55 protein-coding genes and 3 tRNA genes (1 of these 58 cut by a window edge) are annotated in these 56845 nt (G+C 58.1%); 18 read left to right on the plus strand and 40 right to left on the minus strand.

Annotated features, from left to right (window positions below):
* Nucleotides 1–120: 120 nt before the first annotated feature.
* The 15 genes from CIK92_RS09995 to CIK92_RS10070 all read right to left on the minus strand — a co-directional run bounded on the left by CIK92_RS09995 (nt 121) and on the right by CIK92_RS10070 (nt 13267).
* A complete protein-coding gene (locus CIK92_RS09995; protein ID WP_254046056.1) occupies nt 121–399 on the minus strand; it encodes a hypothetical protein in 279 nt (92 codons plus the stop codon).
* A gap of 124 nt (nt 400–523) precedes the next feature.
* Nucleotides 524–2071, minus strand: coding sequence for a YifB family Mg chelatase-like AAA ATPase (locus CIK92_RS10000; protein WP_094386816.1), 1548 nt, complete (start codon nt 2069–2071; stop codon nt 524–526).
* Between the two features lie 59 nt (nt 2072–2130).
* Nucleotides 2131–3129: a DUF4369 domain-containing protein gene (locus CIK92_RS10005; RefSeq protein WP_254046057.1), complete on the minus strand. Its 999-nt coding sequence runs from the start codon at nt 3127–3129 to the stop codon at nt 2131–2133.
* Nucleotides 3126–4799, minus strand: a complete 1674-nt coding sequence (locus tag CIK92_RS10010) for a lipopolysaccharide assembly protein LapB (protein WP_094388980.1) — start codon at nt 4797–4799, stop codon at nt 3126–3128. The genes CIK92_RS10005 and CIK92_RS10010 overlap by 4 nt, the downstream gene beginning before the upstream one ends.
* A gap of 29 nt (nt 4800–4828) precedes the next feature.
* A tRNA-Leu gene (locus CIK92_RS10015) sits at nt 4829–4914 on the minus strand.
* Nucleotides 4915–4934: 20 nt separating this feature from the next.
* Nucleotides 4935–5007: transfer RNA gene (locus tag CIK92_RS10020), tRNA-Gly, on the minus strand.
* Nucleotides 5008–5486: 479 nt separating this feature from the next.
* Entirely contained in the window at nt 5487–5777 is a 291-nt protein-coding gene (locus CIK92_RS10025) for a nitrous oxide-stimulated promoter family protein (protein ID WP_094388981.1), read from the minus strand.
* 6 nt (nt 5778–5783) lie between these two features.
* Nucleotides 5784–7292, minus strand: a complete 1509-nt coding sequence (locus tag CIK92_RS10030) for an acetyl-CoA hydrolase/transferase C-terminal domain-containing protein (RefSeq protein ID WP_094389035.1) — start codon at nt 7290–7292, stop codon at nt 5784–5786.
* A gap of 115 nt (nt 7293–7407) precedes the next feature.
* Nucleotides 7408–7983 (minus strand): hypothetical protein, encoded by a 576-nt coding sequence (locus CIK92_RS10035; RefSeq protein ID WP_094388982.1) that lies wholly within the window; start codon nt 7981–7983, stop codon nt 7408–7410.
* Nucleotides 7980–9317 (minus strand): argininosuccinate lyase, encoded by a 1338-nt coding sequence (gene argH, locus CIK92_RS10040; protein ID WP_094388983.1) that lies wholly within the window; start codon nt 9315–9317, stop codon nt 7980–7982. The genes CIK92_RS10035 and argH overlap by 4 nt, the downstream gene beginning before the upstream one ends.
* A 9-nt stretch (nt 9318–9326) precedes the next feature.
* Complete coding sequence (locus tag CIK92_RS10045; protein WP_094386810.1) at nt 9327–9743, minus strand: SRPBCC family protein; 417 nt, start codon at nt 9741–9743, stop codon at nt 9327–9329.
* 24 nt (nt 9744–9767) lie between these two features.
* Complete coding sequence (gene pyrE, locus CIK92_RS10050) at nt 9768–10400, minus strand: orotate phosphoribosyltransferase (RefSeq protein ID WP_022309888.1); 633 nt, start codon at nt 10398–10400, stop codon at nt 9768–9770.
* A gap of 28 nt (nt 10401–10428) precedes the next feature.
* A complete protein-coding gene (locus tag CIK92_RS10055; RefSeq protein ID WP_094388984.1) occupies nt 10429–10896 on the minus strand; it encodes an RNase H family protein in 468 nt (155 codons plus the stop codon).
* A 19-nt stretch (nt 10897–10915) separates the two neighbouring features.
* Complete coding sequence (gene argS / locus CIK92_RS10060; RefSeq protein WP_094388985.1) at nt 10916–12733, minus strand: arginine--tRNA ligase; 1818 nt, start codon at nt 12731–12733, stop codon at nt 10916–10918.
* Between the two features lie 297 nt (nt 12734–13030).
* Nucleotides 13031–13267 (minus strand): hypothetical protein, encoded by a 237-nt coding sequence (locus tag CIK92_RS10070; RefSeq protein WP_094388987.1) that lies wholly within the window; start codon nt 13265–13267, stop codon nt 13031–13033.
* A 49-nt stretch (nt 13268–13316) separates the two neighbouring features.
* Between CIK92_RS10070 and CIK92_RS10075 the strand changes: the two genes are divergently transcribed.
* The 7 genes from CIK92_RS10075 (at nt 13317) to CIK92_RS10105 (ending at nt 19342) form a co-directional block, all read left to right on the plus strand.
* Nucleotides 13317–14012 carry a DNA alkylation repair protein gene (locus CIK92_RS10075; RefSeq protein ID WP_094388988.1) on the plus strand — a complete coding sequence of 232 codons (696 nt, stop codon included), beginning with the start codon at nt 13317–13319 and terminating at the stop codon, nt 14010–14012.
* Nucleotides 13999–14445: a GNAT family N-acetyltransferase gene (locus tag CIK92_RS10080; protein WP_094388989.1), complete on the plus strand. Its 447-nt coding sequence runs from the start codon at nt 13999–14001 to the stop codon at nt 14443–14445. The genes CIK92_RS10075 and CIK92_RS10080 overlap by 14 nt, the downstream gene beginning before the upstream one ends.
* A gap of 138 nt (nt 14446–14583) precedes the next feature.
* On the plus strand, nt 14584–15630 hold the full coding sequence (locus CIK92_RS10085) for a carbohydrate porin (RefSeq protein WP_254046058.1): 1047 nt from the start codon (nt 14584–14586) through the stop codon (nt 15628–15630).
* Nucleotides 15631–15811: 181 nt separating this feature from the next.
* The gene (locus CIK92_RS10090) at nt 15812–17077 is read left to right on the plus strand and encodes a peptidase U32 family protein (protein WP_094386804.1); all 1266 of its coding nucleotides are present in this window, start codon (nt 15812–15814) and stop codon (nt 17075–17077) included.
* Between the two features lie 3 nt (nt 17078–17080).
* Nucleotides 17081–17503 carry a SufE family protein gene (locus tag CIK92_RS10095; RefSeq protein WP_022309881.1) on the plus strand — a complete coding sequence of 141 codons (423 nt, stop codon included), beginning with the start codon at nt 17081–17083 and terminating at the stop codon, nt 17501–17503.
* Complete coding sequence (locus CIK92_RS10100; protein WP_094388990.1) at nt 17500–18792, plus strand: retropepsin-like aspartic protease; 1293 nt, start codon at nt 17500–17502, stop codon at nt 18790–18792. Before CIK92_RS10095 ends, CIK92_RS10100 begins: the two co-directional genes overlap by 4 nt.
* A 10-nt stretch (nt 18793–18802) precedes the next feature.
* Nucleotides 18803–19342, plus strand: a complete 540-nt coding sequence (locus CIK92_RS10105; protein ID WP_094388991.1) for an RNA methyltransferase — start codon at nt 18803–18805, stop codon at nt 19340–19342.
* Between the two features lie 42 nt (nt 19343–19384).
* On the opposite strand, the gene CIK92_RS13795 is transcribed toward CIK92_RS10105, so the two are convergent.
* The 5 genes from CIK92_RS13795 to CIK92_RS10130 all read right to left on the minus strand — a co-directional run bounded on the left by CIK92_RS13795 (nt 19385) and on the right by CIK92_RS10130 (nt 23447).
* Nucleotides 19385–19549, minus strand: a complete 165-nt coding sequence (locus CIK92_RS13795) for a hypothetical protein (RefSeq protein ID WP_158214776.1) — start codon at nt 19547–19549, stop codon at nt 19385–19387.
* Nucleotides 19550–20477: 928 nt separating this feature from the next.
* Entirely contained in the window at nt 20478–21083 is a 606-nt protein-coding gene (locus CIK92_RS10115) for a YiiX/YebB-like N1pC/P60 family cysteine hydrolase (protein ID WP_094388993.1), read from the minus strand.
* 9 nt (nt 21084–21092) lie between these two features.
* Nucleotides 21093–21512, minus strand: coding sequence for a hypothetical protein (locus CIK92_RS10120; protein ID WP_094386800.1), 420 nt, complete (start codon nt 21510–21512; stop codon nt 21093–21095).
* 67 nt (nt 21513–21579) lie between these two features.
* Nucleotides 21580–22218: a hypothetical protein gene (locus CIK92_RS10125; protein ID WP_022310501.1), complete on the minus strand. Its 639-nt coding sequence runs from the start codon at nt 22216–22218 to the stop codon at nt 21580–21582.
* A gap of 191 nt (nt 22219–22409) precedes the next feature.
* Nucleotides 22410–23447 carry an AraC family transcriptional regulator gene (locus tag CIK92_RS10130; protein ID WP_158214777.1) on the minus strand — a complete coding sequence of 346 codons (1038 nt, stop codon included), beginning with the start codon at nt 23445–23447 and terminating at the stop codon, nt 22410–22412.
* Nucleotides 23448–23671: 224 nt separating this feature from the next.
* On the opposite strand from CIK92_RS10130, the gene CIK92_RS10135 reads away from it, so the two are divergent.
* The 7 genes from CIK92_RS10135 (at nt 23672) to CIK92_RS10165 (ending at nt 33531) form a co-directional block, all read left to right on the plus strand.
* A complete protein-coding gene (locus CIK92_RS10135; RefSeq protein WP_094386798.1) occupies nt 23672–25597 on the plus strand; it encodes an AAA domain-containing protein in 1926 nt (641 codons plus the stop codon).
* The gene (locus CIK92_RS10140; RefSeq protein ID WP_094386797.1) at nt 25594–25995 is read left to right on the plus strand and encodes a hypothetical protein; all 402 of its coding nucleotides are present in this window, start codon (nt 25594–25596) and stop codon (nt 25993–25995) included. Before CIK92_RS10135 ends, CIK92_RS10140 begins: the two co-directional genes overlap by 4 nt.
* A 7-nt stretch (nt 25996–26002) precedes the next feature.
* On the plus strand, nt 26003–27361 hold the full coding sequence (locus tag CIK92_RS10145) for an MATE family efflux transporter (RefSeq protein WP_094386796.1): 1359 nt from the start codon (nt 26003–26005) through the stop codon (nt 27359–27361).
* A 145-nt stretch (nt 27362–27506) separates the two neighbouring features.
* On the plus strand, nt 27507–28259 hold the full coding sequence (locus CIK92_RS10150) for a copper homeostasis protein CutC (RefSeq protein ID WP_094386795.1): 753 nt from the start codon (nt 27507–27509) through the stop codon (nt 28257–28259).
* Nucleotides 28260–28269: 10 nt separating this feature from the next.
* The gene (locus CIK92_RS10155) at nt 28270–30837 is read left to right on the plus strand and encodes a transglutaminase family protein (RefSeq protein WP_094386794.1); all 2568 of its coding nucleotides are present in this window, start codon (nt 28270–28272) and stop codon (nt 30835–30837) included.
* 30 nt (nt 30838–30867) lie between these two features.
* Nucleotides 30868–32151 (plus strand): serine dehydratase subunit alpha family protein, encoded by a 1284-nt coding sequence (locus tag CIK92_RS10160; protein ID WP_094386793.1) that lies wholly within the window; start codon nt 30868–30870, stop codon nt 32149–32151.
* A gap of 81 nt (nt 32152–32232) precedes the next feature.
* Nucleotides 32233–33531, plus strand: a complete 1299-nt coding sequence (locus tag CIK92_RS10165) for a sialidase family protein (RefSeq protein ID WP_094386792.1) — start codon at nt 32233–32235, stop codon at nt 33529–33531.
* Nucleotides 33532–33678: 147 nt separating this feature from the next.
* Here the strand turns inward: CIK92_RS10165 and CIK92_RS10170 are convergent, their stop codons facing one another.
* The gene (locus CIK92_RS10170; RefSeq protein WP_022310491.1) at nt 33679–34653 is read right to left on the minus strand and encodes an alpha/beta hydrolase; all 975 of its coding nucleotides are present in this window, start codon (nt 34651–34653) and stop codon (nt 33679–33681) included.
* Nucleotides 34654–35058: 405 nt separating this feature from the next.
* Here CIK92_RS10170 and CIK92_RS10175 point away from each other — a divergent pair, with 405 nt between their 5' ends.
* The 4 genes from CIK92_RS10175 to CIK92_RS10190 are packed head-to-tail and all read left to right on the plus strand — an operon-like array spanning nt 35059 to nt 38230.
* A complete protein-coding gene (locus CIK92_RS10175; protein ID WP_022310490.1) occupies nt 35059–35664 on the plus strand; it encodes an FKBP-type peptidyl-prolyl cis-trans isomerase in 606 nt (201 codons plus the stop codon).
* A 37-nt stretch (nt 35665–35701) separates the two neighbouring features.
* The gene (locus CIK92_RS10180) at nt 35702–36574 is read left to right on the plus strand and encodes an FKBP-type peptidyl-prolyl cis-trans isomerase (RefSeq protein WP_022310489.1); all 873 of its coding nucleotides are present in this window, start codon (nt 35702–35704) and stop codon (nt 36572–36574) included.
* 11 nt (nt 36575–36585) lie between these two features.
* A complete protein-coding gene (locus tag CIK92_RS10185) occupies nt 36586–37503 on the plus strand; it encodes an FKBP-type peptidyl-prolyl cis-trans isomerase (protein WP_094388994.1) in 918 nt (305 codons plus the stop codon).
* 37 nt (nt 37504–37540) lie between these two features.
* Entirely contained in the window at nt 37541–38230 is a 690-nt protein-coding gene (locus tag CIK92_RS10190) for an NAD-dependent deacylase (RefSeq protein ID WP_094386790.1), read from the plus strand.
* 160 nt (nt 38231–38390) lie between these two features.
* Here CIK92_RS10190 and CIK92_RS10195 read toward each other — a convergent pair whose 3' ends face one another.
* The 19 genes from CIK92_RS10195 to purE all read right to left on the minus strand — a co-directional run.
* Nucleotides 38391–39137 (minus strand): RDD family protein, encoded by a 747-nt coding sequence (locus tag CIK92_RS10195; protein WP_022310486.1) that lies wholly within the window; start codon nt 39135–39137, stop codon nt 38391–38393.
* 1 nt (nt 39138) lies between these two features.
* On the minus strand, nt 39139–40446 hold the full coding sequence (locus CIK92_RS10200; RefSeq protein WP_094388996.1) for a DUF58 domain-containing protein: 1308 nt from the start codon (nt 40444–40446) through the stop codon (nt 39139–39141).
* An 11-nt stretch (nt 40447–40457) separates the two neighbouring features.
* Nucleotides 40458–41423 carry a MoxR family ATPase gene (locus tag CIK92_RS10205; RefSeq protein WP_094388997.1) on the minus strand — a complete coding sequence of 322 codons (966 nt, stop codon included), beginning with the start codon at nt 41421–41423 and terminating at the stop codon, nt 40458–40460.
* 13 nt (nt 41424–41436) lie between these two features.
* Nucleotides 41437–42765 carry a DUF4350 domain-containing protein gene (locus CIK92_RS10210; protein ID WP_094388998.1) on the minus strand — a complete coding sequence of 443 codons (1329 nt, stop codon included), beginning with the start codon at nt 42763–42765 and terminating at the stop codon, nt 41437–41439.
* Nucleotides 42762–43394: a DUF4129 domain-containing protein gene (locus tag CIK92_RS10215; RefSeq protein WP_094388999.1), complete on the minus strand. Its 633-nt coding sequence runs from the start codon at nt 43392–43394 to the stop codon at nt 42762–42764. The genes CIK92_RS10210 and CIK92_RS10215 overlap by 4 nt, the downstream gene beginning before the upstream one ends.
* 25 nt (nt 43395–43419) lie before the next feature.
* Entirely contained in the window at nt 43420–44445 is a 1026-nt protein-coding gene (locus CIK92_RS10220) for a hypothetical protein (RefSeq protein WP_094389000.1), read from the minus strand.
* Nucleotides 44442–45410: a stage II sporulation protein M gene (locus CIK92_RS10225; RefSeq protein WP_094389001.1), complete on the minus strand. Its 969-nt coding sequence runs from the start codon at nt 45408–45410 to the stop codon at nt 44442–44444. The genes CIK92_RS10220 and CIK92_RS10225 overlap by 4 nt, the downstream gene beginning before the upstream one ends.
* Nucleotides 45411–45497: 87 nt before the next feature.
* Nucleotides 45498–46829 carry a serine hydrolase gene (locus CIK92_RS10230; protein WP_254046059.1) on the minus strand — a complete coding sequence of 444 codons (1332 nt, stop codon included), beginning with the start codon at nt 46827–46829 and terminating at the stop codon, nt 45498–45500.
* A gap of 61 nt (nt 46830–46890) precedes the next feature.
* Nucleotides 46891–47514: a flavodoxin family protein gene (locus CIK92_RS10235; protein WP_094389002.1), complete on the minus strand. Its 624-nt coding sequence runs from the start codon at nt 47512–47514 to the stop codon at nt 46891–46893.
* Nucleotides 47515–47662: 148 nt separating this feature from the next.
* The gene (locus CIK92_RS10240; protein ID WP_094386782.1) at nt 47663–48064 is read right to left on the minus strand and encodes a helix-turn-helix domain-containing protein; all 402 of its coding nucleotides are present in this window, start codon (nt 48062–48064) and stop codon (nt 47663–47665) included.
* A gap of 4 nt (nt 48065–48068) precedes the next feature.
* The gene (locus CIK92_RS10245; protein WP_022310476.1) at nt 48069–48443 is read right to left on the minus strand and encodes a cupin domain-containing protein; all 375 of its coding nucleotides are present in this window, start codon (nt 48441–48443) and stop codon (nt 48069–48071) included.
* Nucleotides 48444–48637: 194 nt separating this feature from the next.
* Complete coding sequence (locus CIK92_RS10250; protein WP_094389003.1) at nt 48638–49528, minus strand: AraC family transcriptional regulator; 891 nt, start codon at nt 49526–49528, stop codon at nt 48638–48640.
* Nucleotides 49528–51288 carry a 1-deoxy-D-xylulose-5-phosphate synthase gene (locus tag CIK92_RS10255; protein ID WP_094389004.1) on the minus strand — a complete coding sequence of 587 codons (1761 nt, stop codon included), beginning with the start codon at nt 51286–51288 and terminating at the stop codon, nt 49528–49530. The genes CIK92_RS10250 and CIK92_RS10255 overlap by 1 nt, the downstream gene beginning before the upstream one ends.
* A gap of 170 nt (nt 51289–51458) precedes the next feature.
* Nucleotides 51459–51529 (minus strand) — tRNA-Gln (locus CIK92_RS10260).
* Nucleotides 51530–51975: 446 nt separating this feature from the next.
* Nucleotides 51976–52332: a DUF1893 domain-containing protein gene (locus tag CIK92_RS10265; RefSeq protein WP_094386778.1), complete on the minus strand. Its 357-nt coding sequence runs from the start codon at nt 52330–52332 to the stop codon at nt 51976–51978.
* Nucleotides 52333–52594: 262 nt separating this feature from the next.
* Complete coding sequence (locus CIK92_RS10270) at nt 52595–53884, minus strand: phosphatase PAP2 family protein (RefSeq protein WP_254046060.1); 1290 nt, start codon at nt 53882–53884, stop codon at nt 52595–52597.
* A gap of 200 nt (nt 53885–54084) precedes the next feature.
* Nucleotides 54085–54894, minus strand: a complete 810-nt coding sequence (locus tag CIK92_RS10275) for a DUF4886 domain-containing protein (protein WP_094389005.1) — start codon at nt 54892–54894, stop codon at nt 54085–54087.
* Nucleotide 54895: 1 nt separating this feature from the next.
* On the minus strand, nt 54896–56767 hold the full coding sequence (locus tag CIK92_RS10280; protein WP_094389006.1) for a 4-hydroxy-3-methylbut-2-en-1-yl diphosphate synthase: 1872 nt from the start codon (nt 56765–56767) through the stop codon (nt 54896–54898).
* Nucleotides 56748–56845, minus strand: the 3' end of a protein-coding gene (gene purE, locus CIK92_RS10285; RefSeq protein ID WP_094389007.1) for a 5-(carboxyamino)imidazole ribonucleotide mutase. The gene runs 412 nt beyond the window's last position; only the last 98 of its 510 coding nucleotides appear in the window; its start codon lies off the right edge, out of view — the gene reads right to left on this strand; it ends in the stop codon at nt 56748–56750. The genes CIK92_RS10280 and purE overlap by 20 nt, the downstream gene beginning before the upstream one ends.

Consider the following 56845-nt stretch of genomic DNA (forward strand, 5'->3'; position numbering starts at 1 on the left):
GTTTTGCTTGTTTTCTTTTTGCAACACTAAGATAAGTGAAAATTCTGACATGGCAAAATCCTGGGCAACTTTTTGTTGCTCAGGAACTTATAAATAAAGTTAAATTATAGTGTTGCGGAATTAAGGATAATAAGAAGGAGCATAAATTCTCTTCTTTGTTTGAACAATCTGCTCTGCTAATTTATACAAGGTGACCATGTAACAAATCTCAAGGTTTGCTCCACGGTTATCACTATGATGAGCGAATCCATGTTCTCTAACATCACCATGCCGAGCCATTAGCCTTTCATGACAATGAGGACAACTGCAACCACACTGGAGGCCTCTTGGCACCTCGTCAACATGCACAATTTTTCCATCTGCATTTTCTGCCCATGAGAAGATAAGTTTTTTTTCCATCTTATACATTATTAGGTGTTATCAATTTCACGATACAACAATTCTGAAACTGTTGTCATTGAATGGTGATATTTCTCAATTAGTTCTTTTCTTATAGTGGACTCTCAAACTTGTTATTGTCAGTTTACAGTCCTCTCTCAGCCCAATCGCCACGGTCCAGGTTGCGGTATCCGATGGCTTCGCTGATGTGCTGTACCTCTACACGTTCGGAGCCATCGAGGTCGGCGATGGTGCGGGCCACTTTGAGGATGCGGTTGTAGGCGCGGGCGGAGAGGGAGAGACGCTCCATGGCGGTGCGCAGGAGTGCGATGGAGGCCTCGTCGGGCTCGGCAAACTGGTGTATCATGCGCTCGGTCATCTGGGCATTGCAGTGGATGCCCTTGAAGTCCTTGTAGCGGGCGGTCTGGATGTCGCGGGCCTTGATGACGCGTTCGCGGATGACGGCGCTGGGTTCGCCTGGCTCCACCTTGGAGATGTCCTTGAAGGGTACGGGCGTAATCTCGCACTGGATGTCGATGCGGTCGAGCAGCGGACCGCTGATGCGGCCGAGATACTTGGTTATCTGCCCTGGGCTGCAGACACAGTGGTGGGTGGGGTCGCCGTAATATCCGCAGGGACAGGGGTTCATCGAGGCGATAAACTGGAAATTGCAGGGATATTCGATGCTGTATTTGGCACGGCTGATGGTGATGCGGTTGTCCTCGAGCGGCTGGCGCAGCACCTCGAGGGTATGCTTGTTGAACTCGGGCAACTCGTCGGCAAAGAGCACACCATTGTGGGCCAGGCTTATCTCGCCGGGCATGGGGTTGGAGCCGCCGCCCACGAGTGCCACCTCGGAGATGGTGTGGTGCGGACTGCGGAAGGGGCGCTGGGTGATGAGCGACGTGTTGCCGCCCAGCTTGCCGGCGATGGAGTGTATCTGGGTGGTCTCCAGACTCTCTGCCAGCGTGAGTGGCGGCATGATGGTAGGGAAACGCTTGGCCATCATAGACTTGCCCGAGCCGGGAGGCCCGATGAGTATCACGTTGTGAGAGCCTGCCGCTGCCACTTCGAGAGCGCGCTTCACGTTCTCCTGTCCGCGCACATCGGCAAAGTCGATGTCAAACTGGTACTGGCTTTCATAGAATTTCTTGCGTGTGTCGATGACGGTGGGTTCAAAGTCTTTCAGCCCGGTGACGAGCTGGATGACGTCCATGATGGTGTCCATGCCATAGACCTCGAGGTTGTTGACCACGGCGGCCTCCATCACGTTCTGCCGTGGCACGATGAGGCCTTTGAACTTCTCGGCACGGGCGCGGATGGCTATGGGCAGGGCGCCCTTGATGGGTTGCAGATGGCCGTCGAGACTCAGCTCGCCTACCATCATATACTGGTCCAGGCAGTGGCTTTCTATGCCTCCGCTGGCAGCCAGTATGCCGATAGCCAGAGGCAGGTCGAAGCTGCTGCCCTCCTTGCGCAGGTCGGCGGGAGCGAGGTTGATGGTGAGGTCGGCTATCGGAAACTTGTAGCCGTTGTTCTGCAGTGCGGCGGCGATACGGTCTTTGCCCTCCTTCACCGCCGAGTCGCCCAGTCCGGTGAGATGATACATCACACCTCGCGTTACGTTGACTTCTACGGTGATAGTGGTGACTTCCATGCCGTTGACGGCAGCACAATAGGTTTTGACCAGCATAATAGTGTTATTGATTTAAGCGGTAGATGACAGTGTGGATGTTATAAAAAAACGGCGCATCAGAGCATTCGCTCGATGCGCTGTTTGAGTTCGTCGTTGGTCAGTCCCTTTGCTATCACCACGCCATTGTTGACCAGTATGTTGTCGGGGATATCAAAGAGAGAGAGCGAGTGTAGGGTAGGGCTTTCGAGCATCTTGCCGTCGCATATCACGGGCCAGGGTATCGAGTCGCGCTTGGCGATGGCCCTGCATTGGTTGCGGTTGGGGTCGACGCAGAATCCTATAATCTTCAGTCTGCCCTTGCTGCTCTTGGCGAGCGTGCGCATGTCTTGCAGCATGCGTTGGGCATCGTAGCTCCAGGTGGCATAGGCCATAATTACGGCCAGCCCCTTGCCGAGGGTAGCGTTGTCTATCTTCTTGTTGTCGACATCGACTGTAGAGAAGCGTGGCAGGCGTTTGCCCACCGTCACGCGCGACAGCTGCTTGAGCTGCTGCTCATAGTGTGCCAGCAGAGCGTTCTTGGGCTGAGCCTTGCGCATGGTGCGACACAGCTGCAGCGCCTTGGCATAGTCGGGCGTGGCGCCGGAGATGAAGTAGCGGCGCAGCAGATAGTTGCTTACCACCGATTCGGGGTGGTCGCCTATGAACTGCTCAGCGCGTTCCAACACCTGTGGCGGGTTGGCGGTGGCTATCTGCTCTCTGAAGTCGTTCATCAGCTCGTTGGTCTTGGTGCCTTTGACCTTCATCTCCTTCAGATGCGAGGCGTCGCCTTCTATCTTGACGCTCTTGCCGGGCTCGGCAAAGATGGGCTGTTCGGAGAAGTTGGGGAAAACCATTACCAGCGTGGTGGGAGCAGTGCACATCACTTCGTAGCTCATGCGTCCGCCTTGCAGACGGATGGTGTCGATGCCGTTGATGCCGCCCTCGGGGCTATAAACGTAAAACTCACCTTGGTCCATGTTGAGTAGTCGGCCTTCGATTTTGAATCGGTCTCCAGCCGAGCCACACCCTGCAAGGACTAAGGTGAGCAGTATAAAGAGTGTTGTTCTGTTTATCATTTCATATTGGCAAACTCCAGGTCATTCTCGGCATAAGCCTTCAGACTTGGGTCCTTCTGCAGAGCCTCCTTCAGGTAGGAGTTGGCAGCATACTTGTTGCCCTGACGAGCGCTGACGATGGCGTGCAGATAAGAGGTAAGACCGTTGGGGTTCTTGATATTGTTCAGAGTAGCCTTGGCAGCAGCATAGTTCTTGTTGAGCAGCTGAGCCAGAGCGGCGCTGTTGTTGTAAGAGTCCTTGAAGTACTCCTCTGCCTGAGCGTAGTTGCCCTTGGCGATGCTCAGATTGCCCAGAGCCTCGTTGAGCGCGTTGGCATCGGCAGCCTTGGCGATGAGGTTCTCAGCCTCTGCCACGTTGCCGTTCTTGAGGGCAATCAGACCCAGTGTGGCGTTAGCCTCGGCAGCGTTGTTGCTCTTGGTGATAGCCTGTGCCAGCAGTTCCTTGGCCTTGGCCTCGTCGCCTCTGTTGAATGCCATGACAGCCTGGTTGTTCAGCGGACGATAGTCGTTGGTGTAGAGCTGAGCGGTCTTGGCATAGATTTCTTCCTTCTTGGCAGCATCTTCCTCGAGAGTAGCGTAGTAGAGCAGCTCGTCGGCAGACAGCTTGGCAGCGTCCTCGTTGTACTGAGCCTTAATCTGCTCGTCGTTGCGGCCGATGGTCTCGTAGTGGATGATGAGGCGTGAACGACGCAGCTCGGGCAGGATGGCGTCAGCCAGCTCGCGGAAGCCCTCGCTCATGTTGCGAATCTGCTGCTCGCGCTCCTGGGGGTCCTTATACATAGACAGCACGCGCAGGATAACATCCTTGTCCTGGATGTTGCTGGCCTGTACCAGCTGCTGGAAGCCTTCCCAGTCCTGGGCTGTGTAGTGAGCGTCGAGGTTGCCCTCAACACCGGCAGACTTCATCTCCTTGCGTACGTACTTCTCTGACACGTTCTGGCGCTTGTTGGCCAGCTTGTCGTTGAACTTGAAACCACCCTCGGGAGAAGCGTAAGCCTGGATTTCCACGTTCTGAAGGTTCAGGCCTTCACGGTCCTTGTTGATTTCCTTGAGCAGCTTGACAAACTCGCCTACAGAGTTGTTCTTGAGCTCGCTCTTGCGCAGATTGGCCTGGTTGATGAGGAACTTGATGTTGGCTTCCTGCTTCTTGGCCTTAACGCGCTGGAAAGAGTCGAGAGCCAGACAGCCACCGCCATTGGTGAGGGCCTGACGATAGAGCTCTGAAGTGGCGATGATGCCATAGTTGACCTTAACGGCGGGAACATTGTATACCTTCTTGCCACGACGGGCGTCGAATGTCAGATACATATCGCTCTTCTGCATCTCAGGGTTGTATGCAAAAGCAGTCTTCATGGTGTAGTGACCACCCATGCGGTAAGAGATAACCTGGTCGTTGCCCATTACCTTTTCGCCCTGGAATGTGGCGGCTTCGCCCTTGACCACCTTGCCGTCGCCAAAGCGCAGCTCGGGGGTGACTGTTACCACGGCCTTCTTCTTCATATACTTCTCGGGGAATGCGCCGTTGACAGTGGCTGATACCACGCCGGCCTGAGTCTCGAGAGGTTTGGGAGTAACTGTGAAATTGTCTGCAGACAGGGGTCCCATCTTAGAGCAAGATGTCATCATGAGGAATGAGCCTGCGGTTAACGAAAATAAAAGAGTTTTACGCATAATGTTTTAGAAATAAATAATTATAGAGGTGCCGCGAGCGGGACTCGAACCCGCACAGCCATTACTGGCCAAGGGATTTTAAGTCCCTCGTGTCTACCAATTCCACCATTGCGGCTACATGTATATCCGTAAAAGAGCGGCAAACGAGACTCGAACTCGCGACCCCGACCTTGGCAAGGTCGTGCTCTACCAACTGAGCTATTGCCGCATTTAGAAACGGTGCAAAGATAAGCCAAATAATTGATATATGCAAAGGTTTCATCCAAATTTTAGAGTTCTTATGGTATATATTAAGGTTTATTTATAATATATGTGGAACTCCTGTGTGGCGCTGTGGCGGGCGGGGGGGGAAAGCCAGCCGCGCTGAGCATCGAGGCTTGGCAGAAAGGGCGACGCGACGGCAGCGGCAATGGCGGGGGGGGGGGCGCTGGGGGTCGCCGTCGGCTCGTGACGGGAGATACGAGTCCTCGTGCCATACGATACGTGAGCACGTGACATAAGATACGCGGGCTCGTGACTTATGATACGAGCTGGCCAAGGCCGTGGGCAGCGCAGCGACTGTGGTGGCGGCGGGGCGCTATGGGCTTGCCCCAGTAGTGGGGAGAGTGGTGCTGACAGTGGGGAAAGTGGTGCTGACAGCGGGGAGAGTGGTGCTGGCAGCGGGAAGAGTGATGCCCGAGGCGGAGGTCACGACAGCCAGTGGCGCAGCGTGGCCCAGGGGTGGCGCAGCAGCATGCGCGGGCCCGAATAGCGCATCACTTGTCGCATGAGGCTGCGCATATCGGGGCGGTAGCAGTGGATGGGGCAGCGGCGGCACGAGCCTTTGCCATTGCCAGACGGACAATGGTCGAGGCGCTGGTGGGCATAGTCTATCAGCGCACGGCAGCGGGGGCAGAGCTGCTTGTGGCCTTCATAATGCAGACAGTAGAGCCTTACCATGAGCTCTACTGTCTGTTTCTCTTGGGTTATCTTGTCCAATGGAGTCTACTTGAGATATTCGCTGAAGTCGGTAAGTCTCATGTCGCCCTTCTTCCTCAGCGTGTCGTGCATGGCGAAGGCGGCGGTCATCGACTGGGGTTCGTGGCCCTTGTCGGCTATGCGCAGATACTCGCGCAGCAGCGGGCGGTAGTCGGGGTGGGCGCAGTGGTTGATGATTTCCTCGGCGCGGCGGCGGGGTCCCTTGCCGCGCAGGTCGGCCACGCCCTGTTCGGTCACGATGACGTCTACGTCGTGTTCGGTCGAGTCTACGTGGGTGCACATGGGCACGATGGCACTTATCCTGCCTCCCTTGGCTATCGATGGTGTGGTGAATACGCTTATGTATCCGTTGCGCTCGTAGTCGCAGCTTCCGCCTATGCCGTTCATGAGTTTGGAGCCGCAGATGTGGCTGGAATTCTCGTTGCCGTAGAGGTCGCACTCGATGGCGGTGTTGAGGGCTATCACGCCCAGTCGCCTGATGACTTCGGGGCTGTTGGCCACCTCGCTCTGGCGTATGGTGAGGTGCTTGGAGAAGTAGTCCATATTGTTGTAGACCGTGTGCAGACACTCGTTGGTGACGGTCATGGCTGTGGCCGAGGCGTCGATGATTTTGCCTTCGAGCATCCACTTGATGGCGGCGTCCTGTACCACCTCCGAGTAGACATTGAAGCGTGGTATGTGCTCGTTGGCGCCGAGGGCTGCCAGCACGGCGTTGCCGGTGGCTCCCACGCCGCTCTGTATGGGCAGGAACTGTGGCGGTATGCGGCCGTGCTTCATGTCGTCGACCAGAAATTCGGCCACATAGTGACCCATCTTTGAGGTAAACTCGTCGACGTCCTTGAAGGCGCGTGCCTCTTCGGGTATGCAGCTGTCTATGACACCCACTATCTTGTCGATGTCGATGGCCACATAGTCGTGGCCTACGCGGTCGTAGGGTGCGAGCACGGGGATGGGCTTCCGCCCGAATCCGCAGTCGGCTGGCTCGTAGGTGTCGTGGAGGAAACGTGAGTTGGGGTTGTGGAAGGTATTGTGCTCGAGTATCACGCGCTTGGCTAATCTCGCGGCGGTGGTCACGATGCCGCCTGCCGAGGTGAGGTAGGCGCGGCAGGTGTTGCCCACGATTTCATAGTGAGACACTTCGATGACTGCCCAGTCCATCCCGCCGTAGAAGCCGTGGCGCATGCGCTCTGCCATGTGGCCCAGGTGCATGTCTTCGTAGTCAATCTCCTCGAGGTTGACGTGGTTGCGGAAGTCGGCATTGGTAGAGAAGGGTGCCCTGAACTTGATGGCATGGGCGTTGGCCATGTCGCCCTCCACGCTCTGGCACGACGAGGCTCCGGTGAAGATGCCTATGGCAAAGGGGTTGCCGGCCTCGTGCTCACGGATGGCGCGCTGCGACAGTTCGCGGAAGATGGCCTTGGGGTTGCCATTGGGGGTAAATCCGGACAGGGCGAGATTGTCGCCGTCCTTAATCATCGCCGCCGCTTCGGCAGCAGTTATGTGAGAAAGTGTCATCATAATAAGTGCATTAACTCCGCAAAGGTACGCTTTTGTGGGTGGATAATCAAACATTTCTCCCACTTTCTTTGACACTTTGGGCAAAATAGATGGCTTTCGCCCAGAGGTGCCGTCAGTAGACGCGGAGCACGCCGTGGGGCTGGGGAGGGTCGGCGCGGTATTCGGTGAGGTGGTTGCCGGTGTTGTTGGCCACAAAGCCTCCCTGGTTGAGGCGGTACTGGCGGTGGCAGTGGGCGCAGGTGGCTGTGCCCTTGCTGTCTATGCTGAGCGGGTAGGAACGCATGGGCAGCGCGTTGAGGTCAAAGCAGTTGGGACATTCACCGTCGTAGGCGTAGAAGACGGGTGGGTATTCCATATTGCTGTATCCCACGATGAGGCGGCCGTTCATGCCGATGTGCTCCTGCATCTTCATCCTGTCGTCGATGGCGTTGAAGATGCTGGTACTGGTGAGTCCCTGGCTGTTCTTGAACGTGTAGTGCTTGGCGCCGCCCTTGAGGGTGAAGCCGATGATGCAGAACGTGCCGGCGTTGTTGGCGTCCATCGCCGAGGCGAGCACGGCGTTGAGGTGCTTGCTGTTGTCGATGGTCAGATTGCAGTGGTAGCTGCTAAAACGGTTGCCCTCGTCGCCACAGGCCACAAGGGCAACCGTCATCACGATTGCTATTATATAATAATGTATATGCTTCATTCTTCCAAGAGTAATCGTTCGGCTTCGGCGATACGCTCGAAGTGGAAGCCGCTGAGCGTATCTTCCATGAGTTGGGTTATCCGGTCATTGCAGAGATTGCCCATCGAGCCCTCGTGAGTGTGGTGTATGTTGCGGTCGGCGCTGAAAGTGCCCGCCTCGATCTCCAGTCCTACCTTCTTGTAGGCGTCGCGGAAGGGCATGCCTTGGGCTGCCAGCCGGTTGACCTCCTCGACCGAGAACATGGGGTCGTAGATGGCGTTGTCGAGTATATGCTCGTTGACCTCCATGCGGTTGATGATATAGGCGGCCATCTGCAGACAGTCTTTGAGTTCGTCGAATGCGGGGATAAACACCTCCTTGATAATCTGCAGATCGCGGAAGTAGCCCACAGGCAGATTGTTCATAATCATCATTATCTGCTGTGGCAGGCTCTGCAGCTTGTTGCACTTGGCACGGATTAGCTCAAACACATCCGGATTCTTCTTGTGCGGCATGATGCTCGAGCCTGTGGTACACTCCTTGGGGAGTTTCACGAAGTTGAAGTTCTGGCAGTTGAACATACATGCGTCGAACGCCATCTTGGCCACCGTACCCGCCACTGTGGCGAGGGCGAAGGCCACGTTGCGCTCCATCTTGCCTCGGCCCATCTGGGCATAGACCACGTTGTAGTCCATCGAGTCAAAACCCAGCAGCCGCGTGGTCATCGAGCGGTCCAGGGGGAATGAAGAGCCATAGCCCGCTGCCGAACCCAATGGGTTGCGGTTGGTCATGCGATAGGCGGCTTGCAGATACAGCATGTCGTCGGCCAGCGACTCGGCGTAGGCTCCAAACCACAGACCGAAGCTCGACGGCATGGCTATCTGCAGATGGGTATAGCCCGGCATCAGCACGTGGCGATACTGGTTGCTCTTCTGTATCAGCTCGTCGAAGAGGCTGTGGGTAAGCTCCACCACGTCCATCAGCTGCTGGCGGGTGAAGAGCTTGAGGTCTACCAGCACCTGGTCGTTGCGCGAGCGGCCCGAGTGTATCTTCTTGCCCATGTCGCCGAGCTTGCGGGTGAGCATCAGCTCCACCTGCGAGTGTACGTCTTCCACGCCGTCTTCGATGACAAACCGGCCCTCGTCGGCCACGTGGTAGATGTGCTTGAGTTCGGCGGTAAGCGCCACGAGCTCGTCGTGGGCGAGCAGACCTATCGACTCCAACATGGCGATGTGGGCCATCGAGCCCAGCACGTCGTACTTGGCGAGATAGAGGTCGAGCTCGCGGTCGCGGCCCACGGTGAAGCGCTCTATCTCCTTGTTTACTTCAAAATCCTTTTCCCAGAGTTTGTTCATTGCGGTCACTTATTCATATCTGATTGCCTGCAGCGCGTCGGCTATCTTCTCGATGCCTTCCTGCAGCGGCTTCTGTACCATTCCCTTGATAAAGGGGTTGAGCTCGGCCTTGATGGTGAGCTTCATCTTGCACGTGGTGTCTGTCACGGGCAGCAGCTGTATCCAGAAGGTGAAGGGCACAGGGCTCTGCTCGGTCTCAAACTTGATGGTCTTGGGCTCCTCGCGCTCGATGATGTGCAGTCTTATCTCGCCCACCATAGGCGCCTTGACGGCTATGTGGTCGGCGTCGAAGGAGAAGTCTTCGAGCTTGTCCTGGGGGATGCGGTCGCGTATGCGCTCGAGATTGGACAGGTCGCTCAGGGCGTCGTATACCTTCTGCTGGGCATAAGGTATCTCGCGTATGCTGCTTTCAAATTTGCTGCTCATAGGTCTTGACGTGATTATGGGCGGCTATACCTGATAGTGGGCGGGGTCTTTGCGCCAGCGGTGCAGCAGCTCTACGTCGCTGTCCTGGATGTATCCTGTCTCGAGGGCACGCTCCACCACGTGCTCGTAGTCGGTGAGGGTGACGAGCTTGACACCGGCCTGGGCGAAGGCTTCCTCGGCTACGGCGAAGCCATAGGTGTATGAGGCTACCATGCCTACTACCTCAAATCCGGCCTGTCGCAGTGCTTCCACTGCCTTGAGCGAGCTGCCTCCGGTAGAGATGAGGTCTTCTACGACCACCACCTTGGCACCTACGGGCAGTTCGCCCTCAATGAGGTTGCCCATGCCGTGGTCCTTGGCCTTGGAGCGCACGTAGCAGAAAGGCATGTTGAGCTCGTCGGCTACCATGGCGCCCTGGGCGATGGCTCCTGTGGCCACGCCAGCCACTGCTGTGGCTTGGGGGAAATGGGCGAGGATGGCGTGGGCCAGCTCGAGTTTTACATAGCTGCGCACGTCGGTAAACGACAGTGTCTTGCGGTTGTCACAGTAGAAGGGTGATTTCCATCCCGATGCCCATGTGAACGGGTTCTGTGGCTGCAACTTGATGGCTTTAATCTCCAAGAGTTTGGAAGCGAAGTCTTTCTTTATAGTGTCCATGATTGTGTATGTGATTGATGTTATTGTATTACTTACGGCCGAAATCGGCAGGAATGTCGCCCCACTTGCGGGTCTCCCACTGCATGATGGGCACGGTGACGGTGTGGGTGCGGAGCCAGTTCTCGGCACGCTGGATGATGCGGTAGAGCCCCTCGGTCTGCGCGTTGCGCTCGAGCTTGGTCTTGCACTGCTTCTTGCGCACCCAGAGTATGGCGTTGTAGGAGTCGCTGTAGATTACCCTGTCGCGGATGCCCCGCTGCTCCATCAGCGCCAGGGCGTGTACGATGGCGAGAAACTCTCCGATGTTGTTGGTGCCGTGCATGGGGCCGAAGTGGAACACCTGGGCGCCTGTGGCGAGGTCGATGGCCTGGTACTCCATGGGTCCGGGGTTGCCCGAGCAGGCGGCGTCTACCGCCCACGCGTTGGCCACCACTTCGGCAGGAAGTGGCAGCACCGTGTCGTGGCGCCAGTCGGGTGGGTTGGTTACTGCGGTCATAGCTGGCGGTGATATCTGTTTACATGCGCTCGGGCACCTCGATGCCCAGCAGCGCCATACCGTTCTTGAGTATCTTGGCCACGTTGGCAGCGAGCACCAGACGGGCGCTCTTCTGCTCGGCGGTATCGGCATTGAGGATGCTGTAGTCGTGGTAGAACTGGTTGAACTCCTTGGTCAGCTCATAACAGTAGTTGGCTATACCTGCGGGGTTGTAGTTGTTGCCGGCGTCGGCGACAGCCACTCCGAAGTCGTTCATCTTCTGCACCAGCTCTATCTCCTTGGCGTTGAGCTCGGTGTCGGCGTCGAGGGCTGCGGGCAGCGCGATGCCCTCGGCCTGGGCGCGGCGCATGATGCTGCGTATACGGGCATAGGTGTACTGGATGAAGGGGCCGGTATTGCCGTTGAAGTCAATACTCTCTTCGGGGTTGAAGAGCATATTCTTGCGGGCGTCGACTTTGAGGATGAAGTACTTGAGCGCACCCATGCCCACGATGCGGGCTATCTCCTGGCGCTCCTCTTCGGTCATGTCCTTAAACTTGCCCAGCTCGTCGCTGGTCTGGCGTGCGTCCTTAATCATCTCGGCCACCAGGTCGTCGGCATCGACCACCGTTCCCTCGCGGCTCTTCATCTTGCCGTTGGGCAGCTCTACCATGCCGTAAGAGAAGTGTACGAGGTCCTTGCCCCACTTGAAGCCCAGGCGGTCGAGCAGCAGCGAGAGCACCTGGAAGTGATAGTTCTGCTCGTTGCCCACCACGTAGATCATCTTGTCGATGGGGAAGTCATTGAAGCGCATTTCGGCTGTACCGATGTCCTGGGTCATGTAGACGCTGGTGCCGTCGGAGCGGAGCAGCAGCTTCTGGTCCAGGCCGTCCTGGGTGAGGTCGGCCCACACGCTGCCGTCGTCCTTGCGGAAGAAGAGGCCCTTGGCCAGACCTTCCTCCACCTTCTTCTTGCCCACGAGATAAGTGTTGGACTCGTAGTATATCTTGTCAAAGCCCACGCCCAGTGCCTTGTAGGTCTCGTCGAAACCGGCATAGACCCAGTCGTTCATCTTCTGCCACAGGCTGCGCACCTCGGCGTCGCCCTGTTCCCACTTCACGAGCATCTCGTGGGCTTCCTTGATGAGGGGAGCCTCGGCCTTGGCCTTCTCGGTGGCTGCCTCGTCGTCCATGCCCTCTGCCAGATACTGTGCCTTGAGCTGGGCCACCTCCTCACGGTAGTGCTTGTCGAAGGCCACGTAGTAGTCGCCTATCAGATGGTCGCCCTTCTTGCCGCTGGTCTCCGGCGTCTCGCCGTTGCCCCACTTGAGCCATGCCAGCATGCTCTTGCAGATGTGTATACCGCGGTCGTTTACGATATTGGTCTTCACCACGCGGTTGCCGTTGGCTTCCATAATCTGTGCCAGTGACCATCCCAGCAGGTTATTGCGCACATGGCCCAGGTGGAGAGGCTTGTTGGTATTGGGCGAAGAGTACTCTATCATCACCAGAGGCGACTTCTCGGTCACGGACTTTTCGCCGAAGCGCTCGTCGCCATTGATATCATTGAGCAGAGCCACCCAAGCCTTGGGGGCTACCACCAGGTTGAGGAAACCCTTTACCACGTTGAAACGCGCCACGTCGTCACAGTGGTCAACCAGATATTCGCCTATCTCCTGCGCAGTGTCTTCGGGCTTCTTCTTCGACAGCTTCAGAAAGGGAAAGACCACCAGTGTGAGGTGCCCCTCAAAGTTGGCCTTGGTTTTCTGCAACTGTATCATCGTCTCGGGTACGTCCTGTCCGTAAAGGGCATTGATGGCAGCCTTTACCGACTCGTTTATGCGGTTCTCTATCTTCATGATGTGGATAAATATAGTAATTACATTATTAATAATGGTGCAAAAGTACAAATAAATATCGACACTTGGCGCATAAGAGTCTATAAATCACACATTTTTTTGGCTTTCCGAGGCGGCGGGAGCGTCCGTTGCGCCCACCCCGACCTTGCATCGGCTACGGCTGAAGGCACCAGCCGCCGCCACCGAGCCCCCTTCAGAGCCCCGCCCGCTGCAGACGGCGCCCATGGCCGTCATCCTCGTTTCCAGGCGGTTGCCTCTCATCCTGTCCTCTGCTGCCGATATCCTGTCAGTCATCACCTATAGACTGGTTGCAAACTGTGAAATGTAAAAATCGGGCTCTGAAATCATGCTATACAGCCACGCATCCACTATTTCCCACCACGCAATGACTGCCATGGTCGTCTCTCTGCATTTGGTGCCGGATACGCTGCCCATAGCCATAGTCGCCCTCTCCGCCAGCCTACCCTCCGCCAGCCCGTCTGTTCGTGCCGGCACAAAATATGTGGTGACGGTGTGCGTTTTTTCGGTCATCATTCTGCCCGAATTGATTTTTTGTTGTACATTTGTACACCAAACAGTGATTATGACGCCATTATATCCCCGCCTCCTTGCCCTGCGCGACCGGCAGTATGCCGAGTTTCAGGCGCGGCTGGTGCCCGGTGTTGCTCCCGACAGCATCATCGGCATACGGGTGCCCTTGCTGCGCGCCTTTGCCAAGGACTTTGCCCGCGAGGCCGACTGCAGCCGCTTCCTCAGCCTGCTGCCCCATCGCTATTACGACGAGAATATGCTGCATGCGCTGCTTCTGTCGCAGCTGAAGGACATGGACGAGTGTGTGGCGAGGGTCGAGGAGTTTCTGCCCTATGTAGACAACTGGGCGGTGTGCGACATCATGTCGCCCAAGGTCTTCGGCCGTCATCCCGCGAGGCTGATGGACAAGGCCGTGGAGTGGAGCCGCTCGCCACATGTCTACACCTGCCGCTTCGGGCTGGCGATGCTGATGACCCACTTCCTCGACAGCCGTTTCAGCCCATCGGTGCTCGACACCGCCGCCGCCGTGGAGAGTGACGAGTATTACGTGAGGATGATGGAGGCATGGTTTTTTGCCACGGCGCTTGCCAAGCAGTGGGATGCCGCCATTCCCTATCTGCAGCAGCGCAGGCTCGGCGTCTGGGTACACAACAAGACCATCCAGAAAGCCTGTGAGAGCTACCGCATCACTGCCGGCCAGAAGGCTGTGCTCAGAACAATGAAAATCAAAGCCAATGACCACAAGTAGCGACATATCCCCCGTGGTGGGTAGGCTCGTCGAGCTTACTCCCGATGCCGAAGCCGACATCTCGCGGCTTCTGGCCCAACTCACCGATGAGGCTTCGGCCGACTCTGCCCGTATCTCCGAGATGCTTGCCTTGCCCCACTGCCATCTGCTGGTGGCTCGCGCCGGAGAGCGCATCGTGGGCATGGCGTCGGTGTGTATCTACACCATCCCCACGGGCCGCCGTGCCTGGATAGAGGATGTGGTGGTCGATGCCCGATGGCGTGGCCGCGGCATAGGCACACGCCTGGTGGAGAGTGCCATAGACCAGGCGCGGAGGGTGTCGCCCTGCACGGTGATGCTCACCTCGCGCCCCTCGCGCGTGGCTGCCAACAGGCTCTACCGCCACATGGGCTTCGGCAGCAAGGAGACCAATGTGTATAAAATAGAGGTATAGGCTGTGCCCAGAGAGCCACAACAGCAGCACGGTGGGAGCAGAAAAGTGGGCCGAGGGTGCCGCATCATGCACCGTCGCCACGGCGATGACGGTCGCAGAGAGTCTCTGCCGGGCGTCGTCACAACCTAAGACATGACAATGATGAACAAGACTATCGTGACCCTTATCCTTGCCGTCGCATACTGCGTCGGCGCGCAGCCCCAGAGCTTTGGCGGCTGTTTTACCACCGAGGGGCAGTACGCCGTGAGGGGCTCTGCCAACTGGGTCAACCTCCTTAGACTCGATTTCAGCATGCCGCTGGCCCACGGAGCCGGTTCGGTCGAGGCTGCCACCATCCATGCGTTCAAGACCCATGACCCCATCGTCGGCGACTGGCAGACCTTCTCCAATATCGAGACCTCCAATCTCGCCGCAGCCATCGCCGTGCTGGGCTACAGGCACGCGTGGCGCAATGCGAGCCTCTTCGTCGGCGTGCGCAATGTCAACGAAGACTTCTTCACCTCTCCCCTTACATCGCTCTTCACCAACAGCTCGTGCGGCCTCTTCCCCACCATCGCGGCGAGCTATCCCATAGCCAACTATCCCTTCTCTGGCCTCACGCTGTATATGGATGTGGGCAGAGCAGGGTGGCTGTTTCGCAACAGCGTATACAATGGTGTGGGCCACAATGGCTGGAACCGTCACGACAACCCTTTCCGCCTCAGTCCTGCCCACGATGGCGTCTTCAATATTTCCCAACTGGAGTATGCCTGGCGCGGCGGCCGCTATTATGTGGGTGCTGCCGTCCACACCCGCCGCTTTCCCGTCGACGACGAGGGAGCTATAGCCGATGCCGACGGTTCGCGCAGCGGGGTGAGCTGTGCCTGGTGGGCTTATGGCGAGCAGTCGCTGTGGCGTGAGGGCGGTGGCGATGTCTCCTGCATGGTCCAGCTCTCTGCCAACACCCGTAAGTCCAGCGGTTGCTACCGTTACGGCGAGGTGGGATGTGTCTACACCGACAGCAGCAGCGCCTGCGGACTTTCTGCGCAGTATGCCCGATTCCATCAGGGCCGCGAGTATTCGGTCGAGGCCACTTGGCGCCGACACATTGACCATCACATCGATGTGCAGCCCGCCCTGCAGTATATCACCAATGATGAGGGCGACCACCTGGTGCTCTCCGCCCGCCTCTACATCAGGTTCTGATGCGGTGGGAGCGCCCCCCGGATGTTTACCAGCCACTTTGGCGGTTATATCATCGTCTCGGAGGCCAAAAAGAGCCAACTCCACGACTTTCAGCAGTTTTTGTCAAGTAACGGAGTGTCTCTGCATAAAAAATAAGTGAACTTATTTTGTTCTGCCCTCGACTTTCAGTAACTTTGCAACCATGAATGCAAAATTATCTGATTTTGAGATTATGGCACCTGTCGGCTCGCGTGAAAGTTTGGTCGCAGCCATACAAGCCGGAGCCAACTCGGTGTATTTCGGCATAGGACAGTTGAACATGCGGTCCCACTCTGCCAATCATTTCACCATAGATGACCTGCGCGACATCGCATCTACGTGCAACAGCCATGGCATCAAGACCTATCTTACCGTCAATACCATCATCTACGACGGCGATATAGACACGATGCACGAGATAGTCGACGCCGCCAAGGAAGCCCACATCTCGGCGGTGATAGCCTCAGATGTGGCGGTGATGACCTATTGCAACCGCATCGGCGTAGAGGTGCATCTCTCCACCCAGCTCAATATCTCCAACATCGAGGCGCTGCGTTTCTATGCCCAGTTTGCCGATGTCGTGGTGCTTGCCCGCGAACTCAATATGGACCAGGTGGTAGCCATCTATCGCCAGATAGAAGAGCAGCACATCTGCGGACCCAAGGGCGAGCTCATACGCATCGAGATGTTCTGCCACGGCGCCCTCTGCATGGCTGTCAGCGGCAAGTGCTACATGAGTCTGCACAACGCCAACCGCTCTGCCAACCGTGGCGAGTGTGTACAGATATGCCGCCGTTCGTATACAGTCACCGACAACGAGACCGGCAACCAGCTCGAGATAGACAACAAGTACATCATGAGCCCCAAGGACCTCAAGACCATACGCTTCATCGACCGCATGATGGAGAGCGGAGTGAGAGTGTTCAAGATTGAGGGCCGAGCCCGTGGCCCAGAGTATGTCTACACCGTGGTGAGCTGCTACCGCGAGGCCATCGGCAGCGTGATAGACGGCACCTTCACCGAGGAGCGCAAGGATGGCTGGGACGAGCGTCTCGCCACCGTCTTCAACCGTGGCTTCTGGGACGGATACTACCAGGGACAGACTCTGGGAGAGTGGAATAAGCACTACGGTTCGGCTGCTACCGAGAAGAAGGTGCTCGTGGGCAAGGTGATGAAGTATTTCTCCAAGCTCAGCGTGGCCGAAGTGGCTGTCGAGGCGACCACCTTCGACCGTGGCGACCGTCTGCTCATCACCGGTCCCACCACTGGTGTGATGTATCTCGACGCTACAGAGATACGCTACGACCTCCACCCGGTAGATACTGCCCAGCAGGGATGGCGCGTGTCTATCCCCGTGAGCGGCAAGGTGCGCCCCAACGACAAGCTGTTCAAGCTCGTCACCGTAAACGAAATCAAGGAAATAAAATAAGACATGACCATCAACCAACAACAAGATGCCATCATCGACGAGTTTGTCGATATGGACGACTGGATGGACCGCTACCAGCTGCTCATCGATATGGGCAACGAACTGGATGCGCTCGACGAACAGTATAAGACCCCCCAGAACCTGATAGACGGATGCCAGAGCCGTGTATGGGTGCAGTGCGACTACCGCGATGGCCGCCTCTATCTCTCTGCCGATAGCGACGCCCTTATCGTCAAGGGTATCATCGCTCTTCTGGTGCAGGTGCTCAGCGGCCATACCCCTCAGGAAATTCTTGATACCGACCTCTACTTTATAGACCGCATCGGTCTGCGCGAACACCTGTCGCCCACGCGCAGCAATGGTCTGCTGGCTATGGTCAAGCAGATTAAGGCTTACGCACTGGCCTACAAGACCAAGGAAGGATGACACACCGACTGACAGCCATCGTCGTCGGCATCGTGTGCAGCCTCTCGGCTTGGGCGCAGAGCGCCGACGAGCGTGCCGCAGCCTGTATAGGCGAGAGCCGGTGGTTCGACCTGCATGATGTCTATGCCGCCGACAGCGCGCAGATGTCGCCTTTCATCCGCCAGTTTGCCCGCACCATGGTCAACCAGATGTTCAACCGTCCGCAGCAGGCCTGCGACGACATCCTCACCCTGGTGCGCGGCTATCAGCAGCAGATGGGTGGCACCAACGCCTGTTCGATGCTGCTCTTGCTCGCCGACAACTACAGCCGCATGGGCGACAATGCACGTGCAGCAGCCACCGTCAGGAGTCTGGCAGACCAGATGGAAGGCAAGGCAGACAGCGCCACCGTAGCCCAGATGCGCGGCAAGGAGCGGCTCTACTCTGCGCTCTCTGCACTGCGTGTCAACGAGACCGACACCGCCAGCCACACGTTGCCCTTCACCTATACCGAGCTCGGCGACACCGCCCAGCAGCTCATGGTGGTCGGCGGCAGCGTCAACGGGCGCAAGGCGGGGCTGATATTCGATACCGGCGCAGCCTACAATGTCATCACCCCCGAGCTGGCGCGCCGCTATCGGCTGCGCATCATCGACGCTGACATCCAGGTGAGCGGCACGCGACTCATGGGCGGCAAGATGGCTGTGGCCGACGTGCTCACCATCGGCTCGCTCACCGTGCGCAATGTGGTCTTTGCCGTGCTCGACATGACTGCCGGCAACGAGCGCGCCCGCCGTACCGCACAGCAGATTTCGCTCATCATAGGTCAGCCGCTGCTGCAACTCTTTGGCAGCTACACCATAGACTTTGCCTCACAGCAGATACACCTCACGCATCAGAGCCATCGCTCTGGCGCAGCCCCCAACCTCTTCTTCAACAAGGTGCCTTATGTCGCCGTCACCCGCGACAGCCTGCGCATGGCTATGGCTTTAGACACCGGCGCCGCGACCAGTTCGCTCGACAACGCCTACTACAAGGCGTTCGCCGCCGACGTGGCGCGCGAGGGCAAGTGGGAGCTGGCGGCGACCATGGGCGTCGGGGGCATCAGCTACAACAGCGTCTTCCGCATGCCAGCCGTCGCCCTCAGCATCGGCGACACCCCCTTCACCCTTCACCGTGTGGCGGTGACGGCGCTCTCGCCCCACAACCGTCTTACCCAGGGCTACGGCCGTCTGGGCATCGACTTCATGCGCCAGTGGAGCAGCGTGACCATCGACAATGTCAACATGACCATCCATTTACAGCACTAACAGCAAGACAATGAGAAAACTACGCACCATAGAGATGGACCGCCTCACGGTCCAGGAGTTCAAACAGGCCGACAAACTGCCCGTTGTGGTGGTCCTCGACAATGTCCGCTCTCTTTACAATGTGGGTTCCGTCTTCCGCAGTTGCGATGCCTTCCGTGTTGAGGCTGTCTACCTCTGCGGCATCACCGCCTGTCCGCCCAACAACGAGATACACAAGACCGCACTGGGTGGCGAGGAGAGTGTAGACTGGCGCTACTTCAGCCGTACCGAAGACGCCGTGGCAGACCTTCATGCGCGCGGATATTATATATATAGTATAGAGCAGGTAGAGCACTCCACCAAGCTCCAACGGCTGGACCTCGCCGCCCACAGCCATCCCGGCTACGCCGTAGTCTTCGGCAACGAGGTGAAGGGAGTGCAGCAGCAGATAGTAGACATGAGCGACGGCTGTCTGGAGATACCCCAGCTGGGCACCAAGCACTCGCTCAACGTGAGCGTCACCGCCGGCATAGTGGTGTGGGAGTTCGCTCGCCAGCTAATCTTGGATTGAGCAAAGCTCGCCGGACTTCCCACAAAGTCCGGCGAGCTTTTTTCAGCCCCTTTCCCTGCTGTCGGCGACGGTGCAGGGGTGGGCGGTGGCGAGGGTGGTGCTGTCCTCACTCCGTGTAGTGACATTGGCGGGTATGGTGGTGAGAGAGAGGGGCGGTATGGTCACTCCGTTTGTCTGTGCAGCCCATGGCAGCCGCCCCGCAGCCACAGATGGCGGCTCGTGACGGAAGTCACGTGGCCACGTATCGTACGAAACGTGACCACGTGACTTCCGTCACGAGCTCACGTATAAAATGATACGAGCCCGCCAATGCCATCCCCGCGCCCGCCAATGTAAGCCCCGAGGCAGTATTAGCCAAGGGGCGGGAACTCATGTAAACGGTGAAAATCTTGTCATTCATTAAGAGGTGCGAGGAGAGGCGCATTGGAGTTTCCAGGGTATCATGGCAGGACGCGAGAATAATACAAAAAGTTTTGCTCCTTTTCAGGGCTTCGCCCTATGCGTCTGCGTGTGTTGGCAGATATCCCCGAGAGCCCGCTCTCGGATATCTGCCAACCCCCACCGCCGCGCCTGCCCATTGGCAGGCTGAAAAGGAGCAAAATCAAAAAGCCGCCGTTGGCGGTAAAAAAAACCGGCTGTTCGCCGGAACAAAAAGAGTTGTTGCGGGAGGCCCCTCCCCAGCAACCCGAAGCCCCTCCCCAGCCCTCCCCAAGGGGCGGGAGTCCCTACTTGCTGTGTTTGAGGGCGTTTGAGTGGCGCTCCTTCCCCTTGGGGAAGGCGTGGGATGGGGCTCCAGTTGGCTGGTACGCACCCCAGGCAACTCTGACAGAGTTGCGATTACATAGCCCAGGGTTGCGGGCATGGCCCGCTACCCTGGGTAATGCCCCCACTAATATTGCTACTCTGTAAGAGTTGCGCTTAGCCGTAGGCGTTATACTCAGTTGGATAATTCCCCTACATATAGGTGGTGATGGGTTTGCGTTGGGGTAACGCCTTCGGCTAATCGCAATACTTACAGCATTGCTATCTCTTTTTATGTCCTAACCCAGGGTAGAGGTGCTTCGCCCCTCAACCCTGGGCTATGGAAACGCAACTCCTTCAGAGTTGCTGCTGCTGATGTCCTCTCAAATGGGCCCTATCTCGAATTCCCTATCCGCAGCAGCAGGTCGTTGGGATAGATGTAGCTCTGCTGGCGGAGGCTTGAGAAGACGGGGCAGGAGTTGGCTTCGAAGACCGTTACGACCATCTCTGTGCAGTAGAGGGCGTCGGGGGTGGTGTGGTCGAAGTCGAAATCGAACTTCACGCCGCGTGCCACGAGCGAGTCTACCGTCTGCCTGATGCCCTCTGCACTCATGGGGCATGGGGGCTTGACGGCGTAGATGCAGTAGGAACCATTGTTGCGCAGATACTCCTCGGGCGTCTCGACCACTATCTTCCCCGCTGCCGTCGAGGCATGGGCGAGCCTTACGCCACGGGCATCTCTGACGACTATCCCGCAATGTGAGGGAGTGGAGTCGGTAACCTCCCACGACGAAGTGCCCGAGAGCGCGCGTACGGCTACCGATTCCCACGAGTCGCCCACACTGAAAAAGATGTCGCCCGTATCAAATGAGGTCGTATCGGGCATCAGGTATGGCGGGCGGTTGACCAGACACACGCCAACCCAGCCTGCGACGAGTAGTAAAAACAAGGCGCATCCCCATCCCATGAGACCGAGGAAGCGCCTGTCTGATAGTATCATTCCGCAAGGTTAGTTGTTTGTCAATTTCTCGATATTGCATACGGCTATGCCGATGACTCCTGCGAGCATGTAGAGCCAGCTGGCCCAGGCGAGCTTAAACCCCGAGGGCAGCACGTGGGCAAAGAAGAGGCAGAGGACGATGGATATGCCGAAGAAGAAGGATGCGGGTATGCGGCTCATCTTCGCCGTGAGCTTCAGGTTGGTCGACTCGTCGAGGACCACCAGCATGGGCGCCAGGAGGATGAGGGCGGAGAGGAAGCGGGAGAATCCCAGTCCGTCGCCCTCGAAGAGTATCTTCAGTCCGCATACTTTGGTTTTGCCCGCCACATCTACTGCCGAGCAGAAGCCGAAGAGGATGAACATGATGATGGCGATGGCGATGATGAGGGATGCCTTGTATTGCTTGGTGAATTTGACCAGATTGTCCATAATATATATTATTAATGTGTAACACTGTGGCGGGAGGGCTGGGGCTATGCCCGCCGTTGACAACTCTTTATTGGCGCATCACCTCGAGCTTGAAGGTCTTGGCATCGCGGCATCCTTTCTTGATGGCGGCACTACCGAAGTGGATTTTGCTGAACTTGACAGGTGTGCCTGCCTTGACGAGCGAGCATCCGTCGGCCTTCTCGACCTCGATGCTGCCCACAGAGACCTTGTAGACCTGCTTCCCTTCGGCGTCGTAGCCTACGAGATATACCTGCTCGTTGCCGAGGACGTACTTGAGGTCGGTCTTGATGTCAGAGGCAGCCACGGCTTCGCCGTTGACCTGGAACGACGGCTCGAGGTCTGACTTGCTGAAGAAGTCGGTAAACTCGAGCGACAGCGGGGTGGTCACGTCGAACCCACATTCGTCCAGCTTGATGGGCTTGCCGTTGAGCGCCTTTGCGCTTTCCTCTATCTTGACCTTCCAGGTCTCCGTCATCTTCTCAGACTTCTCGATGAGGGCTTTCTTCTCGGCTTCGGTCTTGATGTCTTTGGCTTGTTCCCTCAGTTGCTCCTTCTCCTTTACAAACTGTTCGTACCTGTCGGGGAGCTCACCATACAGGCTGTTGTCTTCTGAGCCGCTTCCCGAACATGCAGACAGGAAGGGCATGCACATGGCGATGAGAGCCATAGTTTTAAGTTTCTTCATAGGTGTTGAGTCTGTTTAGTTATTTATGTGATGTGTAATGGTTGTCGTAAGCGGCGTAGTCTCTACGGTTGCAAAGATAAGCTATGGCGGAGCAAAGACAGTTAACAATCTCTCAATTTATCGTTCACAAAGGATAAACTGAGGTAACAATGCGTAAAAAAATAATTAACAATTTCACAAAGGGCTGATGCTCAGTTGCATCCGTCCTTGCGATATCGGGTGGGTGAAATGCCTTTGAGCTTGGAGAAAACTCGGATAAACGATTGTGAGCTGTTGAAGCCCGAGAGCTCGGCTATCTTCATGATGTTGGCATCGGAGCCGTCGAGCAGGGTACACGCGTACTCGATGCGGGCGCGGTTGACATAGTCATAGAAGCTGCACTCTTCTTCCTTGTTGAAGAACTCGCTGACATAGGTGCGGTTGGTGCCTATGGCGGTGGCTATGTCTGACACCTTGAGATTGGGGTTGAGGAAAATCTGGTCCTTGTCGAAGAGCAGGCTGATGCGCCTGCCTATCTCGGACATCTCGGTCTCGGTGGCGTCGGCGGCGGGCGTGGGGTCGGTGTCCATACCGTCGTAGAGCTCGTCGAGCACCGACTCGTGCTTATACATATTATAAGCTATAAACATCCATAGCACCAGCGAAGAGCTCATATAGAGTATCTCAAACGAATAGCCCGCATGCAGACTGTCGGCTATCCAGAGCGCCAGCATGAGCACAAAGGAGAGGAAGATGGCGCGCAGCCAGTTGAGGTTGATGTTCTCGGTGTAGGAGAAGCGTCGCTTCAGCTCTCTATGGTATCTGGGGATGGCGAAAGCAGCCCAGATGGTATAGCAGAGACCATAGACAAGGGCCTCGAGTATCTCGGCATAGTAGTAGATGATGTCGCGGGTGATGAAGAACAGGACAAAAGGCACGATGAACAGCAGCTCGTGGATGATGATGGTGCGCCGGGTGAGGCTGGCGGGGCTGCACAGCTCGATGAGGGTGAAGGCATAGAGCGGGATGGCTATCACATCAGACGAGGTGATAATCATCCAGTCGGTCTCGTCGAGCTCGGCTATGGGCTTGATGAAGAGGAGGTCCTTGAGGCACTGCATGCCGATGACCAGCATCAAGACGGTGACCAGTCTTGACAACAACTCCTTGTCCTTGCGGTAGAAGAGCCACGCCATCATGAAGTAGAACATGACGCAGAGGCCGTAGATGAAATATATGGCGTACAGCATTAGGTCTATAATTAGTAGGTGATAATCTCTCTGCGCCTCGGACCGGGGCAAGTCTATGGGCGCTGACCGCAAAAATACAAATAAAAATCGAGCCGTCCATTCCTTTTGTCCGATTATTTGTCGGCGGCGGTGCATTTTCCTCTTCCGCCGCGACGGGGCGGGTGGTTACTTTTTCATTCGTTTGTTACTCTGTATAAGCAATTATTTGTAATTTTGCAGCGTATATGACGCAGATATCATCCATACAGGCTCTGGAGCAGCAACGCGTGCTGCTCAGGCTGGAATATGAAACGGAGAAAGAGGAATTTCGCCAGCAGACCGAGGAACGCGGTGTGGCGCGACTGGTGAAGCGTGGCGACGTGTGGCTGCCGCTGCGCGTCGGCAACACCTTTTACAATTCCCTCAACCAACTGGCTGTCGAGGTCTTCCGCACCGACAACCAGGATATCGAGCACAACTTTGAGTATGGCCGCCCCGTCACCTTCTTCCGCATGGTGCCCGACGAGCATCATCCCCGTGAGCACCGTCTGCATTACTTTGACTTCACCGGCGTGGTGAGCTATGTCGACGGCGACCGCATGGTCGTCACCCTGCCCGACAACGGACGGGTGGGCGCCCTGTCGGCTTGCAGCGACAAGGTGGGTGTGCAGCTCTACTTCGACGAGACCAGCTACCGGCTTATGGCCGATGCCCTGGACCGCGTCGTCCATGCCCGCGGCAACCGTCTGGCCTATCTGCGCGACCTCTTCTACAGCCATGCCGCTCCGGCGCGCTTCACCTTCGACGACATCAAGCTGCCCTGGCTCAACGCCACCCAGCAGCACGCCGTCAACGAGGTGCTCAGGGCCAAGGACGTGATGGTGGTGCACGGCCCTCCCGGTACGGGCAAGACCACCACCCTGGTTGAGGCCATCTATGAAGTGCTGCGCCGCGAGAGTCAGGTGCTGGTGTGTGCGCAGAGCAATATGGCTGTCGACTGGATTTCCGAGAAGCTCGTGGACCGTGGCGTCAACGTGCTGCGCATAGGCAATCCCACCCGCGTCAACGACAAGATGCTCGCCTTCACCTATGAGCGCCGCTTCGAGTCGCACCCCGACTATCCGCAGCTCTGGGCTATACGCAAGGCCATCCGCGAACTGCGCCGGCAGCGCCGCCACACCGAGAGCTTCCATCAGAAGATGGACCGGCTGCGTGAGCGTGCCGTCGAGATAGAGATGCGCATCAACGGGCAGCTCTTCGGCGAAGCCCGCGTGATAGCCTCTACCCTCACCGGTGCTGCCAACCGCATCCTGGAGGGTCAGAAGTTTGGCACCCTGTTCATCGACGAGGCTGCCCAAGCCCTCGAAGCCGCCTGCTGGATACCCGCCCGCCGTGTGCAGCGCATCGTCTTTGCCGGCGACCACTGCCAGCTGCCTCCCACGGTGAAGAGTCTGGCTGCCATGCAAGGCGGACTCGGTGTGACGCTCATGGAGCGCATCGTGGGCAATCATCCCGAGGCTGTCACCCTGCTGCAGACCCAGTATCGCATGAACGAGCAGATTATGCGCTTCTCCAGCGACTGGTTCTATAAGGGCCGCGTGGAGTCGGCGCCCGATGTGCGCTTCCGAGGCATCCTCGACTACGACAACCCCATCGAGTGGATTGTGCCCGACACCGCCATCGACGGCGAAGATGCCGACACTGCCTTCCGCGAGCAGTTTGTGGGTGACAACTTCGGTCGCATCAACAAGGGCGAGGCACGCTATACTCTCGACACGCTCCAGGCCTACTTTGACAAGATAGGGCGCCAGCGTGTGCTCGACGAGCGCATCGACGTAGGCATCATCTCGCCCTACCGCGCCCAAGTCCAGTATCTGCGCCAGCTCATCCGTCGTCGCGAGTCGTTCAGACCCTTCCGCCACCTCATCAGTGTCAACACAGTCGATGGCTTCCAGGGTCAGGAACGCGACATCATCCTCATCTCGCTCGTACGCTCCAACGACAGCGGTCAAATCGGCTTTCTGCGCGACCTGCGCCGCATGAATGTCGCCATCACCCGTGCCCGTATGAAGCTCATCATCCTGGGCAACGCCGACACCATGACCCGCCACCCCTTCTACCGTCAGCTCTGGGACTATATACAGACCATCAACCACGACAACCAATCATGATACAAAAGGACTATTATCTGCGAATGATAGAAGAATTTGGCCGCGCGTTGGCCAACTTCATGGAGCGGCGTCATGACGCTGCGCGCCGCGACCGTGAGATGGCCGACCTCTACCGTCAGTATGTGGGCGACTACACCCTGGTGCGCAACCTCTCGCTCGAGGAGACTATGGTCTATGCCCACGACCAGTGGGCTGATGACGAGCGTATCGGCAGACTTGGCATGCTTGCCGAGCTGCTTTATGCCGAGGCCACCTACTGTGCTGTCCCGATCAGTACGCTGCTCTACGACAAGGCCTACCGGCTCTATGACTATGTAGAGACTCATGGCGATACCTACTCGATAGACCGCCATAACAAGATGGAGGCCATTCGCCGTATCTTAAAGGACAAAGGATAACAACAATATGGGTAATACCACCGACATGACCGTAGGGTCTCCTACGCAAGGCATACTCCGCTTTGCGTTACCACTTATTCTGGGATACATACTCCAGCAGATGTATCTCGTAATCGACGCTGCCATCGTGGGGCGGTGGGTCGGCGTGGAAGCGCTTGCCGCCATTGGCGCCAGCTCGTCCATCACCTTTCTTATCATGGGCTTCTGCAACGGCTCGTGCGCGGGATTTGCCATCCCCGTGGCGCAGACCTTCGGTGCGCACGACTACTCCAAGATGCGCGCCTATGTGGCCCACTCGCTGCGCATAGGAGCCGTCATCGCCGTGATACTCACCGTGCTCACCGCGGTTTTCTGCGCCCGCATCCTGCGGGTGGTCAACACCCCCGACGACATCTTCCATGATGCCTACATCTTCCTGCTGCTCACGTTTCTCACCATTCCCTTCACCATAGCCTACAATCTCCTCTCGGGATTTATCCGTGCCTTGGGCAACTCCCGTCAGCCCTTCTACTTCCTCATCGTCTCGTCGATGGTCAATATCGTGCTCGATGTGATACTTATCCTCGGTATGGGCATGGGCGTCGAGGGCGCCGGCATCGCTACGATGCTCTCCCAGGCGCTGGCTGCCGTGCTCTGCTGGGTTTACATCCACCGCACGCTGAAGATGCTTATCCCCCACGGCGACGAGTGGACCTATCACGACAGCATGACCGGACATCTGCTCAACAGCGGTATCCCCATGGGACTGCAGTTCTCCATCACCGGCATAGGCATCATCATGCTCCAGAGCGCCAACAACGCCCTGGGCACCACCTATGTGGCAGCCTTCACCGCGTCTATGCGCATCAAGTATCTCTTCACCTGTGTCTACGAGAACATCGGCGTGGCTATGGCTACCTATTGCGGCCAGAATGTGGGAGCCCGACAGATAGGGCGCATAGCCCGCGGCGTGCGCTCTGCCATGGCCATCATGGCGGTCTATACCGTCTTCACCCTGGCGGTCATCTACCCCTTTGCCGACCAGCTTATGATGCTCTTCGTAGACAGTGGGCAGAGCGAGATAGTGGCTCTGGCTGCCCAGTTTATGCGTATCAACAACTACTTCTTTGTCATCGTTGGACTGCTCTGCATCTTCCGCTACTCCATCCAGGGCATGGGCTTCAGCAATCTGAGCATGCTGAGCGGCGTGATGGAGATGATTGCGCGCAGCGGAGTGAGCCTGTGGCTTGTGCCAGTCTTCCACTTCACCGGAGTGTGCTTCGGCGACCCCACCGCATGGCTCGCCGCCGTGCTCTTCCTTATCCCCGCCTACCTGTGGGTCTACCGCCGACTCAGCCGCACCACTCCGCGCCCCGTCGCCATGTAGCCCATGGGGCGGGGGAGTGCACTGGCGACTCTGCAGCGGGTCCATGAGACGGATATTCAGCCCGCCGTACTTACTTTTTTGGTGATAAGTTTGGTCATAATCACCATTATTACTATCTTTACAACCTCGAAAACTTAAACAGTCTATGTTACGAAAAGATTATACCTTTGAAGTGTGTGCCAACTCAGTTGAGAGTTGTCTCGCAGCCCAACGTGGAGGCGCCGACCGTGTAGAACTCTGCGCCGCCATACCCGAGGGAGGCACTACTCCCTCTTTCGGAGCGATTGCGTACGCCCGCCACAATCTGGATATCAAGCTCAATGTCATCGTGCGTCCTCGTGGCGGCGATTTCCTTTATTCGCCGATTGAGGTAGCCACGCTCCTGGCCGACATCGATACCCTGCGACCGCTCCAGGTCGACGGCATCGTGACGGGAGCCCTCACCGCCGACGGCGATATCGACCTGCGGCTGATGGAGGCGGTCATGGATGCAGCCCAGGGCATCCCTGTCACCTTCCACCGTGCCTTTGACCGATGCCGGAGACCGCAGGAAGCGCTCGAGCAGCTTATCTCCCTGGGCGTGAAGCGCGTGCTCACGTCGGGCCAGCAGCCCACAGCGCTCGAGGGAGCCACCCTGCTGCGACAGCTGGTAGACCAGGCTGCCGGACGCATCATCATCATGCCCGGCTGCGGCGTCTGCGAGACCAATATTGCCCGCATAGCCCAGCTCACGGGTGCCCGGGAGTTCCATTTCTCTGCCCGCGAAGCCGTCAAGAGTTCCATGCGCACCCGCAACAGCGAGGTCAAGATGGGCAGCGATGATATAGACGAATATACAAGGATGGTTACCACCTCGCGACGCGTGGCCGACACCATCTCAGCCCTCTGTGGCCAATAAGACAGTGACTATGACAAGATTACTCATTACCCTGCTCCTGCTCTGCACGATGGGAGCCAAGGCGCAGACCTCACAGACTCTCGCCGACTTCAATGCCCGCAAGGCGGTGCTTACCCATGGACATCTTTTCGACATCTTCCATCGGCCTATGACCGACGGTGAGCGCGACGCCATGCGTTTCCTCTACGCCTACATGCCCGTCAACGACATAGCCGACTACGACGGCGACTTCTTCCTCAACCAGGTGCGCGCCACGCTCAATGTGCGCACCCAGGTGGGTTGGCAGGTGCCCGACGAGGTCTTCCGCCACTTCGTTCTGCCTATCCGTGTCAACAACGAGAACCTCGATACCGCCCGTCTTGTGTTCCAGCGCGAACTTCTTCCACGCGTTCGAGGCCGCCGGCTCTACGACGCCGTGCTCGAAGTCAACCACTGGTGTCATGAGAAGGCCAACTATCAACCGTCCGATGCACGTACGTCGTCGCCACTTGCCACGGTGCGCACCGCCTGGGGCCGTTGTGGCGAAGAGTCCACGCTCCTGGTGGCAGCCCTGCGCTCGGTGGGCATCCCCGCGCGCCAGGTATATACTCCGCGATGGGCACATACCGACGACAATCATGCCTGGGTCGAAGCCTGGGTCGACGGCCGCTGGTATTTCCTTGGTGCCTGCGAGCCCGAACCGGTACTCAACCTGGGCTGGTTCAATGCCCCAGCCAGCCGCGGCATGCTGATGCACACCAAGGTGTTTGGCCGCTACAACGGGCCAGAGGAGGTGATGCGCCGCACAGCCAACTACACCGAAATCAACGTGATAAGCAACTACGCCCCAGCCGCCCCGCTCACTGTCAGGGTCACCGACGCCAAGGGCCGCATTGTCCAGGGCGCGCGCGTGGAATACCGCATATATAATTATGGTGAGTTCTTCCCCGTCTCCATCCAGACCACCGACGCCAAGGGTCAGGTGTCGCTCTCGGCAGGCTACGGCGATATGCTCGTCATAGCCACCCACGGCTCGGCCTATGGCTACAGCCGCGTGAGCTTTGGCCGCGAGCCGATGGTCACCGTTGCCCTCAGCCATAAGATTGGCGAGCGCCACAGCGCCGACATCGACATCACTCCCCCCAAGGAGAATGCGCAGATACCCACCGTCACCCCAGCCCAGCGAGCCGACAACGACCGCCGCTTTGCCATCGAAGACTCCATCCGCGCCGCCTACCGCGCCACCTTCATGCAGGGTGTGGGCGACCAAGCCACCCGCTGGGGCGACCGGGCCCGTTCATTCATGGTCAAGGCCGAAGGCAACTGGCGCACCATCCACTCCTTCCTCGCCGCAGCCGACGAGAGCGAACAGATGGCGCGTGCCCTCGACCTGCTCTCTACCCTCACCGACAAGGACTTGCGCGATGTCAACCCCGAGGTGCTCACCGACGCGCTCTCCCTTACTCCTGCCGACGCCTCGGTATTCCATGTACTGGCGCCGCGCGTGTCGCAAGAGTGGCTCACCCCCTACCGCAGCGTGCTTGCCTGTGCCCTGCGCCCCGTCTTGGGCTCGCGCTGGGGCGATGTCGACGCCACGATCGCCTTCTGCCGCGACAGCATCACCCGATGCGACACCCTCGCCACCTCGGGTACCTTCACCACCCCCGTCGGTGTGCTGCGCTCGCGTCTTGCCGACCTGCGCTCGCTCAAGGTCTTCTTCACCGCCCTCTGCCGTACCCAGGGCATCGAGGCTTGGGTCGACGGCGTCACCGGCAATGTCTACTACCGTCGGGGCGATGCCACGATGTCGGTCAACTTCGACTCTGCCGCCCCCGCCGTCACCGCCACCACGCCCCTTACCCTCTCCTTTACTCCACAGCGTCATCTCGACGACCCCGAATACTATACCCATTTCACGCTGAGCCGTTACCAGAGCGACGGCACCTTCGGTCTGCTCAACTATGATGAAGGTGCGCGCTGGTCCAAGCTCTTTGCCCAAGGCTGCCAGGTCGAGCCAGGCTACTATCTGCTCACCACGGGCACCCGACTTGCCAACGGCAGCGTCAAGGCCCATATCGACTTCTTCCCCGTAGCCCACAAGCCCGTGAGCCAGGCACTCACCGTGAGAGAGGCCACCAACGAGGTGAGCGTCATCGGTTCGGTCAACTCCGAGGGACGCTTCCGCCTGGCTGCCACAGGTGCCGAGACGAGCATACTCCTTACCGCCGGACGCGGCTACTTTGTAGTGGGCGTGCTCGGAGTGGGTCAGGAGCCCACCAATCATGCCCTCCGCGACATCGCCCAGCGACGTAGCGAGTTCGAGGCATGGGGCCGCACCATCGTGCTGCTCTTCGCCAGCGATGCCGAGTACCAGAAGTACCTCAAGTCGCCCATCCCCGGACTGCCCTCGACGGTGGTCATGGGCGTAGACACCGACGGCCAGATAGCCGCCGACCTGCGCCAGCGCATGCGGCTTGCCGACACAGCGCCGCTGCCCCTCTTTGTCATCGGCGACACCTTCAACCGCGTGGTCTTCGAGAGCCATGGCTACACCATCGGCATGGGCGACCAGCTGCTCAAGACCATCCGCGGACTGTAATCCAACTATACGACAACAAATACAAACATTATGATAGACAATAGTGTAAGAGAGAAGATACTGGCACTCATGGCGCGCGAAGTGGTGCCGGCAGTGGGCTGCACCGAGCCCATGGCAGTAGCCCTGTGTGTGGCTCGTGCCACAGAGATACTGGGCCGCGAGCCCGAGCGCATCACGCTCTTTCTGAGTTCCAATATCCTGAAAAACGCCATGGGCGTAGGTATTCCCGGAACGGGCATGATAGGTCTGCCCATAGCCGTGGCGCTGGGAGCCCTCATCGGCAAGTCTGAGTATCAGCTCGAGGTGCTCAAGGACCTCACCCCCGCCACCCTGGAGCGAGGCAAGCAGTATCTCGCCGGCGACCACATCAACATACAGCTCAAGCAGGGCGAGTGCGACAAGCTCTATATCGAAGCCATCTGCGAGACGACGGGCAACCACGCCACAGCCATCATCGAGGGAGGCCATACCGCCATCGTCTTCGAGGAGCGCAACGGCGAGGTCATCACCGACCGCCGCACCAGGCGTGGCGACGAGGCCGAAGACGAGGCTGTCAAGCTCAATATGAAGCTCGTCTACGAGTTTGCCCTTACCGCCCCCATCGACGAGTTGCAGTTTATCCTCAAGACCCGCGACCTCAACATGCGCGCAGCCGAAGAGTCCATCAAGGGCAACTACGGCCACTGTCTGGGCAAGACCATGGACCGTCCTCTGAGCCATGGTATCTTTGGCAACACCATGTTCTCGCACATCATATCCAAGACTGCGCTGGCGTGCGATGCACGTATGGGAGGCGCCATGATACCCGTGATGAGCAACAGCGGTTCGGGCAACCAGGGCATCTGTGCCACCAACCCCGTGGTAGTCTTTGCCCAGGAAAACGAGAATACCGAGGAAGAGCTTATCCGCGCCCTCACGCTCAGCCACCTCACGGCTATCTACATCAAGCAGAGCCTGGGCAGACTCAGCGCCCTCTGCGGATGCGTGGTGGCGAGCATCGGCTCCAGCTGTGGCATCACCTACCTCATGGGAGGCAGCTACGACGACCTCTGCCATGCCGTCAAGAACATGATAGCCAACCTTACGGGCATGATATGCGACGGCGCCAAGCCCAGTTGCTCACTCAAGATATGTTCGGGCGTATCGACAGCCCTGCTCTCAGCCCTGCTGGCGCGCGAGGGCAAGTTTGTGACCAGCGCCGAGGGCATCATCGACTCCGACGTAGACCGCTCCATACGCAACCTTACCAGCATAGGCAAGGAGGCGATGTGTGCCACCGACGACATGGTGCTCCGCATCATGACCGGCAAGTAGTCTCTCCCCCTCGGGGGCGGCACCGCAGCCGCCCCCGATATCCGAACATCTATTATTGCTAATCTCTAAACCACACCCTTTATGAAGAAGATACTCTCTGCCATCGGCATGCTGCTACTGGCACTCTCTGCCTATGCCGACGGCACCATACTGTTCAGTACAGCCCAGGGCGGCATCGATGTTGCGCCTTACCGCATCCCGGGCATTACCTGTGGCTATGGCGGACGCCTCATTGCGAGCGTGGGCCGTCTGGTCTGCGGCACCGACCCAGGCTTCGGACGCGTAGACTGTGTGGTCAAGATAAGCACCGACAATGGCGCCACATGGAGCGAGCGTGAGATAGAAGCGGCGGAGGGCGATGCCTCGCTCATCAACAATGTCAAGACGCCTATGGCGGCTGCTTATGGCGACCCTGCCATCGTGATGGACCGCGAGAGCCATGAGGTGCTCATGATGGCTGTGGCGGGCTGCACCGTCTATGGCTACGCCAGCACCAACCGTCATAACCCCAACCTCATAGCAGCCATACGTAGCATGGATGGAGGCCTGACCTGGCAGCAGCCGATAGAGCAGACCGAGGCGATATATGGCCTGTTTGACCAGACCCACCCCATAGATGCAGCCTTCGTGGGTGGAGGCAAGATATTCCAGAGCCGGGTGGTCAAGGTGGGCCGCTACTACCGCATCTACGCAGCCCTCACCGCCCGCCCCAAGGGCAACCGCGTCATCTACTCTGATGACTTCGGACGCACATGGGCTGCCCTCGGCGGACCCTCGGCGCTGCCCGTGCCCGACGGCGACGAGGCCAAGTGTGAGGAACTGCCCGACGGGCGCGTCGTCATCACCAGCCGCACGGCGGGAGGCCGGTGGTTCAACCTCTTCACCTACGACGATGTCAAGACAGGCAGCGGCAGATGGGACGAGCAGACCAAGGCCACGATGAGCGGCATGGCGCTCACGCCCAGCACCAACCCCACCAATGGCGAGATGCTCATCGTGCCGGCAGTGCGCACCAGCGACGGCAAGCCCGTGCACGTGATGCTGCAGTCGGTGCCCACGGGCACGGGCCGCAACAACGTGAGCATATTCTACAAGGAACTTGCCGATGCCTCTGATATGCGCGACGTGCGCGCACTGGCCGAGGGCTGGGACGGCTATTATCAGGTCAGCCCCACTGTGTCGATGTACAGCAGCATGGACCTCCAGGCCGACCACCGCATAGCCTTCTTCTACGAAGAGACACTCACGCGGTGGGGCTCCAAGCCAATCCCGTCAGCACCAGTTTTCCCAAGGGTGAGGGCGAGCACAACTACGACGGCTGCGAGAATGTCTACAAGTCGCTCGCGCTCGAGACCATCACCGCCGGGAAGTACCGCGTGAGATAACCCATCGTCGGGCGTAGCCCGGCAGCCCCATACGCAGAAACAGGAACTCGTTGCATGTCCTCTGGAGGATGTGCAACGAGTTCCTGTTTCTGTATCTGCCCCATTCGGGGCTGTATCTGCCGTCGGGCCGTGGCGCCGCCGGTCAGCGTATGTACTGGTCTACGAAGAGTCTTACCCTCCTGGCATACTCCTGAGGATGGTCGCGGAAACTCATGGCGTGTATAGAGCCCCGCGCTATCCACATCTGCTTGGGTTCGGGCTTGGCGTCGTAGAGCCGCTGCATCATGGCAAAGGGCACATAGGTGTCGCGGTCGCCATGGATGAAGAGCATGGGCTTGTGGCAGCGCGCCACCTGGCGCAGCGGAGATGCCTCGCCAAACGACCAGCCGTAGCGCAGCTTGCACTGCAGACTGGTGGTATAGAGCAGCGGGAAGGCAGGCAGGTGGAACTGGCTGGCGAGCTCGTGCTCGAACTCGTCCCACACGCTGGTATAGCCACAGTCTTCGACGAAGCACTTGACATAGTCGGGCAGACGCTCGCCAGAGACACACATCACCGTGGCGGCGCCCATCGAGATGCCGTGGAGCACCATCGCCGTGCCCTCGGTGCCGCCCCAGAGGCTGTCGGCCACCGCCATCCAGCGCATCACGTCGAGCCGGTCTTTCCATCCCATCTGCACGCCTTCGCCCTCGCTCTTGCCGTGGGCATGGAGGTCGGGCAGCAGTATGTTGTAGCCCATGTGGTGGTATATCGACGCCACGTGCATCATGCCCATGCCGTTGTCGCGATAGCCGTGAACGAGCACCGCCACCCTGCGGCTGGGCTCGCTGGCGTTGATGTAGGTGGCATGGTGGCGCTCGCCCGTGGGCATCAGCACCACGGTGTCGTGCAGCGCATGACTATGTTTCAGACTGTCAGCCCAGGGCCGCAACTGCGGACTCTCGCTGATGATATTGTCCAGTCGCCAGGGCAGATTGTGACCGTGGCGCATCTTGGGGAAGAGCGAGTAGTCGAGCATATAGGCGCCGGCAAGTGCCAGCACCACCACGATGACTACGGTGGCTATGCCTATGCCCCATCCCCATCGGCGCAGACGCCGTGCAAGTAGGTTGTCCATAGAATACAAGTATATATACGACTGCAAATTTACGAAAACATCCTCACAATGACCGCATCTGCCGCCCAAAAAGTTTGCCGATGCCACCGTCGTGACCACCATTGGCGGCTCGTAACATAAGTCACGAGCCCACGTATCGGAAGGCACGAGCCCTCGTATCATAAGTCACGTGTCCACGTATCGTATGTTACGAGCCCGCCCACGCCATCGCCACGGCTCTATGCGTGGCGATGGCCCTGCCGGATGGCATCATTTTCGACCCCACAGCGCCACCGCCCACGGTGGTCGCGCCGTGGGGCCTTATATATAATAAGGTATTGTAAACAAAAAATAACGACAATTCGGCTGACACTAAACATTTTTTTGTTAACTTTGCACGAGATTATACTAAAGACTATACAATAAATGGATAAAGTAAGTTATGCTTTAGGTCTCGGCATAGGCCGCCAGCTCACCGACATGGGAGCCAAAGACCTGAATATCGATGATTTTGCACAGGCCATCAAGGACGTGCTTGCAGGTGGTGAGGTGAAACTCTCTGACGCGGAGGCGCAGACCATCGTGCGCAATTTCTTTGACGAGCAGGAGAAGAAGCAGCGTGCCGCTGCTGCCGAGCGCTTCAAGGAGAACAAGACCAAGGGTGAAGCCTATCTCAAGGCCAATGCTGCCAAGGAGGGTGTGGTCACTCTGCCTTCGGGTCTGCAGTACCAGGTACTCAAAGAGGGTAACGGCCGTCAGCCCAAGGCTACCGACCAGGTGCGCTGCCACTATGAGGGTATGCTCATCGACGGTACCATGTTCGACAGTTCTGTACAGCGCGGCGAGCCTGCCGTATTCGGTCTCAACCAGGTTATCGCAGGCTGGACCGAGGGTGTGCAGCTCATGAAGGAAGGCGCCAAGTATCGCTTCTTCATCCCCTACAATCTGGGTTATGGCGAGCGCGGTGCCGGCCAGTCCATCCCTCCCTTCTCGGCACTCGTCTTCGATGTAGAACTCATCGACGTGCTCTAATCTTAAAAGAACAATCAAAATCAAATCTCTTATAAGAATGAAAAAGTTTTCAATTGTAGCCGTTTTGGCTATCATGGCCGTTGCCTTTACCGGTTGCGGCAACTCTGCTCCAAAAGCAAACCTGAAGAACGATGTGGACACCCTGACCTATGCCATGGGTATGCTCCAGTCTCAGGGTCTGAAGGACTATCTCGTAGGCCGTATGGGTATGGACACAACCTATATGGACGAGTTCTTCCGTGGTCTTAACGACGGTGCCAACGCTGGCGACGACAAGGCCAAGGCTGCCTACTATGCCGGTATCCAAATCGGTCAGCAGGTTGCCAACAACATGATTAAGGGCATCAACCACGAAGTGTATGGCGAAGACTCTACCAAGAGCATCTCTCTGAAGAACTTCCTCGCCGGTTTCATCGCTTCTACCGCCGGTCAGAAGACCCTCTTCACCGACATGGAGGCTCAGGTAAAGGTTCAGACCCTGATGCCCATCGTTCGCAGCAAGCGCCTGATGAAGGAGTATGCTCCCAACAAGGAGGCTGGCGAAAAGTTTATGGCTGAGAACAAGAAGAAGGCTGGCGTGGTATGTCTGCCTTCAGGTGTACAGTACAAGGTCATCAAGGAAGGTAACGGCCCTCTGCCCAAGGACACCAGCATGGTCAACGTGCAGTATGAGGGCAAGACCATCGACGGCAAGGTATTCGACTCTTCTTATCAGCGCAAGCAGCCTGCCAAGTTCCGTGCCAACCAGGTTATCAAGGGTTGGACTGAGGCTCTCACCCACATGCCTGTAGGTTCGGTATGGGAGGTTTACATTCCCCAGAACCTCGCTTACGCCGACCAGGAGTCTGGCCCCATCAAGCCCTTCTCTGCCCTGATTTTCAAGATTGAGTTGCTGAGCATTGAGAAGTAATCACGACACTCATGAAAAGACTTATATTGTTAGCACTCGTCGTCATGGCGGGTGCTACTTTTAATTTAGCCCTGGCCGACAAGAAGAAAAAGAAGGAGGCCAAGCCCACCGCAGTGGCTGTGGTGCGTACCCTCAACACCGCCGCCGACTCGCTGAGCTATGCTGCCGGACGCTATGTGACCCAGGGGCTGGAGAGATATCTGCAGCAGGAGTATCAGGTAGACACCGCCTATATGCACGACGTGCTCACAGGTTTCGACTATGCCGCCTCGCGACAGAGCGACCCGCAGTATCGTGCCTACAACGCCGGATGCCAGCTGGCGCGTATGCTTTTTGCCCGCATCGTGCCCACCCTGCAGGACGAGTTTGCCGCCTCTAAGGACAGCATCAACCTCGACCTGCTCGCAGCCGGTTTCCGCGACGCCCTCGCCGGCGACACCACGCTGATGGCTGGTCATGCCGCCTTCAACTACTTTGAAGCGCGCGTGCGTGCCGACCGCGAGGCTGCCGAGGCGCAGTACAAGACTGCCAACGAGAAGTGGCTCGCCGACAACAAGACCCGCGAAGGCGTGAAGACCACCGCCTCGGGTCTGCAGTACAAGGTCGTGAAGCAGGGCACGGGTGCTATTCCCACCAAGGACGACAAGGTAGAGGTGAAGTATGAAGGCAAGCTCATCGACGGCACCGTCTTTGACAGCAGCTACAAGCGCAATCCGTCGACCGTCGAACTGGGTGTGAACCAGGTCATCAAGGGATGGACCGAGGCGCTGTGCATGATGCCTGTAGGCAGCGAGTGGGAACTCTACATCCCCGCCGGACTGGCTTACGGTGCCCATGCCAACGGCCCCATCAAGGGCAACTCGACCCTGATATTCAGCCTCCAGCTGGTGGGTATCAAGGACAAGGCCCAGGTTAAAGACAACAAATAAGTCGCGGCGCTCTGCCGTGACGCAGACCTATAGAGCAATGAAGAAGATAGTGTTTCTTACCGGTGCCGGCATGTCGGTAGAGAGCGGTTTCAAGACCTTTCGCGGCAACGATGGGCTCTGGGAGAATTACCCCGTAGAGCAGGTGGCGTCGCACGAAGGATGGGAAGCAGACCCTACGCTCGTCACCAATTTCTATAATATGCTCAGACAGAAACTCTATTCGGCGCAGCCCAATGAGGGCCACCGCATCATCAGCAGTCTGGAGCACGATTACGACGTCACGGTGGTTACCCAGAACGTCGACGACCTGCACGAGCGTGCGGGCTCGAGCCATGTCATCCATCTCCACGGCGAACTGGCTAAGGTATGCTCGAGCCGCGACCCTTACAACGAGGCTTACATAGAGACCCTCGATGCCGACCACGCTGTGGTGAAGCCCGGCACACTCGCTGGCGACGGCAGTCTGCTGCGTCCCTTCATCGTGTTCTTCGGTGAGAGCGTGCCTATGATTGAGCCCGCTGCCGAGGCGATGAGTCAGGCAGACATTGTGGTGGTCATCGGCACCTCGCTCAATGTCTATCCTGCCGCCGGACTGCTCTACTATGCGCCTGCCCATGCTCCTATCTATCTGATAGACCCCAACGGGGTGAACACAGACATGAGCCGCGTGACCCATCTGCCCTACGGGGCGTCTGAGGGCATGCGCCGGCTCAAGGAACTGCTGTAGGCACCGTCTGCCATAAACGATAACGAGAGTATCCATATCTGCTGCACTCGAGCGGATATGGATACTCTCGTTTTCTATAGATGCCCCGAGGGCCATGACGGTGGCGCGGGGCTACACCTTATTATATATATAGGGGCATGACGCCTCCTGCCGCGCCAGCCTAAATCACCTGGAGGGCGAAGTGCTGATAGTCGTGGGCGACGGTGCGCAGCAGGTCGGTGGCGTCCATCCCGGGCTCGCGCTTGATGTCGAGCATGCGCTCTATCTTGGTTGCGAGCTGCTCTACCTGCTCGTCGCTGTAGACCACCTGGTCGTTGAGTATGTGGTTGACCACGTCTATCTGCCCCAAGGACAACTGCTGCACCTCGGGGTAAAGGGGCTTGTAGTCGGAGCGGGCATAGGAGAACTCGGAGAGCGTGAAGTGCATCTGGTCGGTACGCGGGGTGCGTATCACCATGGTTCCCGCCGCCAGGTCGCCCAACCGCTGGTTGCGGCGGGTGCAGATGATGGCGATGATGCCTATGTTCATGAGGTAGACGTCTATGAGCAGAAACAGCCAGCGCAGCAGGATGGCTCCCAAGGTGGGCGCCGAGCCGTCGACCATCACCACCCGCGTCTTCATGATCATCTTGCCTAAGGTGCGGCCGTCCAGAAAGAACTCGCAGATGACCGAATAGAAGAGGATGGGCGATAGGAGCAGCAGGATGTATAACACTCTGAACAGAGAGTCGCCGAGGCCAAGCGGGTCAAGCAACCAATTGTACTTGTCGAAGGCGGTCCAGAGCGCAAAGAAATACACGCCGATGACGATGTAGTCTATGATGCGCGCCACCAGCCTTTCGGCGACACCGGCGGGAGTCTGCGTGAGGCTCACGAACTGAGAGGTAATGATATCCGAGGTCTTCATGTCACCAGTTGTTGTGTTTGATTTCCAGATACTTATTGATAACATCGACCGAGAGCCGCTCGGGGGTGGTGCGCAGACCGAGTATGCCGTGGCGGTTGAGTCGGGTCATGATGACCAGCTGCTCGCGCTCCATCTGTTCGGCCACGACATGGGTATAGTGGTCTTCCACGCTCCGGGGTGTGGTGGCGAGGTATTCGTGGAGCTCGTTGTTCTCGAAGTAGACCACCAGCAGTCGGTGCCGACGTGCCAACTGGCAGAGGTAGGGCAGCTGGCGGTCGAGGCTCTGGGCGTTGCTGAAGTTGGTATAGAGGATGAGCAGCGAGCGCTTGGTAAGGTGCTTCTCGACGCCCTCGACCAGGGCAGAGTAGTCGGTCTCTCCGAAGTCGGTATGTACGGCATAGAGGCTCTCCTGGATGCGCTCCATCTGCGAGAGGCGGTTGGAGGGCGGCAGAAGGGTGTCCATACGCTCGTTGAAGGCGATGAGTCCGGCGCGGTCTTCACGGTGTATTGCCACATAGGACAGCACCAGCGATGCATTGATGGCATAGTCGAGCAGGGTCATGCCCCGGAAGGAGAGCTGCATCACTCTGCCCTTGTCGATGAGGCTCATCACCTGCTGGGAGCGCTCGGCCTGATAGACATTGACCATGAGCTGATGGCGGCGGGCCGATGCCTTCCAGTTGATGGTACGGAACTCGTCGCCGGCGACATAGTCCTTAATCTGCTCAAACTCTGTATTGTTGCCCGCACGGCGTATGCGCTTGATGCCCATATCGCGCAGCCGGTTGCTGATGGCAAGCAGTTCGTACTGGCGCAACTGCAGGTAGGAGGGGTAGACCTTGACGTCGGTGGGGTTGCCACAACTGTAGCGGCGCTGCACCAGCCCGAGCATCGTGGTGGCAAAGACGCGGATAAGGCCAAACCCGTAGACGCCACGCTCCACGGGCCGCAGTCTGTAGGTGACGGTGGCTCCGCCATGGGCTGCCACCTTGAGGGCAAACGCCACGTCGCGACGCTGGAAGACAAAGGGTATCTCGTCGGTCACCGTCAGCGCCACGCCGAAGGGATAACGGCTGGCGATGTGGATGTCTACCTCGTTGTCGTCGCCGTTGGAGAAGCGCTCGGCGCAGGTTCGCTCGGCGCTGATGGCCCTCCAGAGCCACAGAGCCGCAGTCTCGGCCAGTACCGCCAGCACCAGTGCCAGTGTGAGCAGCCGCCCCAGACTGTAGAGGGGCAGCCACACGTAGCCCATGGCGGTCACCATGACCACCACGCCAAGCATCAGGTAAAAGCGGGAGGTAAGAAACATGCTGTCGATGGTTATTGCGGTACTTCGACCTTGTCTATCAATCGCTGGGCGACCTGAAGGGGAGTGTAGCCCTGCATCTCGGCTTCGGCGGTGAGCAACAGGCGGTGGTGCATCACAAAGGGCGCCACGGTCTTGATATCGTCGGGGGTGACAAAGTCGCGCTCCTGCAAGAGGGCGTAGGCTTTGGCCGACGACAGGATAGCCACGGCTGCACGCGGCGAGGCTCCCAGATAGACGGCTTTGCTGTGGCGGGTTGTGTCCACAATCTCGGCGATGTAGCGCAGCAGCGAGGCTTCGACGCGCACCTGCTGGGCGGCGTCGCGCAGCGTGGCGAGGTCGGCGGGGGTGAGCAGCGGCTCGAGCCGGTCTACCCTCGTGAAGGCTGCCGACGCCTGGTGGCGCAACAGGATTTCCACCTCTTCGTCTGTGGTGGGATAGTCCATCGTTATCTTCATCAGAAAGCGGTCCAACTGGGCTTCCGGCAACTTGTAGGTGCCCTCTTGTTCCACCGGGTTCTGCGTCGCGATGATGGTAAAGACATCGCTCATCGCGCGGGGCGTACCGTCGACGGTCACCTGCCGCTCCTCCATCACCTCGAAGAGGGCTGCCTGGGTCTTGGCGGGAGCTCGGTTAATCTCGTCGGCCAGCACCACGTCGGCGAAGACAGGTCCGGGGTGGAAGTCGAAGTCTCCGGTCTTCATGTTGTAGACCGTGGTACCCAGCACGTCGCTCGGCATGAGGTCGGGGGTAAACTGCACGCGCGAGAAGCGGGCGTCGATGAGCTGGGCCATGACTCGGGCCAGCAGGGTCTTGGCCACGCCGGGCACGCCCTCAATCAGCACGTGTCCGCGGGCTATCACGCTGGTCAGCAAGAGGTCGGTGGCTTGTGTCTGGCCCACTATGATTTGCGCAATGCTGTCTCGCAGCGCCTGTATCTTGGTGGTGCAGGGTGTGGGGATGGTTGATAGTTCTTCCATATTTATCTCTGTGTTATAGGTTCTTGATGATACGGTTCATCTGACCAATGAGACGCACCATATCGTCATCGCGGATGGCGAGCTGGTCATCGCGGATGGCGTGGAGTTCATCCAGGAGCGCGCCGAGGTCATAGATAGACACGTGGGAGGCATCGCTGAGAGCGCGCACATGGTCTTGCCGATTATGGCGGTCATTGAGGTCAATGTCGAGGGGATTGCGGACCTGGTCGGCGAGCATGCCAAACTTCTTGAGTACCAGGTCGGAGTTGTCGTGATGCTCATAGTAGAGTTTGCCGATAAGTCTGACAAACTCCATGTCATGGTTCTTCTTTTCGGGGATGATGGGGATGACGCGCTGACGGCGTCGGGCGGTGAAGATGATAAAGACCAGCGCGCCCGCGATTATCGTGTAATAAGCCCAGCGCAACGGTGGCTGCGAGAGGATGTAGGACAGCGGCGAGGCGTTGTGCTTGTCGGCGTCGGCGCCTATCACTGCACCGCCTTTCATCGAGGCGTCGAGTCTTACCACGGGCTTGTCGGCGAGGGTGTTCATCAGGCGCATCACATAGGGCTGGGTGGAAGGAGAGATGATGCCGAAATTGGTAAACAGCAATGGCGTTGTCACCACGACGAGACGGCCTCTGCCATACTCTACCATAACTGCCTTGTAGTCGTTGTCAGGTTTGTACTCGTCGTCATAGTAGGGGCTGACGCAATGGCTCAGGATGTAATAGCGGCGATGGACTGCAGCTGCAGAATCGATATTGACCACACCGGCGAGGAGCGTTTTGTATATGCGGTAGTCGGCATCGGGATAGTCGATGCAACGAGGAAGGCGGTGGCGTTTGGTGCCATGGGCGTCCTTGTAGACCGCCCGATAGTGGAGGGTGTCATAGAGGTCGTCGCTGTTATGGGCGAGCTTGTTTTTTATTTCATTGTAAAAGAAGTTGGCGTAGGTAATGCACTGGAGACCAAAAGCCTTGTCGGCGTTGCTGTCTTCGTAGATGTCTACGCCCACCAGCATTACGGTAGAGCCTCTCTTGAGCAGCCGCTTGATATCGGTGATGTTGGCATCGGTGAGCTTGCCGTCGCGGGCCACTATCAGCACATTGTTACTGCCGCTGTCGGCTACGGTTTCGCGCAGCGTGGCTCCCGTAGCCTTATACCCCCGAGGCATAGTCTGCACCATCACGCTGTCGAAGACGAAGCAGCCTAACGGGTTCTTGTCTTCGTGGGCAAAGGTGGGTGTCCACACGAAGCGCGAGGGTCTGATGAGCAGTATGGCGAAGAGACCCACGACCAGGATGACTATCCCCACGATGTAGCGCGTGGTGATTTTCATGCCTCACCTCCTTCCTCGCAGTCGGCGGGACAGATGGCGCGCTGATAGCGCATGGCTTCGTCTACCTGCTCACGACCACAGTCGTAGCCGCCATAACGCACCCTGAGAAAGAGCGTGACCAGACGACGCATATCGGCCGTTCCCACCTCGCGGGCATACTGCATTGGCGCCTTGGACTTGCGCCATTTTATGCGTTGGGCGTCATTCAGCCACCGCAGAGTCTGCAGATAGACGAGTCTGACGGCAGCCCGATGGTCGTTGCGGTCCAAGGCACGGCGGATGAGGGCATCGAAGTCGATGCCGTAGATATTGTCCTCGGTCACCTCGTAGTCTATGGCACTGCCCTTGTTGCTGCGGGCAAAGAGCGAGGGATGTCTGATGACGATGAAGAGTGCGATGGCCACCGCGATGACTATGGCGATGACAATCCAGAGCCCCTGGTTGCTGTCAGCGAGTGTCACCCACGAGAAAAATCGTGAAAGATACTCCTGCAACTGCTTCCCCAGCCATTCCCAGAACGATATATCGCTCTGCAGCAGTTCGCTGCCATAGTTGTAGCTGCCGTCTTCTCGCCAGCGCGCCATGATAGCCGTGTCGGTTACGAGTGTGTCTATGGGAAGGGTTGCCATCAGTAGAATTATGGAGGGTTATGCGTCAGATGATATCTGTCTTGTCGCTCTCGTCGTCGGTGTCTTTGTCCTCAGCCGATGGGTTTGTGGAAGCCTCGCCACCGAGGTTCTCAAACTCGTCGACAGTCTTGGTCATCGACACGCCGTCTACCTTCTCGGCGGCATGACCGTAGTAGAACGCCAGACCCACATGGAGCAGCGCATAGCCCACAAACATGCCATAGAGGGCGAGGATGGCTGAGAGGTAGTTGATGAGGGTAAACCAGAAGGACGAGGTAAACTGCAGGGAAGAGGTCCCTTGGTCTACTCCCGCTATCGCCTGGATGATGGCGAGTATGTAGAACGGCATACTCAGGGCTGTACTTACCAGCGAGCAGATGAGGTAGAGTATTATGACGAGCCCTATCAGTCCTAACAGTACGCGGTAACCGTAGCGCATGGCCTGCTTGAAGGCGCCCGTTACGGTCTGACCGCCCAGGATGTAGGCTGGACCAGACAGGAAGAGAGGTACAACCGCCACTGCCATCGCTATAACCAGCACGAGGGCTACGCCTATCCAGGGAGTGCTGACTGTCGACGCCAGTCCCACCACTATAGCGAAAACTACTATCAATAAAACGAAGAAGGCGGCTATCAGGAAATAGAGGTTCACCATCTTGCGGATGTTCTGCCACACCGTAGGCTTGATGTCGGCATAGGTGATCCCTTTGAGCCTGTCGGGGCGAGCCCAGTATTGCTGCATGAGCGTGTAGACCACACCTGCGAGCACTACTGATGCCAGAAACGACACGAGGATGGTAAGCATATAATTGGTACCGAGGCTGCTGAGCATGCCCAATTCACTTTCGCCCATCGCCTCCATCTTCATGACTTGTCCTAAGGTAGACATGTAGCACAATGCACCCACTGCGCAGAGTGGCAGGATGAACGCGGTGAGGAAGCGGAACAGGGTGCGGAAGTTCTCGCTCACGAAGTCGAACGTGGCAGACAGGTTCTCTGAGAATGTACGGCGTGCATAGAGGTCTACACGTGGGCGTTGGAATTGTTTCATAAGTCTTTATTTGTTGATTTGTTAAACAATGTGCGTGGGTAAATGATGTAGTAGAAGACGACAAACGCCGCCGAGAGCAGGATGACCGTCAGCCTTATCGCGTCGGGTATATGTGTGTGGCGGGTGATGTAACTCTCCACAAATCCGGCTATCACAAAGATGGGCACCGTGCCCACCACTATCTTCAAGCCTCGCTTGACGCCCCGCCGAAACGACTCTATCCGGCTGTAGGTGCCGGGGAAGAGCCAGCCGTTGCCCATGGCTATTCCGGCAGAGCCCGCCACGATGATGGCAGACAGCTCGAGCGTGCCGTGGAGCATCACGGTGAGTATGGATTTCCACAACAGCCCGTTCTGGGCGAAGAACGCCTCGAAGCAGCCAAACATTACGCCGTTGTTGAACAAGTGGAAGGCGGTGAAAAAGCTGGTAAAGATACCCTCGAGATAGATGACAAACGCCACATAGATATTGTTGGCGGTAATCGTACTAAACATGGAGCTTTCGGAACCAGAGGCGTAGATAGCAAAGGGCTCTCCCCGCTTGATGTTCGCTATCGTCATGTCCATATAGCTGTCGCCCAGGATGTAGCGGCAGAACTCTGGCACCGCCATCTGTGACACCACGCCTATGGCTGTGCTCACGATGAATATTATAGCCGACAATGCCAGCAGCCGGCGTGCATCATACATCACCAGAGGCACCTCCTGCGTCCAGAATGTGATGATGCGTTTGCGCTTCTCACGCTTGTTGCGGTAGATGGCATTGTGGAGCACCACCGCCAGATTGTTGAGATACCCGGTAATGCGCGATGTGGGGTAGTGGGTCTGCGCAAATGCCAGGTCTGAGGTCACGCGGATGTACGCCGCCGATATGTCGTCGGGCGTCTCGATGGTCAGCCGGTCCAGCATAGCCTCTATCTGCTGCCATTCTTTGATGTTCTGGCGTATAAAGAGTATCTCCTTCATCCGCGTATACCTTATATATTATATATATGGTGGCAAATGTAATAAAAAAAAGAGAACCACACAACATTTGCGGTTCTCTTTCTCATATTATTTTCTTGGTTCAAACAGATTGCGACGCGGGAAGGAGGGGCCGTACTTCCGTCGCAGCCGCTCAAAGAGCGCCATGGTGTCGTGGGAGAAGGCGTGGCCCTTCCAGGTACTGGTGTTGGTGATGAAGACCCAACATTCGCCGTCGGGATAGCGCAGCACAAGCGCACTGGTGCCCACGAGCGAACCCGTGCGCACCCAGGGGCTATTGCGCGGGGTGCGGTTCCAGCCCAGCGAGTAGTCGTGGTCGGGCATCTCGCGCGTCATGTCGGCCACCGACTTGCTGCTGATGACGTCGGGCAATACCTTGCAGCCGTCTATTGCTGCCACAAGGCGGCAGAGTTCGGCTGCCGACCCGCACCAGGCACCCGCACCCGCCAGGCGGGGGATGTCGTTCTCGCCGTAGCACTTCTCGACCAGCCGCCCGCTGTTGTTGAACTCATAGGTGGGCTCGCAGGTCAGGTGCATATAGTATCGGCACTCGTTGGGACGGCGGTCCTTGTAGTAGTTGCCCGCGATGTGGAAGTCATAACACCCCGCAGGCTCCAGCACATGGCGCTGCATAAACTGCTCATAACTCATGCCCGAGCGGCGGGCTATAATCTCGGAGAGCAGCATATAGCCCAGATTGCTGTAATGACGGGCAGTGCCGGGGGTGAAGCCCAGACGCCGCCGCAGCACGATGCGGAGCAGCGTGCGATGGTCGGGAGGCGTGGCCAGACGGTTCTGCATCATGATATAACGTGTCGAGAACATCGGGTCACCGGCGTAGTTGGTGAAGCCGCCCTTGTGGCGCAGCAGGTCTTCGACGGTAATGTCAAAGTGGCGCTTGTCGCGGATGACGTTGGTATAGGCGGTGTCGGAGAGTATGCCTTTAGGACCGAATACGTGGTCGCTGAGGCGCAGTCGGCCCATGTCGCGCAGTTTCATCACGCCCACGGCGGTGACGAGTTTCGACACCGACGCCATGCGCATGATGTGGCTGGGCTGCATGGCCACTCCCTCGTCGGCCTTGCCAAACCCGCGGGCGTAGACGAGCGAGTCGTTGCGCGAGATGGCGAGCTGGGCGCCGTTGATTTCCCATCGGCGCAGATAGCGGGCTATGACCGAGTCCATCTCTTCAAATTCAGCACCGCCGGCATTCTCGTTGGTGAGATGCTCGTTGAGTCTGTATCTGCGGTCTACCAGCGTGTCGGCGTCCTTGTGGTGGCTGCTGCACGAGCACGAGCATCGGCAGATGGCGGCGATGATGACTATGATGATGGTGAGGCATCCGCCACAGGTAAGCCTTACCCGTGTGCGGTATTCTTTCCTTATCCTGTATTTCTTCATGTGTGATGACGGCGCTTTCATCCCCTCGCAGAGTCGTGGGGATGACGTGAGGTCTGGTGGGTTATCTGATAAAATTCATCGGCTCCCAGTCCTCGCGTTCGGGGCGCGGGGTGGTGTCGGTGCCGTTGATTTTCTTCAGCAGCCAAGCCATGTTGTTGGCCAGCGTACGCATGGTCTGCATACCCTCGATGTCCATCAGCGACTCGCCGGCATCTCGTCCGTAGGCGATATTCCAGTACTGCGATGTCACGATGGGCATGTTGCACATCTGGAAGGGCATGAGCATGGTCTGGTAGGCTGCGGTGGCTCCGCCGCGACGGCAGCAGACCACAGCGGCGGCAGGCTTGTCCTTGAACATGGCGCCTCCGGCATAGAGCATGCGCTGCTGCAGACACAGCAGTTGGCCCGAGGGCTGGCCCCAATACACGGGCGAACCCACGATGATGGCGTCACACTGCTCCATCTTGCCGATGACCTCGTTGGTCACATCGTCGTCGAAGACGCAACGGTTGTCGCCCTGCTGCTTGCACTTGCCACAGGCTATGCAGCCGCGTACGGGGCGTGTGCCCACCCATACGATTTCGCTCTCGATGCCTTGCACTTTCAGTTGCCGGGCCACCTCGCACAGCGCGGTGTATGTATTGCCCTCCCGGCGGGGGCTTCCGTTGATTAGTAATACCTTCATCGTTGTCTTCCTTTATGGCTGCCGTGGCAGGCATGGACACAGCCCTTGCCGCCTGGCCCTTCCACCAGGTTATGTTTATAAGTAATGTGCTACAAAATTACGCAAAAAAATACGCAATCGTCAACAGCACGCCCAGATTTTTCTCAAATTAAGCCATGGCTGTCTCCTTGCCCTCTCTGTGGCGAGCCCGGTCGCTGATGATGTCAGCCATATTCTCCTTGGCCCAGTCGATGAGGCTGTTGACCACGGGCAGAAACGACATGCTGCGCTCCGTGAGACTGTACTCTACCCTCGGCGGCACTTCGGCATAGACTTTACGGCTCACGAAGCCGTCTTCTTCGAGCATGCGAAGCGTCTGGGTGAGCGATTTCTGTGAGATGTCGGGCAGCAGACGCTGTAGTTGCTTAAAACGCAACGACTCCCTGTGCTGTAGAGTATACAGCACAAGGAGTGACCACTTGTCGCCCACACGCGCGAGTACGTTGCGGATGGGGCAGTCGGGGAATAGGGCGTCTCTTGTGTCTTGTAAGATTTCCTGTTCGTTTGCCATTATGTTATTGTTTCGTATCGATGATGTTGGCATCGTCCATGAAGCTGGTGATAGGCTTGGCTTCATACTGGATGCACATCATGACCATGTCTTTGTCACTGTTGTTGCGCAAGGCTCTTACACCTGCGGGCGACACGCGGATGATGCTGCCTTCGCCCACATGGTTCTTCTCGCCGTCGACCTCGTATTCGCCTTCGCCCGAGATGATGACATAGAGCTCTTCGTGGGTCTTGTGTGAATGGAAGAAGGGTGCATCCTCGCCGGCAGCCAGTCGCTGCAGTGAGCACTGGGCTCCGGTCAGCCCGAGTTCGTCGCCCAGGAATATCTTGCCTTCTACATTGTTCCAACCATTGAGGTTCTTGATTGCGTAATTTGCCATAATTCTACTTGTTTTGATGAATGATTACTGTTATTGTATCTTTGATGCTGCAAAGTTACTAACAGTCTCGTTGTCATGCAAGTAGGCACCTCCAGGTGGGCTGGTTACGCCAAGGTTACCAATGGCTGTATGAGCCGGTTACGCCGATGGCGTTAACATAGTTTAACCCGTCGCCCGGCTATTGTCCTCTGCGCTTATGCCGACCGTCGGTATTCCGACGGAGTCTTGCCCGTCTGCGACTTGAAGAACCTCACGAAGTGCTGGGGGTACTCAAAGCCCAGTTCCTGGCTCACCTGGCTGATGCTGAGCTCCTCGTCGGCGAGCAGTTGTTTGGCGGCGCGCAGCAGCCGGTCGTTGATGAAGTCGCGGGCAGTGCGTCCGGTCTCGGTCTTGACCAGTTCGCCGAAGTATTTGGTCGAGTAGCAGCACTTGTCGGCGAAGTATGCCACAGAGGGCAGCCCCTCCCGTCGTGCCTTGTCGGCTATATAGCGGTCCAGCAGGTCGGTGAACTTCTTCACCACGGTATGGTTGATTTCCTCGCGGGTGATAAACTGGCGGTCGTAGAAGCGCAGACAGTAGTTGAGCAGCAGTTCGATATTGCTCACTATCAGTTCGCGCGAGTGCTTGTCGATGCCACGCTCCAGTTCGTGCTGTATCATCGCGAGGACACCCCTGTAGATTTCTATTTCACCACACGAGAGATGCAGGGCTTCGTTGCTGGTGTAGTCGAAGAACTCGTAGCGCCCGATATTCTTGCCGAGCTGAGTGCGGTTGAGCAGGTCGGGGTGGAAGAGCAACGCTGTCCACTTGGGCACGGGCACCTCGGGGTTGGGCTCCACATGGATAGACTGGCCGGGGGCAAAACTGGTCACCGTCATTTCGTCGAAGTCGTACTCCGTACGGCCGTAGGACAGCCGGCAGCCCTTGTTCTCCTTCAGGAAGAGCGCGTAGAGACCGTAGTGACACATGTGCTCTTCGAGTTTCGCCTCGCGGTTAAATCTCACCACCGTCACCAGCGGATGCAGAGTCGGCACGCCGTAGTGGTCGTTGAACTCCTGAACCGTACTGAACCTTATCTCTTCCATTATCCTATCACTCTGACGATGTCTTCCACTATCTGCGTGTCGAGCAGACGGTTGTCGGCCATGAGCTGTTGCGCATCGTAGCGGTCGTAGAGCCCTTTCTTTACACCGCCCACCATCACCTTCATGTCTGAGGTGCCGTAGTATGCGGCGATGCGCTCTCCGAAACCGCCGTCACGGCATCCGTCTTCGAGGGTGACCACCAACCGGTGGTCGGGTTTCAGGCTGTCGAGCGTCTCGGCGTCTACCTCGTTCAGGTAGCGCGGGTTGACGAGTGTGGCGTCGATGCCCTGCTCTGCCAGCAGCGCTCTCACCGCCTCGCCCTTCTGGTAGAACGAGCCCGCGGCTATGATGGCCACCGTCGAGCCGCGATGTGCCACGCGGTACGATGCCCTGTAGCCATAGTCTTCATCGACCGGAGCGTCGCTATGCACCACTCCACCTGTGGGCACACGCAGGGCGATGGGCTTGCGGTCCTGACGGATGGCCCAGGCGAGCATGGCAAAGTATTCCTCGCAGGTGGTGGGAGCGAGATAGATGAGCCCCGGTATGCTGCAGAGCATCGGGATGTCGAAGAGGCAGATGTGGGTGATGTCGTTCATCGACCTTATGCCGCCGCCCATCACATTGATGACGGCGGGGTTGGCGTTGATGCAGAGGTCTTGGGCTATCTGGTCGTAGGTACGCTGGATAAAGGTGCTGTAGACCGTCCACACGGGATGCAGACCGCCCTTAGCCATGCCCGAAATCATCGCTGCAGCCTGTTCTTCGGCTATGCCCATGTCTATGTGCTGCTTGCCGGCCTCGCGGCGCTTCTCGGGCGTGAAGCCTCCTGCTGCCGGGGTGCCCGCAGTCACGGCGATGAGCGTGCTGTCGCGTTTCATCTCGCGCAGCATCCAGTCGCTGAAGAGCGCTTCATAGGTTTCCACGGCGGGAGCAGCCGGCCGGCTTCCGTCTTCACGGTTGAAGGGAGCGCCCCAGTGCCATGCCTCCTTGTTCTCGACGGCGGGGGCGAAGCCGTGACCCTTCTCGGTGTGTATGTGTACCACGGTGGGGCGGTCGGTGTCCTTGACGCTGGTAAAGACCTTGATGAGCTGCTCCACGTCATTGCCTTCCTCCAGATAGTGATAGTCGAAGCCCCATGCCTTGAACCAGTTGTGCTGGCACTCGCCGTGGCTCTCGCGCAGGGCACGCAGGTTCTTGTAGATACCACCATGGTTTTCGGCTATCGACATCTCGTTGTCGTTGACCACGATGATGATGCCGGTGCCGAGTTCGGAGGCTTCGTCGAGGCCTTCAAAGGCTTCGCCGCCCGAGAGCGACCCGTCGCCGATGATGGCTATGATGTTTTCGTGGGAGCCACGTATGTCGCGTGCTTTCTGCAGTCCGGTGGCAAGACTGATGGATGTAGAGGTGTGGCCCACCTCGAAGTTGTCGTACTCGGGGCACTCGGTGGGCGAGGAGTAGCCGCTGATGGCGTTCATGTCGTCGAGGTCGCCCAGGAAGCCGGCGGCGCGGCCCGTGAGCACCTTGTGGGGATAGCACTGGTGGCTCACGTCGAAGACAAACTTGTCTGCGGGTGCGTCGAACACATAGTGCAGCGCCACGGTGGCCTCGACAAATCCGAGGTTGGGGCCTATGTGTCCGCCGTGCTTGCTCACACGGTTCAATACTGCTTCGCGGGTTTCTGAGGCCACGGTCTTGAGGGCCTCCAGGTCCAGCTGTTTCAAGTCGGCTGGCGACTTTATCTTCTCTATGTACATAATTGTAAAAAACGTGTTGATGGTCTACGGTGCAAAGTTACGCACTATAGGCACAGAAGGTCATACCCTGAAATCAGAGAAAATTACCATAATTCCGCTTTGTAGCGCGGCGTCGCTGTCTATAATGGCAGAAGCGTCGGAATCTCACGATATCCGACGCTTCATGCAAGTTGTTCTAGGCGGATTCGAACCACCACAAACAGAACCAAAACCTGTTGTGCTACCATTACACCATAGAACAATCTGGGATGCAAAATTACCAAATTAATTGGCAATAGCCAAATTTTGAGGCTGTTTTTTTAATTTTTCCTTACATTTTGCCCACCGTGGGCAGTGTCTCCGTTGCTTGCAACGGTGAGGCCGGGAGGCGTCGGATGGGCAGCGGCGGGCAGGGTGACCACTCGCCTGTCCAAGGCGATGAACCGCAGCCGGTTGGAGACCCCCTTGGCGGTCGCGCTGGGTCACTTGGCTGGCTCGTAACGGAAGATACGTGGGCTCGTGACTTATGATACGCGGGCTCGTGCCGTAAGGTACGTAGGCTCGTGACTTATGATACGAACCGGCAGAGGTCATCAGCAGCTCGGCAGGGTTCATCAGCAACTCGCCAAAGGTGGTCAGCAGACTTGCAGAGGTGGTCAGCAGACTTGCGGTGGTGGCTGCGGGCTGCGCGGGGGTGGTGGCGGCGGGTCAGCGATTGTCGTCGAGCGTCTCGCCCATACGCTCCCATATCTTGAGAAAGTCGTGGTGGCTCACCTTGTGTACCGCCGTGACCTTGATGCCGGCGGCGTGGAGCGTGTCGTAAGCCTGCTCGCTGATGTAGTCGGCATATACCTCTACCACTCCGCCCTCCTTCATGGCTTGGGCGGCGGTGTGTCCGGCAGCGGCTATGGCTACCTTGGCGTCGAGCAGCAGCTCGGGCTCATTGTCAAGAATGTGATACAGTGTGCGCACGCCGTGACCCTCATAGGTCGCCACGCGACCCTCATGAAGGATGACAAGCGACAGGTGGTCGGCATGCAGTCTGTCTATAAGTTGGTTCATCATAGGGCAGTTTCCTTTCTTCTTTAGGGTTAATAGTGCCGAGCAGACCAAACATATCGGCTTCTTTTGCAAAAATAAGAAGAAAAAACGATACTGCCCTCGTCTTTGGGCAAAAAGTTGCGAATAATTTTTGCCCCATCGGCTGCCGGTGCAGGGGATGGGGCTGGTGGCGTCGCGATGGACGCTGGGGCTGTGACGGAGGGCGCGTGGGCTGTGGTGACGGGCGCTGGGGCTGTGACGGGCGTTGTGGCTGTGGCGACGGTGCTTAGATGGCTACGGCAAACGACAGTCCGGCTGCCAGGGTGCTCATCCACTCGCGCGAACCGCGGCTGTGGGAGGGCAGCAGGTTGTAGTCGACGAAGAAACGGGCATTGTAATGGTCGGTGGCGCGGTAGGTGGCTGAGACGCCGGTACCGAAGGTGGCGCTGTCGCGAGTGCCTATGTCCATGCTCTTGAGTCTGAGCCGTGGGTAATGTACATAGCCCGCCAGCGCCTTGGTGCCTATCTGCCAGCGCGGGGTGAGGGGCAGCGAGAAGTAGGCTCCGGCATAGCCCGAGACGGCATCGAAGGTGTGGTCTTCTGCCACGTTGCCGCAGGTGATAATCTGGGTGTTGGTCACGGTGACGCGTCCGCCCACGCCCACATAGGGTGTGAAGAAGTAGGCACCCTCGACGCCCGCGGTCGAGCCTGCCGAGGTGCGGAACTCGTGCTGCTCGTCGATGTCGTACTTGCTCAGCGGTATGTTCATGCCCACGTAGATGCCGAGGAACGATGGGCGTCGCATCATGTCGAGGGTATAGGCTGTGGAGTGGTGGGTGATGCCGTGGTCGCGGAAGAGGCGGTCGGCCACCCAGTAGCCCAGTTCGGTAGAGATGATGCCGATGCCTGCGCCAGTGAGCACGTCGCTCAGCCAGTGCTTGTTGTTGACCACGCGCATGAGTCCGGTGGTGGTAGCCACCGAGTAGGCTCCGATGCCCACCCACGGGCTCAGATGGCCGTACTCCTTGCTGAGCATGGTGGCGGTCATGAAGGCTGTGGCGGTGTGGCCCGAGGGGAAGGAGTGGTTGTCGCTGCCGTCGGGGCGCTCTACCTTGGACGTGAGTTTGATACTCTCGACCACGCTGCCCATGATGACCGCCGAGAGTGCGCCCGACGCCATCATGCGTCCCCACGAACTACGGCTCTCTACGCCGGCGGTCTTGAGGCCTATCATCACCAGACCCGGCAGAAACTGCATGCCGTCGTCTACATGGTTGCGATACTCGGGCAGATAGTCATGGCGCAGTCCACGGAAGTGGGCATCCTGGCCCTTGACCAGCAGTCCGGCTGCCACGAGGGGCACTCCGATGTAGGTCATCTGGTAGAGTCGGGTCGAGGTGAGGCGGTCTATGCGTGGCATGGGCTGCGCGGTGGAGTCGGGGGCGGTGAGGGTGAGAGCCGGGGTGGCGGCGAGGGTGTCGGGGACGGTCTGGGCAGAGGCTTGGGCGGCTGCCATGAGTGCCACGAGTACAACAAGAGTCCTCAGACGGAGGACCAGAGAGCGATGCTGCATCATACGGGTTATGATCCTAAATGTTGTCTTTCTATAATAACGCTGGATGAGGCTATATATTATAATAAGGTGTGGGTTTCTTTCTGCAGCGGTAGGGAAGGCAGGCGCGGCGGTGGCTGTGGCGTATAAAAAAGCGGTGGAAACAGGCCCTGCTGTCAGGGACACTGTCTCCACCTATGGAACCAAAGGTAAAATGGTCGGTATCAGCGCTTGATGTCGCGCATAGCCTGATGAGCCATCTTCTGGCAGAGCAGAGCCGTCTGGGCATCGACGCTCTCAGGATGATAAGAGTTGCCTACCACCTTGCGGCCGGTAAGAAATTCGCACCAGGTGCAGGCTGCGGTGTAGCGTCCATAAGCCTTGTTGAGGTGGAAGCCGTCGCGGCAGAGCACATCGCCCATCTTTCCGCGCGCCTTCTGCACCGACATGCCCACAGGGATGATGCGGCTTATGCCCACGCGAGGCAGCTGGTCGGCCATGGTAAGGCAGATGTTGTTGTACATCAACTGCTGGTCGTTGCGGTAGAACCGGAATGCGTGGTGGTGGCTGTCCTTGGCGTAGGCCCAGGTCATGTGCCATACTATCTCGACCTGCTTGTTGGGGCAGATGGCGAGCACGTGGTCCTTGAGCCGCTGCAGATTGGCGTAGGTGTAGGGCAGCCCCGAGAAGTGGCTGGCCTGCTGGAGCGAGATGATGTCCCACTGGTCGTCGGCGATGATGTCGTCGAGCGCCACGTGGTGGCGTGTCACGGTCTTGCCTCCGACAATCTTGCGGTAACGATACTCGGGCTTTCCGGTCTGTGCGTTGCTCCAGTGGCGGTCTATCGAGCAGCCGCCGATATAGGCGTTGCCGATGACCAGACTGTCGCCCTGGGCGGCAGCCAACTCGTAGAGGTACTGCTCAATGGCGTCCTCGGAGAAGCTGTTGCCGATGGCGAGCACCTTGATCACTCGGGCTGCGTCGGCAGAGACTACGGCCATCAACAGAAGGATGGCCCACATCAGACGTTTCATGCTATTCTTGATTTTGGTTGTTAAGTTGGTCTTTACGAATGAGAGCGAGCAGATGGTCGACAGCCTGCTCCTCGGGTATGTTTTTCTCGACACACTCCTGGCGTCGGTAGAGCGACACACGGTTGACGCCGGCTCCTACATATCCGTAGTCGGCATCGGCCATCTCTCCGGGTCCGTTGACGATGCAGCCCATGATGCCAATCTTGAGCCCCTTCATGTCGCGGGTGGCCTCCTTGATGCGGGCTATGGTGGCGCGCAGGTCGTAGAGGGTGCGCCCGCAGCCCGGGCAGGAGATATACTCGGTCTTGCTGACGCGCAGACGCGCAGCCTGGAGTATGGCAAAGGCGGTGGCGGCAATGTCGTCGGCGGCGATGGAGCCCTCGTTCATGAGCCAGAGTCCGTCGGTGAGTCCGTCAATCATGAGCGCGCCCATGTCGGCAGCGGCGGCGAGCTGGAAGGCAGCCTTGTCGTCGGTGTGGTACATCTGGGCGAAGACTACAGGATTGGTGACTCCGGCAGCCATCATCTCATGCACCAGCGCACGCTGGTCGCCGGTGGGGTTGGCATGGTGGGTCATAGCCACGACGACCACCTCGGGATGGGCCTTGAGGCAGGCGATATACTCGTCGGCGGGGGTGCCATACTGGAGCACGAGAAACTTGACCCGGCTCGTGTCCATGCCGATGAAGGGCATGGACTGGGTGGGGTATATGGGGCAGACGCGCTCCAGACCTGCCTCGCGCAGGGCGGGCAGGGCGTTGAAGTCGGCGATGTACATCTGCTCGGGGTCTACCTGCCCGGGCATGGTGCTGCCGATGTAGATGTAGTCGGGGCGCTGGTCGGCGTCGGCAGACTGGGGCACCACGCTGGTGATGACCACGGGCACATGGGCGGCGCCGACATTGGCAGCAGCCACGGTGGTGCGGCGCGACGGGTGGAGCCAGTCGAAGCCAGGGGCCTCGGCAGCGGGGATGAGGCGGTGGCCGGCGCGGGCGGTGAAGTGGTCGACCAGCTCTCGGGCCACGGGTATCTCAGCCTCGGGCTCCTCGGAGAGCGACACGCGGATGGTGTCGCCGATGCCGTCGGCAAGGAGGGCTCCGATGCCCACGGCACTCTTGATGCGGCCGTCCTCGCCCTCACCCGCCTCGGTCACTCCGAGGTGGAGAGGGTAGTGCATGTCTTCGCGGTCGAGCTGTGCCACGAGCAGTCGCACAGACTGGACCATCACCACGGTGTTGGACGCCTTGATGGAGATGACCACGTCATCGAAGTGCTCCCTCTTGCAGATGCGCAGGAACTCCATACAACTCTCGACGATACCCTCGGGCGTGTCGCCGTAGCGGTTGCGGATGCGGTCGCTCAACGAACCGTGGTTGACGCCGATGCGTATGGCGGTGTGGTGCTCCCGGCAGATGTTGAGGAAGGGCACGAAGCGGTCTTCTATCTTCTGCAGCTCCTGGGCGTACTCCTCGTCGGTGTACTCCTGATGCACAAACTTGCGGGCGGGGTCGACGTAGTTGCCCGGGTTGATGCGCACCTTCTCGGCATAGAGCGCGGCGACGTCGGCTACATGCGGGTTGAAGTGGATGTCGGCCACGAGCGGCGTCTTGTAGCCGTCGGCGCGTATGCCGGCATTGATGTTCTTGAGGTTCTCGGCTTCGCGCGAGCCCTGTGTGGTAAGACGCACCAGTTCTCCGCCTGCCTCGATGATGCGCTCGGCCTGGGCTACGCTGGAAGCAGTGTCATTGGTGTTGGTGGTGGTCATCGACTGGATGCGGATAGGGTTGTCGCCTCCCATGTCGATGGAACCTATGTGTACCACTGACGACTGGCGTCGGCGGTAGTTGAACAAATCAGTTGCACTTGTACTCATAGTCCTTGATTTCTGCCAGTTCCTTATTGGCCTTCTCTATCTTGGCGCCGAGTCCGGCTTTCCAGTCGGCCACGACCT

Origin of the sequence: Prevotella sp. P4-67, from assembly GCF_002251325.1 — a bacterium.
Lineage (GTDB): Bacteria > Bacteroidota > Bacteroidia > Bacteroidales > Bacteroidaceae > Prevotella.

Excerpts from the sequence above, each read along its gene's own strand:
- CIK92_RS09995 (WP_254046056.1), bottom strand. The coding sequence starts at position 399 with ATGGAAAAAAAACTTATCTTCTCATGGGCAGAAAATGCAGATGGAAAA.
- CIK92_RS10000 (WP_094386816.1), bottom strand. The coding sequence starts at position 2,071 with ATGCTGGTCAAAACCTATTGTGCTGCCGTCAACGGCATGGAAGTCACC.
- CIK92_RS10005 (WP_254046057.1), bottom strand. The coding sequence starts at position 3,129 with ATGATAAACAGAACAACACTCTTTATACTGCTCACCTTAGTCCTTGCA.
- CIK92_RS10010 (WP_094388980.1), bottom strand. The coding sequence starts at position 4,799 with ATGCGTAAAACTCTTTTATTTTCGTTAACCGCAGGCTCATTCCTCATG.
- CIK92_RS10030 (WP_094389035.1), bottom strand. The coding sequence starts at position 7,292 with ATGACACTTTCTCACATAACTGCTGCCGAAGCGGCGGCGATGATTAAG.
- CIK92_RS10035 (WP_094388982.1), bottom strand. The coding sequence starts at position 7,983 with ATGAAGCATATACATTATTATATAATAGCAATCGTGATGACGGTTGCC.
- argH (WP_094388983.1), bottom strand. The coding sequence starts at position 9,317 with ATGAACAAACTCTGGGAAAAGGATTTTGAAGTAAACAAGGAGATAGAG.
- CIK92_RS10045 (WP_094386810.1), bottom strand. The coding sequence starts at position 9,743 with ATGAGCAGCAAATTTGAAAGCAGCATACGCGAGATACCTTATGCCCAG.
- pyrE (WP_022309888.1), bottom strand. The coding sequence starts at position 10,400 with ATGGACACTATAAAGAAAGACTTCGCTTCCAAACTCTTGGAGATTAAA.
- CIK92_RS10055 (WP_094388984.1), bottom strand. The coding sequence starts at position 10,896 with ATGACCGCAGTAACCAACCCACCCGACTGGCGCCACGACACGGTGCTG.
- argS (WP_094388985.1), bottom strand. The coding sequence starts at position 12,733 with ATGAAGATAGAGAACCGCATAAACGAGTCGGTAAAGGCTGCCATCAAT.
- CIK92_RS10070 (WP_094388987.1), bottom strand. The coding sequence starts at position 13,267 with ATGATGACCGAAAAAACGCACACCGTCACCACATATTTTGTGCCGGCA.
- CIK92_RS10075 (WP_094388988.1), top strand. The coding sequence starts at position 13,317 with ATGACGCCATTATATCCCCGCCTCCTTGCCCTGCGCGACCGGCAGTAT.
- CIK92_RS10080 (WP_094388989.1), top strand. The coding sequence starts at position 13,999 with ATGACCACAAGTAGCGACATATCCCCCGTGGTGGGTAGGCTCGTCGAG.
- CIK92_RS10085 (WP_254046058.1), top strand. The coding sequence starts at position 14,584 with ATGATGAACAAGACTATCGTGACCCTTATCCTTGCCGTCGCATACTGC.
- CIK92_RS10090 (WP_094386804.1), top strand. The coding sequence starts at position 15,812 with ATGAATGCAAAATTATCTGATTTTGAGATTATGGCACCTGTCGGCTCG.
- CIK92_RS10095 (WP_022309881.1), top strand. The coding sequence starts at position 17,081 with ATGACCATCAACCAACAACAAGATGCCATCATCGACGAGTTTGTCGAT.
- CIK92_RS10100 (WP_094388990.1), top strand. The coding sequence starts at position 17,500 with ATGACACACCGACTGACAGCCATCGTCGTCGGCATCGTGTGCAGCCTC.
- CIK92_RS10105 (WP_094388991.1), top strand. The coding sequence starts at position 18,803 with ATGAGAAAACTACGCACCATAGAGATGGACCGCCTCACGGTCCAGGAG.
- CIK92_RS10115 (WP_094388993.1), bottom strand. The coding sequence starts at position 21,083 with ATGATACTATCAGACAGGCGCTTCCTCGGTCTCATGGGATGGGGATGC.
- CIK92_RS10120 (WP_094386800.1), bottom strand. The coding sequence starts at position 21,512 with ATGGACAATCTGGTCAAATTCACCAAGCAATACAAGGCATCCCTCATC.
- CIK92_RS10125 (WP_022310501.1), bottom strand. The coding sequence starts at position 22,218 with ATGAAGAAACTTAAAACTATGGCTCTCATCGCCATGTGCATGCCCTTC.
- CIK92_RS10130 (WP_158214777.1), bottom strand. The coding sequence starts at position 23,447 with ATGCTGTACGCCATATATTTCATCTACGGCCTCTGCGTCATGTTCTAC.
- CIK92_RS10135 (WP_094386798.1), top strand. The coding sequence starts at position 23,672 with ATGACGCAGATATCATCCATACAGGCTCTGGAGCAGCAACGCGTGCTG.
- CIK92_RS10140 (WP_094386797.1), top strand. The coding sequence starts at position 25,594 with ATGATACAAAAGGACTATTATCTGCGAATGATAGAAGAATTTGGCCGC.
- CIK92_RS10145 (WP_094386796.1), top strand. The coding sequence starts at position 26,003 with ATGGGTAATACCACCGACATGACCGTAGGGTCTCCTACGCAAGGCATA.
- CIK92_RS10150 (WP_094386795.1), top strand. The coding sequence starts at position 27,507 with ATGTTACGAAAAGATTATACCTTTGAAGTGTGTGCCAACTCAGTTGAG.
- CIK92_RS10155 (WP_094386794.1), top strand. The coding sequence starts at position 28,270 with ATGACAAGATTACTCATTACCCTGCTCCTGCTCTGCACGATGGGAGCC.
- CIK92_RS10160 (WP_094386793.1), top strand. The coding sequence starts at position 30,868 with ATGATAGACAATAGTGTAAGAGAGAAGATACTGGCACTCATGGCGCGC.
- CIK92_RS10165 (WP_094386792.1), top strand. The coding sequence starts at position 32,233 with ATGAAGAAGATACTCTCTGCCATCGGCATGCTGCTACTGGCACTCTCT.
- CIK92_RS10170 (WP_022310491.1), bottom strand. The coding sequence starts at position 34,653 with ATGGACAACCTACTTGCACGGCGTCTGCGCCGATGGGGATGGGGCATA.
- CIK92_RS10175 (WP_022310490.1), top strand. The coding sequence starts at position 35,059 with ATGGATAAAGTAAGTTATGCTTTAGGTCTCGGCATAGGCCGCCAGCTC.
- CIK92_RS10180 (WP_022310489.1), top strand. The coding sequence starts at position 35,702 with ATGAAAAAGTTTTCAATTGTAGCCGTTTTGGCTATCATGGCCGTTGCC.
- CIK92_RS10185 (WP_094388994.1), top strand. The coding sequence starts at position 36,586 with ATGAAAAGACTTATATTGTTAGCACTCGTCGTCATGGCGGGTGCTACT.
- CIK92_RS10190 (WP_094386790.1), top strand. The coding sequence starts at position 37,541 with ATGAAGAAGATAGTGTTTCTTACCGGTGCCGGCATGTCGGTAGAGAGC.
- CIK92_RS10195 (WP_022310486.1), bottom strand. The coding sequence starts at position 39,137 with ATGAAGACCTCGGATATCATTACCTCTCAGTTCGTGAGCCTCACGCAG.
- CIK92_RS10200 (WP_094388996.1), bottom strand. The coding sequence starts at position 40,446 with ATGTTTCTTACCTCCCGCTTTTACCTGATGCTTGGCGTGGTGGTCATG.
- CIK92_RS10205 (WP_094388997.1), bottom strand. The coding sequence starts at position 41,423 with ATGGAAGAACTATCAACCATCCCCACACCCTGCACCACCAAGATACAG.
- CIK92_RS10210 (WP_094388998.1), bottom strand. The coding sequence starts at position 42,765 with ATGAAAATCACCACGCGCTACATCGTGGGGATAGTCATCCTGGTCGTG.
- CIK92_RS10215 (WP_094388999.1), bottom strand. The coding sequence starts at position 43,394 with ATGGCAACCCTTCCCATAGACACACTCGTAACCGACACGGCTATCATG.
- CIK92_RS10220 (WP_094389000.1), bottom strand. The coding sequence starts at position 44,445 with ATGAAACAATTCCAACGCCCACGTGTAGACCTCTATGCACGCCGTACA.
- CIK92_RS10225 (WP_094389001.1), bottom strand. The coding sequence starts at position 45,410 with ATGAAGGAGATACTCTTTATACGCCAGAACATCAAAGAATGGCAGCAG.
- CIK92_RS10230 (WP_254046059.1), bottom strand. The coding sequence starts at position 46,829 with ATGAAGAAATACAGGATAAGGAAAGAATACCGCACACGGGTAAGGCTT.
- CIK92_RS10235 (WP_094389002.1), bottom strand. The coding sequence starts at position 47,514 with ATGAAGGTATTACTAATCAACGGAAGCCCCCGCCGGGAGGGCAATACA.
- CIK92_RS10240 (WP_094386782.1), bottom strand. The coding sequence starts at position 48,064 with ATGGCAAACGAACAGGAAATCTTACAAGACACAAGAGACGCCCTATTC.
- CIK92_RS10245 (WP_022310476.1), bottom strand. The coding sequence starts at position 48,443 with ATGGCAAATTACGCAATCAAGAACCTCAATGGTTGGAACAATGTAGAA.
- CIK92_RS10250 (WP_094389003.1), bottom strand. The coding sequence starts at position 49,528 with ATGGAAGAGATAAGGTTCAGTACGGTTCAGGAGTTCAACGACCACTAC.
- CIK92_RS10255 (WP_094389004.1), bottom strand. The coding sequence starts at position 51,288 with ATGTACATAGAGAAGATAAAGTCGCCAGCCGACTTGAAACAGCTGGAC.
- CIK92_RS10265 (WP_094386778.1), bottom strand. The coding sequence starts at position 52,332 with ATGATGAACCAACTTATAGACAGACTGCATGCCGACCACCTGTCGCTT.
- CIK92_RS10270 (WP_254046060.1), bottom strand. The coding sequence starts at position 53,884 with ATGATGCAGCATCGCTCTCTGGTCCTCCGTCTGAGGACTCTTGTTGTA.
- CIK92_RS10275 (WP_094389005.1), bottom strand. The coding sequence starts at position 54,894 with ATGAAACGTCTGATGTGGGCCATCCTTCTGTTGATGGCCGTAGTCTCT.
- CIK92_RS10280 (WP_094389006.1), bottom strand. The coding sequence starts at position 56,767 with ATGAGTACAAGTGCAACTGATTTGTTCAACTACCGCCGACGCCAGTCG.